Source organism: Streptomyces sp. NPDC110618, from assembly GCF_055657065.1.
Window position 1 is genome coordinate 282,166 of sequence record NZ_JBVKBN010000002.1, and the last position, 56,740, is coordinate 338,905.

The 56,740-nt window shown below is 71.6% G+C and carries 49 protein-coding genes, 1 tRNA gene and 1 pseudogene (1 of these 51 cut by a window edge); 33 read left to right on the plus strand and 18 right to left on the minus strand.

The window, feature by feature from the left end; genetic code table 11:
- The first annotated feature begins 283 nt into the window (after positions 1–283).
- The 14 genes from ACZ7L7_RS04335 to ACZ7L7_RS04400 all read left to right on the plus strand — a co-directional run bounded on the left by ACZ7L7_RS04335 (position 284) and on the right by ACZ7L7_RS04400 (position 18,780).
- Positions 284–1,495, plus strand: coding sequence for an ROK family transcriptional regulator (locus ACZ7L7_RS04335; RefSeq protein WP_285511046.1), 1,212 nt, complete (start codon positions 284–286; stop codon positions 1,493–1,495).
- Positions 1,496–1,550: 55 nt separating this feature from the next.
- On the plus strand, positions 1,551–2,882 hold the full coding sequence (locus tag ACZ7L7_RS04340) for an ABC transporter substrate-binding protein (RefSeq protein ID WP_472074713.1): 1,332 nt from the start codon (positions 1,551–1,553) through the stop codon (positions 2,880–2,882).
- Between the two features lie 6 nt (positions 2,883–2,888).
- Complete coding sequence (locus tag ACZ7L7_RS04345) at positions 2,889–3,824, plus strand: carbohydrate ABC transporter permease (protein WP_285511044.1); 936 nt, start codon at positions 2,889–2,891, stop codon at positions 3,822–3,824.
- Entirely contained in the window at positions 3,824–4,717 is an 894-nt protein-coding gene (locus tag ACZ7L7_RS04350; protein ID WP_472074715.1) for a carbohydrate ABC transporter permease, read from the plus strand. Before ACZ7L7_RS04345 ends, ACZ7L7_RS04350 begins: the two co-directional genes overlap by 1 nt.
- A gap of 8 nt (positions 4,718–4,725) precedes the next feature.
- On the plus strand, positions 4,726–5,991 hold the full coding sequence (locus ACZ7L7_RS04355) for a 6-phospho-beta-glucosidase (RefSeq protein ID WP_472074717.1): 1,266 nt from the start codon (positions 4,726–4,728) through the stop codon (positions 5,989–5,991).
- On the plus strand, positions 5,982–6,953 hold the full coding sequence (locus tag ACZ7L7_RS04360) for an N-acetylglucosamine kinase (protein WP_453605119.1): 972 nt from the start codon (positions 5,982–5,984) through the stop codon (positions 6,951–6,953). Before ACZ7L7_RS04355 ends, ACZ7L7_RS04360 begins: the two co-directional genes overlap by 10 nt.
- A gap of 176 nt (positions 6,954–7,129) precedes the next feature.
- On the plus strand, positions 7,130–7,903 hold the full coding sequence (locus ACZ7L7_RS04365; protein WP_453605121.1) for a glycosyltransferase family 2 protein: 774 nt from the start codon (positions 7,130–7,132) through the stop codon (positions 7,901–7,903).
- A 287-nt stretch (positions 7,904–8,190) separates the two neighbouring features.
- Positions 8,191–9,636: a hypothetical protein gene (locus ACZ7L7_RS04370; protein WP_453605123.1), complete on the plus strand. Its 1,446-nt coding sequence runs from the start codon at positions 8,191–8,193 to the stop codon at positions 9,634–9,636.
- Positions 9,637–9,650: 14 nt separating this feature from the next.
- A complete protein-coding gene (locus tag ACZ7L7_RS04375) occupies positions 9,651–10,694 on the plus strand; it encodes a glutamate ABC transporter substrate-binding protein (RefSeq protein WP_285511039.1) in 1,044 nt (347 codons plus the stop codon).
- Positions 10,695–10,752: 58 nt separating this feature from the next.
- Positions 10,753–12,090 (plus strand): hypothetical protein, encoded by a 1,338-nt coding sequence (locus ACZ7L7_RS04380; protein WP_285511038.1) that lies wholly within the window; start codon positions 10,753–10,755, stop codon positions 12,088–12,090.
- Entirely contained in the window at positions 12,087–14,576 is a 2,490-nt protein-coding gene (locus tag ACZ7L7_RS04385) for a serine/threonine-protein kinase (RefSeq protein ID WP_453605127.1), read from the plus strand. Before ACZ7L7_RS04380 ends, ACZ7L7_RS04385 begins: the two co-directional genes overlap by 4 nt.
- 3 nt (positions 14,577–14,579) lie before the next feature.
- Positions 14,580–15,887, plus strand: coding sequence for a protein phosphatase 2C domain-containing protein (locus ACZ7L7_RS04390; protein WP_472074721.1), 1,308 nt, complete (start codon positions 14,580–14,582; stop codon positions 15,885–15,887).
- Between the two features lie 102 nt (positions 15,888–15,989).
- Positions 15,990–17,336 carry a vWA domain-containing protein gene (locus tag ACZ7L7_RS04395; RefSeq protein WP_472074723.1) on the plus strand — a complete coding sequence of 449 codons (1,347 nt, stop codon included), beginning with the start codon at positions 15,990–15,992 and terminating at the stop codon, positions 17,334–17,336.
- 94 nt (positions 17,337–17,430) lie between these two features.
- Positions 17,431–18,780: an FHA domain-containing protein gene (locus ACZ7L7_RS04400; RefSeq protein WP_472074725.1), complete on the plus strand. Its 1,350-nt coding sequence runs from the start codon at positions 17,431–17,433 to the stop codon at positions 18,778–18,780.
- Positions 18,781–18,930: 150 nt separating this feature from the next.
- On the opposite strand, the gene ACZ7L7_RS04405 is transcribed toward ACZ7L7_RS04400, so the two are convergent.
- On the minus strand, positions 18,931–19,929 hold the full coding sequence (locus tag ACZ7L7_RS04405; protein ID WP_261718411.1) for a methyltransferase domain-containing protein: 999 nt from the start codon (positions 19,927–19,929) through the stop codon (positions 18,931–18,933).
- A gap of 105 nt (positions 19,930–20,034) precedes the next feature.
- Here ACZ7L7_RS04405 and ACZ7L7_RS04410 point away from each other — a divergent pair, with 105 nt between their 5' ends.
- Positions 20,035–20,439, plus strand: a complete 405-nt coding sequence (locus ACZ7L7_RS04410; RefSeq protein ID WP_093722203.1) for a globin — start codon at positions 20,035–20,037, stop codon at positions 20,437–20,439.
- A 29-nt stretch (positions 20,440–20,468) separates the two neighbouring features.
- Here ACZ7L7_RS04410 and ACZ7L7_RS04415 read toward each other — a convergent pair whose 3' ends face one another.
- From ACZ7L7_RS04415 to ettA, 3 genes are read right to left on the minus strand one after another with little or no spacing between them, the layout of a single operon-like run.
- The gene (locus ACZ7L7_RS04415) at positions 20,469–21,143 is read right to left on the minus strand and encodes a DUF8185 domain-containing protein (protein WP_093722204.1); all 675 of its coding nucleotides are present in this window, start codon (positions 21,141–21,143) and stop codon (positions 20,469–20,471) included.
- Positions 21,140–21,556, minus strand: a complete 417-nt coding sequence (locus ACZ7L7_RS04420; RefSeq protein ID WP_093722205.1) for an acyl-CoA thioesterase — start codon at positions 21,554–21,556, stop codon at positions 21,140–21,142. The genes ACZ7L7_RS04415 and ACZ7L7_RS04420 overlap by 4 nt, the downstream gene beginning before the upstream one ends.
- A 6-nt stretch (positions 21,557–21,562) precedes the next feature.
- On the minus strand, positions 21,563–23,227 hold the full coding sequence (ettA, locus tag ACZ7L7_RS04425; RefSeq protein WP_472074728.1) for an energy-dependent translational throttle protein EttA: 1,665 nt from the start codon (positions 23,225–23,227) through the stop codon (positions 21,563–21,565).
- 205 nt (positions 23,228–23,432) lie between these two features.
- On the opposite strand from ettA, the pseudogene ACZ7L7_RS04430 reads away from it, so the two are divergent.
- Positions 23,433–23,981 (plus strand): annotated as a pseudogene (locus tag ACZ7L7_RS04430) (HAD domain-containing protein).
- Positions 23,982–24,109: 128 nt separating this feature from the next.
- Positions 24,110–24,577: a DUF4240 domain-containing protein gene (locus ACZ7L7_RS04435; protein WP_285511029.1), complete on the plus strand. Its 468-nt coding sequence runs from the start codon at positions 24,110–24,112 to the stop codon at positions 24,575–24,577.
- Positions 24,578–24,583: 6 nt separating this feature from the next.
- On the opposite strand, the gene ACZ7L7_RS04440 is transcribed toward ACZ7L7_RS04435, so the two are convergent.
- A complete protein-coding gene (locus tag ACZ7L7_RS04440) occupies positions 24,584–25,339 on the minus strand; it encodes a GntR family transcriptional regulator (RefSeq protein ID WP_285511028.1) in 756 nt (251 codons plus the stop codon).
- A gap of 80 nt (positions 25,340–25,419) precedes the next feature.
- Here ACZ7L7_RS04440 and ACZ7L7_RS04445 point away from each other — a divergent pair, with 80 nt between their 5' ends.
- The 4 genes from ACZ7L7_RS04445 to ACZ7L7_RS04460 all read left to right on the plus strand — a co-directional run bounded on the left by ACZ7L7_RS04445 (position 25,420) and on the right by ACZ7L7_RS04460 (position 27,475).
- Positions 25,420–25,698, plus strand: coding sequence for a hypothetical protein (locus ACZ7L7_RS04445; protein ID WP_285511027.1), 279 nt, complete (start codon positions 25,420–25,422; stop codon positions 25,696–25,698).
- 502 nt (positions 25,699–26,200) lie between these two features.
- Complete coding sequence (locus tag ACZ7L7_RS04450; protein WP_285511295.1) at positions 26,201–26,470, plus strand: hypothetical protein; 270 nt, start codon at positions 26,201–26,203, stop codon at positions 26,468–26,470.
- Positions 26,439–27,170 carry a GntR family transcriptional regulator gene (locus ACZ7L7_RS04455; protein ID WP_285511026.1) on the plus strand — a complete coding sequence of 244 codons (732 nt, stop codon included), beginning with the start codon at positions 26,439–26,441 and terminating at the stop codon, positions 27,168–27,170. Before ACZ7L7_RS04450 ends, ACZ7L7_RS04455 begins: the two co-directional genes overlap by 32 nt.
- Positions 27,167–27,475 carry a hypothetical protein gene (locus tag ACZ7L7_RS04460; protein WP_453605144.1) on the plus strand — a complete coding sequence of 103 codons (309 nt, stop codon included), beginning with the start codon at positions 27,167–27,169 and terminating at the stop codon, positions 27,473–27,475. The genes ACZ7L7_RS04455 and ACZ7L7_RS04460 overlap by 4 nt, the downstream gene beginning before the upstream one ends.
- A 968-nt stretch (positions 27,476–28,443) precedes the next feature.
- On the opposite strand, the gene ACZ7L7_RS04465 is transcribed toward ACZ7L7_RS04460, so the two are convergent.
- Positions 28,444–28,770 (minus strand): GYD domain-containing protein, encoded by a 327-nt coding sequence (locus tag ACZ7L7_RS04465; RefSeq protein WP_093722207.1) that lies wholly within the window; start codon positions 28,768–28,770, stop codon positions 28,444–28,446.
- Between the two features lie 140 nt (positions 28,771–28,910).
- Here ACZ7L7_RS04465 and ACZ7L7_RS04470 point away from each other — a divergent pair, with 140 nt between their 5' ends.
- On the plus strand, positions 28,911–29,399 hold the full coding sequence (locus ACZ7L7_RS04470) for a proline dehydrogenase (protein ID WP_471429158.1): 489 nt from the start codon (positions 28,911–28,913) through the stop codon (positions 29,397–29,399).
- A gap of 68 nt (positions 29,400–29,467) precedes the next feature.
- Here the strand turns inward: ACZ7L7_RS04470 and ACZ7L7_RS04475 are convergent.
- Positions 29,468–29,540 (minus strand) — tRNA-Arg (locus ACZ7L7_RS04475).
- 320 nt (positions 29,541–29,860) lie between these two features.
- Between ACZ7L7_RS04475 and ACZ7L7_RS04480 the strand changes: the two genes are divergently transcribed.
- The 4 genes from ACZ7L7_RS04480 to ACZ7L7_RS04495 all read left to right on the plus strand — a co-directional run bounded on the left by ACZ7L7_RS04480 (position 29,861) and on the right by ACZ7L7_RS04495 (position 35,610).
- On the plus strand, positions 29,861–31,468 hold the full coding sequence (locus ACZ7L7_RS04480) for a dynamin family protein (RefSeq protein ID WP_261718425.1): 1,608 nt from the start codon (positions 29,861–29,863) through the stop codon (positions 31,466–31,468).
- Positions 31,469–31,471: 3 nt separating this feature from the next.
- Positions 31,472–33,304: a YfjP family GTPase gene (locus ACZ7L7_RS04485; RefSeq protein WP_472074731.1), complete on the plus strand. Its 1,833-nt coding sequence runs from the start codon at positions 31,472–31,474 to the stop codon at positions 33,302–33,304.
- Between the two features lie 182 nt (positions 33,305–33,486).
- A complete protein-coding gene (locus ACZ7L7_RS04490; RefSeq protein WP_261718427.1) occupies positions 33,487–33,942 on the plus strand; it encodes a single-stranded DNA-binding protein in 456 nt (151 codons plus the stop codon).
- Positions 33,943–34,203: 261 nt separating this feature from the next.
- Positions 34,204–35,610 (plus strand): Cys-Gln thioester bond-forming surface protein, encoded by a 1,407-nt coding sequence (locus ACZ7L7_RS04495; protein ID WP_472074733.1) that lies wholly within the window; start codon positions 34,204–34,206, stop codon positions 35,608–35,610.
- A 33-nt stretch (positions 35,611–35,643) separates the two neighbouring features.
- Here the strand turns inward: ACZ7L7_RS04495 and ACZ7L7_RS04500 are convergent, their stop codons facing one another.
- Positions 35,644–36,666, minus strand: a complete 1,023-nt coding sequence (locus tag ACZ7L7_RS04500; protein ID WP_471591456.1) for a hypothetical protein — start codon at positions 36,664–36,666, stop codon at positions 35,644–35,646.
- Positions 36,667–36,778: 112 nt separating this feature from the next.
- Positions 36,779–43,048, minus strand: coding sequence for a DNRLRE domain-containing protein (locus ACZ7L7_RS04505; RefSeq protein WP_472075097.1), 6,270 nt, complete (start codon positions 43,046–43,048; stop codon positions 36,779–36,781).
- A gap of 274 nt (positions 43,049–43,322) precedes the next feature.
- Between ACZ7L7_RS04505 and ACZ7L7_RS04510 the strand changes: the two genes are divergently transcribed.
- A complete protein-coding gene (locus ACZ7L7_RS04510) occupies positions 43,323–44,486 on the plus strand; it encodes a sensor histidine kinase (RefSeq protein ID WP_285511018.1) in 1,164 nt (387 codons plus the stop codon).
- On the opposite strand, the gene ACZ7L7_RS04515 is transcribed toward ACZ7L7_RS04510, so the two are convergent.
- Positions 44,427–45,029 (minus strand): response regulator transcription factor, encoded by a 603-nt coding sequence (locus ACZ7L7_RS04515; RefSeq protein ID WP_285511017.1) that lies wholly within the window; start codon positions 45,027–45,029, stop codon positions 44,427–44,429. The two genes, ACZ7L7_RS04510 and ACZ7L7_RS04515, sit on opposite strands and share 60 nt — an antisense overlap.
- 92 nt (positions 45,030–45,121) lie before the next feature.
- Between ACZ7L7_RS04515 and ACZ7L7_RS04520 the strand changes: the two genes are divergently transcribed.
- The 3 genes from ACZ7L7_RS04520 to ACZ7L7_RS04530 all read left to right on the plus strand — a co-directional run bounded on the left by ACZ7L7_RS04520 (position 45,122) and on the right by ACZ7L7_RS04530 (position 47,262).
- Positions 45,122–45,718 carry a hypothetical protein gene (locus ACZ7L7_RS04520; protein ID WP_285511016.1) on the plus strand — a complete coding sequence of 199 codons (597 nt, stop codon included), beginning with the start codon at positions 45,122–45,124 and terminating at the stop codon, positions 45,716–45,718.
- A 204-nt stretch (positions 45,719–45,922) separates the two neighbouring features.
- Entirely contained in the window at positions 45,923–46,882 is a 960-nt protein-coding gene (locus tag ACZ7L7_RS04525) for a D-2-hydroxyacid dehydrogenase family protein (RefSeq protein WP_472074735.1), read from the plus strand.
- 92 nt (positions 46,883–46,974) lie between these two features.
- On the plus strand, positions 46,975–47,262 hold the full coding sequence (locus ACZ7L7_RS04530) for a chaplin (protein WP_285511014.1): 288 nt from the start codon (positions 46,975–46,977) through the stop codon (positions 47,260–47,262).
- A gap of 120 nt (positions 47,263–47,382) precedes the next feature.
- Here the strand turns inward: ACZ7L7_RS04530 and ACZ7L7_RS04535 are convergent, their stop codons facing one another.
- The 8 genes from ACZ7L7_RS04535 to ACZ7L7_RS04570 form a co-directional block, all read right to left on the minus strand.
- Positions 47,383–48,249, minus strand: coding sequence for a tyrosinase family protein (locus ACZ7L7_RS04535; protein ID WP_285511013.1), 867 nt, complete (start codon positions 48,247–48,249; stop codon positions 47,383–47,385).
- The gene (locus tag ACZ7L7_RS04540; protein ID WP_285431624.1) at positions 48,233–48,706 is read right to left on the minus strand and encodes a tyrosinase family oxidase copper chaperone; all 474 of its coding nucleotides are present in this window, start codon (positions 48,704–48,706) and stop codon (positions 48,233–48,235) included. Before ACZ7L7_RS04540 ends, ACZ7L7_RS04535 begins: the two co-directional genes overlap by 17 nt.
- 138 nt (positions 48,707–48,844) lie before the next feature.
- Entirely contained in the window at positions 48,845–49,357 is a 513-nt protein-coding gene (locus tag ACZ7L7_RS04545) for a hypothetical protein (RefSeq protein ID WP_472074737.1), read from the minus strand.
- A 123-nt stretch (positions 49,358–49,480) separates the two neighbouring features.
- Complete coding sequence (locus ACZ7L7_RS04550; protein WP_472074739.1) at positions 49,481–50,089, minus strand: vitamin K epoxide reductase family protein; 609 nt, start codon at positions 50,087–50,089, stop codon at positions 49,481–49,483.
- The gene (locus tag ACZ7L7_RS04555) at positions 50,089–50,586 is read right to left on the minus strand and encodes a DUF5949 family protein (protein ID WP_472074741.1); all 498 of its coding nucleotides are present in this window, start codon (positions 50,584–50,586) and stop codon (positions 50,089–50,091) included. Before ACZ7L7_RS04555 ends, ACZ7L7_RS04550 begins: the two co-directional genes overlap by 1 nt.
- A gap of 206 nt (positions 50,587–50,792) precedes the next feature.
- Positions 50,793–51,086, minus strand: coding sequence for a hypothetical protein (locus tag ACZ7L7_RS04560; RefSeq protein WP_285511008.1), 294 nt, complete (start codon positions 51,084–51,086; stop codon positions 50,793–50,795).
- Between the two features lie 161 nt (positions 51,087–51,247).
- Entirely contained in the window at positions 51,248–51,952 is a 705-nt protein-coding gene (locus tag ACZ7L7_RS04565; RefSeq protein WP_472074743.1) for a hypothetical protein, read from the minus strand.
- Between the two features lie 248 nt (positions 51,953–52,200).
- On the minus strand, positions 52,201–52,440 hold the full coding sequence (locus tag ACZ7L7_RS04570; protein WP_093722222.1) for a chaplin: 240 nt from the start codon (positions 52,438–52,440) through the stop codon (positions 52,201–52,203).
- A gap of 475 nt (positions 52,441–52,915) precedes the next feature.
- Here ACZ7L7_RS04570 and ACZ7L7_RS04575 point away from each other — a divergent pair, with 475 nt between their 5' ends.
- The 3 genes in view from ACZ7L7_RS04575 to ACZ7L7_RS04585 are tightly spaced (at most 4 nt apart) and all read left to right on the plus strand, a layout consistent with a single transcriptional unit that may run on beyond the window.
- A complete protein-coding gene (locus tag ACZ7L7_RS04575) occupies positions 52,916–54,076 on the plus strand; it encodes a glycosyltransferase (RefSeq protein WP_471591462.1) in 1,161 nt (386 codons plus the stop codon).
- Complete coding sequence (locus tag ACZ7L7_RS04580; protein WP_285511005.1) at positions 54,073–55,497, plus strand: exopolysaccharide biosynthesis polyprenyl glycosylphosphotransferase; 1,425 nt, start codon at positions 54,073–54,075, stop codon at positions 55,495–55,497. Before ACZ7L7_RS04575 ends, ACZ7L7_RS04580 begins: the two co-directional genes overlap by 4 nt.
- Before the next feature lie 4 nt (positions 55,498–55,501).
- A protein-coding gene (locus ACZ7L7_RS04585) for an O-antigen ligase family protein (protein ID WP_285511004.1) crosses the window boundary here: on the plus strand, positions 55,502–56,740 show its 5' portion. Its footprint extends 69 nt past the window's final position; only the first 1,239 of its 1,308 coding nucleotides appear in the window; the start codon lies at positions 55,502–55,504; the stop codon falls past the right edge of the window.

Here is a 56,740-nt window from a genome sequence, read left to right on the forward strand (position 1 = left end):
GGGCGAGACCTTGGCCCCCTCTGGGGAGGGGAAGAAGGGGAAGGCACCCCTCGGGCTTTTTTTTTGTTCGGTGCTCCCCCACCTTTTTTTTTTCTCCCCCCCCCCCCCCCCGAAACCGCCATTTGCTTGCCTGCCTCCCGTTCCCGGGGGTTGACGGCTCCGGGTTGGGCGCCTACCTTCCTCGTCAATCGGTAGGAAAGGTTCCTAACAGCGCTGGACGTTACGGGTGGCGCGAGAACCGGGCGTGAGAAGCTTCACCCTGGAAAGGCAGGTGGCAGATCGCATGGCAGGAACCGTCGGCACGCCGGGCACCCCACGTGTCCTGCGCGCCATGAACGACCGCGCCGCCCTGGACCTGCTCCTGGAGCACGGCCCCCTGTCCCGTACGAGGATCGGCAAGCTCACCGGCCTGTCCAAGCCCACCGCCTCCCAGCTGCTGGCCCGGCTGGAGGCCGCCGGACTGGTCCTGGCCACCGGCACCACCGAGGGCCGCCCCGGCCCGAGCGCCCAGCTCTACGCGGTCAACCCCGCCGCGGGCCACGCGGCCGGACTCGACGTCACCCCCGAGCGCGTCCTCGCCGCCGTCGCCGACATCACCGGCCGCACCGTCGGCCGGTACGAACTGCCCACCCCGGGCCGCCGCCCCGCCCGGCCCGTCGTCCAGCAGGTGACCGAGGCCCTGGACGGCGCCGTGAAGGCCGCCGGGCTCACCCGCGACGACATCCGGCGCCTGGTCATCGGCACCCCCGGCGCCTTCGACCCGAACACCGGCCGGCTGCGCTACGCCGCCCACCTGCCCGGCTGGCACTCCCCGGCCCTCCTCGACGAACTCGCCGCAGCCCTGCCGATGCCGGTGGAGTACGAGAACGACGTCAACCTCGTCGCCGTCGCCGAACAGCGGCTCGGCGCGGCCCGCGGCCACGGGGACTTCGTACTGCTGTGGAACGAGGACGGACTCGGCGCCGCGCTCGTCCTCGGCGGACGGCTGCACCGCGGCTTCACCGGCGGCGCCGGCGAGGTCGGCTTCCTGCCGGTACCGGGCGCGCCCCTGGTGCGCCAGGTGACCCGCACCAACAGCGGCGGCTACCAGGAGCTGGCCGGTGCCCAGGCGATCCCCCGGCTCGCCCGGGAACTGGGCATCGAACCCGTCCCCGAGGGGCCGTACACCGAGGTCGCCGCCGCCCTGCTGGCGCGGGCCGCGGACAGCGGCGCCGAGGCGGAACGGCGGCTCCTTTCCACGTACGCGACCGGTCTGGCCACCGGTCTCGCCTCCCTTGTCTCCGTACTCGACCCCGAACTCGTCGTCCTCAGCGGCAGCGCCCTCACCTCGGGCGGCGAACGGCTGCTGGCCCTCGTCCGGGCCGAACTGGCGGAACTGGCCGCGTCCCGGCCACGGCTGGTGATGGGCGACGTGACCGAACACCCCGTCCTGCGCGGCGCGCTGGAGAGCGCGCTGGCTATGACCCGCGACGAGGTCTTTGACACCTCGCGCTGAGCAGCCTCGCGCTGAGTAACCCCCCTTACGACAGCCCGCTCAGGGAGACTCCGTCATGCCCAAATACAGCCGAAATGCGGCTTGTGTTCTCACCGCATCCCTCGCTCTCCTCGTCACCGCCTGTACCGGCTCCTCCGAGTCCGGGGCCACCGATGACCCCAACGCCGAGACCACGCTCACCTTCTGGCACGGGTGGAGCGCGCCCGCCGAGGTGAAGGCCGTCGAGGAGAACATCGCCCGGTTCGAGAAGGCGCACCCCAACATCAAGGTGAAGGTCGTCGGCAACATCAACGACGACAAGCTCAACCAGGCGCTGCGCGCGGGCGGTTCGAAGGGACCGGACGTGGTGTCCTCGTTCACCACCTCCAACGTCGGCAAGTTCTGCTCCTCGGGCGCCTTCCTCGACCTGAAGCCGTTCATCGAGAAGTCGAAGCTCGACCTGGACGCGATCATCCCGAAGCCGATGCTCGACTACACCCAGTTCGAGGGCACGCGCTGCGCCCTGCCGCTGCTCGGCGACGCCTACGGCCTCTACTACAACAAGGACGCCTTCGAGGAAGCCGGTATCAAGGCCCCGCCGAAGACCTGGTCGGAGTTCGCGACAGTGGCCAAGAAGCTCACCAAGACCAAGGGCGACTCCTACGAGCAGCTCGGGTTCATGCCGACGTACCACGGCTACGAGACGGTCGTCTCGCACTACATGTCCCAGTGGGACCACGAGTACTTCGACAAGGACGGCAAGTCGAACATCGCCGAGGACCCGGCGTTCGCCGAGATGTTCACGTACCAGAAGAAGCTCGTCGACGACCTCGGCGGATTCGCGAAGCTGGAGGAGTACCGCACCACCTTCGGCGACGAGTGGGGTGCCGAACACCCCTTCCACACCGGCCAGGTGGCCATGCAGCTCGACGGCGAGTGGCGGCTGGGCATGGCCAAGGACGCGGGTCTTGACTTCGAGATAGGCACCGCGCCGCTGCCGGTCGCCGATGACGAGGTCGACGAGTACGGCAAGGGGTTCCTGTCCGGCACGATCGTCGGCATCGCGCCTGCCAGCAAGAAGCAGAACGCAGCCTGGGAGCTGGTGAAGTACCTGACGACCGACACCGAGTCCGTGGTCGCCTTCTCCAACGCCATCCACAATGTGCCGTCCACCTTCGAGGCCCTGAAGTCCCCCGATCTGAAGACCGACCCGGAGTTCAGGACGTTCCTGGACATCGCCCTGCACCCCGAGTCCACGACCGCCCCGAACGCGGTGGACGGCGCCACCTACCAGCTCACCCTCCAGGACTTCGGCTACCAGTACGAGTCCGGCAAGGCGAAGGACCTCAAGGCGGGCCTGGAGAAGACGGCCGAGCAGATCGACCGTGACATCGAGCAGGCGAAGTAGCCCACCATGTCCACGCTCGCCGTACGGCGCCGCAGGTCCGCCCTGCGGACGCTGGCCTTCCTCTCCCCCTGGCTGATCGGCTTCGCCGTCTTCTTCGCCTACCCGCTGATCTCCACCGTGTACTTCTCCCTGATGAAGTACGACGGCTTCAACACCCCGGAGTTCCGCGGCCTGGACAACTGGACCTACGTCTTCTCCGACTACCCCATGTTCTGGCCCGCGCTGCGCAACACCCTGTGGCTGGTGCTGGTGATGGTCACGTGCCGGGTCGTCTTCGGGCTCGGGGTGGGTCTGCTCGTCACGCGGATCAAGCGGGGGGCCGGGGTCTTCCGCACCCTGTTCTACCTGCCCTATCTCGCCCCGCCGGTCGCCGCCACGCTGGCTTTTGTCTTCCTGCTCAACCCCGGTACCGGGCCGGTGAATTCGGTGCTGGACGGCGTTGGGCTGCCCACGCCGGGCTGGTTCACGGACGCCTCCTGGTCGAAGCCGGCGCTCACCGCGCTCGCCGTGTGGGGCGTCGGTGACCTGATGGTCATCTTCATGGCCGCGCTGCTGGACGTACCGAAGGAGCAGTACGAGGCCGCCGAGCTGGACGGGGCCTCGGCATGGCAGCGGTTCCGGTTCGTGACGCTGCCGAACATCTCGCCGATCGTGCTGTTCGCGGTGGTCACCGGGGTGATCCAGACCATGCAGTACTACACGCAGCCGCTGGTCGCCGGGAAGGTGGCCTCCGGGGTGATCGGCGGCTCTGGGCAGCAGTTCGAGCCGGGCTACCCCGACAAGTCGACCCTGACTCTCCCGCAACTCGTCTACAACCTCGGCTTCCAGCGCTTCGACTACGGCGCCGCCTGCGTGGTCGCGCTGGTTCTGTTCGCCCTCGCCATGGCCTTCACGGCACTGCTGATGCGCCGCCGCGGCGGACTGCTCGGAGCAGGTGACTGATGACCCAGGTACTCGACAAACCGCCCGTGCGGCCGGTCCCCGTGGCCGAGCAGCTCCGCACCGCGCGCCGCCGCACGCTGCTGGAGTGGATCGCGGTGCACTCCCTCGGCGTGGCCGCCGCGCTCTTCTTCACGCTGCCGTTCGTCTTCGTGGTCCTCACCTCGCTGATGAGCGACCAGCAGGCCCTCACCCGCGACCTGGTCCCCGACACCTGGGAATGGGACAACTACCGGCGCGTCCTGGACACCCCCGGCTTTCTCACCTGGTGGCGCAACACCCTGCTCTACGCGGGCCTCGGCACCGTCCTGACGGTGGTGTCGTCGATCCCGGTGGCGTACGCGCTGGCCAAGTTCCGCTTCCGGGGCCGGAATCTGGCCATGATGCTGGTGATCGCGATGATGATGCTGCCGCCGCAGGTCGTGGTCATCCCGATGTACCTCTTCTGGGCGAAGCAGCTGGACCTGTCCGGCACCCTGTGGCCGCTGATCATCCCGATGGCGTTCGGGGACGCGTTCTCCATCTTCCTGCTGCGCCAGTTCCTGCTGACGATCCCGAACGAGTATCTGGACGCGGCGCGGGTGGACGGCTGCGGGGAGCTGCGGACCCTGCTGAAGGTCGTCCTGCCCATGGCGAAGCCGGGCATCGCCGCGGTGGCCCTCTTCCAGTTCTTCTACGCCTGGAACGACTACTTCGGCCCGCAGATCTACGCCTCCGAGAACCCCGGTGCCTGGACGCTCAGTTACGGCCTGGAGTCCTTCAAGGGCGCGCACCACACCGACTGGAACCTGACCATGGCCGCGACCGTTCTGGTCATGGCCCCTGTGATCCTCGTGTTCTTCTTCGCGCAGAAGGCGTTCGTCGAGGGCGTCACACTGACCGGAGTGAAGGGTTGAGCCGCACAATGAAACTCACCGTGGTCGGCGGAGGATCGACCTACACGCCCGAACTCATCGACGGCTTCGCCCGGTTGCGGGACACCCTGCCGGTGAAGGAGCTGGTCCTGGTCGATCCGGCGGCCGAGCGCCTGGAGCTGGTCGGGGGCCTGGCCCGCCGTATCCTCGCCCGCCAGGACCACCCCGCGCGCGTGGTCACCACCGCCGACCTGGACGCGGGCGTCGCGGACGCCGACGCGGTGCTCCTGCAGCTCCGGGTCGGCGGGCAGGCGGCCCGCAACGAGGACGAGACGTGGCCGCTGGAGTGCGGCTGCGTCGGCCAGGAGACGACGGGCGCCGGCGGCCTGGCGAAGGCGCTGCGGACGGTCCCGGTGGTGCTGGACATCGCCGGACGGGTCCGGCGCGCCAACCCCGCCGCCTGGATCATCGACTTCACCAACCCGGTCGGCATCGTGACCCGGGCCCTGCTCAAGGCCGGGCACCGCGCGGTCGGCCTGTGCAACGTGGCGATCGGCTTCCAGCGCCGGTTCGCCGGGCTGCTCGGCGTCGACCCGTCCGAGGTCCACCTCGACCACGTGGGCCTGAACCACCTCACCTGGGAGACGGGGGTACGGCTGGGCGGCCCGGAGGGCGAGGACGTCCTGCCGAAGCTGCTGGCGGAGCACGGCGGCCCGCTCGCCGACACCCTGCACCTGCCCCGCACGGTCCTGGACCGCCTGGGCGTGGTCCCGTCCTACTACCTGCGCTACTACTACGCGCACGACGAGGTGGTGCGGGAACTGCGCACCAAGCCCTCGCGGGCGGCGGAAGTGGCGGAGATGGAGCGTGAGCTGCTGCGGCTGTACGCCGATCCGACACTGGACGAGAAGCCGGAGCTGCTGTCGCGGCGGGGCGGGGCCTACTACTCGGAGGCGGCCGTGGACCTGGCGGCGGGGCTGCTGGGCGGGGGCGGAAGCACGTACCAGGTGGTGAACACGTACAACAACGGCACGCTGCCCTTCCTGCCCGACGACGCGGTGGTGGAGGTGCAGGCGGCGGTGGGCCCGCAGGGAGCCTCGCCGCTGCCGGTGCGCCCGGTGGACCCGCTGTACGCGGGACTGATCGCGAACGTGACGGCCTACGAGGACCTCGCGCTGGAGGCGGCGCTGCGCGGCGGGCGGGAGCGGGTTTTCCGGGCGCTGCTCGCCCACCCGCTGATCGGCCAGTACGACTACGCCGAGACCCTGACCGACCTGCTGATCGCGCACAACCGGGAGCACCTCGCGTGGGCATGACGGGCACGGTCCTCGCCGTCGACGCGGGGAACAGCAAGACCGACGTGGCCGTGGTGACCGCGGCCGGGGAGGTCGTCGGCGCGGCCCGCGGGGGCGGCTTCCGCCCTCCGGCGGTGGGGGTCGACGCGGCGGTGGACACGCTGGAGAAGGCGGTGCGGGAGGCGTTCGCGGCGGCGGGTGTGTCCTCGGTGACCCATGTCTCCGCCTGCCTGGCCAACGCGGACCTGCCGGTCGAGGAGGAGGGTCTTACGGCGGCGCTGCGGGCCCGCGGGTGGGGTTCCTCAGTGGACGTCCGCAACGACACGTTCGCGATCCTGCGGGCCGGGGTGGCGGAGCCGCGGGGGGTCGCCGTGGTGTGCGGCGCGGGCATCAACTGCGTCGGCATGCACCCCGACGGCCGCACCGCCCGCTTCCCGGCGCTGGGCCGTATCTCCGGTGACTGGGGCGGGGGCTGGGGCCTGGCGGAGGAGGCGCTGTGGCACGCGGCGCGGGCGGAGGACGGGCGGGGCGCCCCGACAGCACTGGCGAGGACGCTTCCGGCCCACTTCGGCCTGCCGTCGATGCCGGCGCTGATCGAGGCACTGCACCTCGACGAGGTGCCCCTCGCGCGCCGCCACGAGCTGTCCCCGGTCCTCTTCGAAACCGCGGCGGCGGGCGACGAGATCGCGCGGGGGCTGGTGGACCGGCTGGCGGAGGAGGTCGCGACGATGGCCACGGTCGCCCTGCGGCGCCTGGACCTGCTGGAGGAGGAGACGCCGGTGGTGCTGGGCGGGAGTGTGCTGGCGGCACGGCACGAGCAGCTGGACGTGGGGGTGCGGGACGTACTGGCGTCGATGGCGCCGAAGGCGGTGCCGAGGGTGGTGACGGCGCGGCCGGTGCTGGGGGCGGTACTGCTGGGCCTGGACCACCTGCGGGCGGGACCGGAGGCAGCCCGCACGGCCCGCGCCCACTACGAGCACTGAGCCACACGCCGCGTGTCCACGTCGTCACCGGAGAAGAGGGGGCCGATCCCGGCCGCCCGCACGGTCAGGGCCTCCCCCACAAGGCCCTGACCTGCGACGACGACCCGCGTGGCGACTCCCCTCCGATACCGGTGCTTGAATGGACCGCCCGTTCCGGTCCGGCAAGGAGAGATGCAGTGCCTTTGGTGTCCGTCGTGATGCCCGTGTACAACTCGGCGACCACGCTGGGCGCGGCAGTCCGGTCGGTGCTGACGCAGACCCATGCCGACCTGGAGCTGCTGATCACCGACGACCAGTCCACCGACAGCTCCATGGACCTGCTGCGCGAGCTCGCCGCACATGACGAACGCGTCCTGCCGCAGACCGCGCCCGAGCAGGGCGGCGCCGGCAAGGCCCGCAACCTCGCCATCCAGCGCGCCCGCGGGGACTACGTCGCCTTCCTCGACAGCGACGACATGTGGCTGCCCGAGAAGCTGGAGAAGCAGCTCGCCTTCGCCGCCGAGGGCGACGCACCGCTGACGTTCACCTCGTACTACAAGATGGACGCCGACCACGCTGGTGAGAGCACCGAGTGGGTCCCCAACGGGCGGGTGATCCGTGCCCGGCCGCACGTGGACTACAAGGCGATGCTGCGCCGCGACTACATCGGGGCCCTCACCGCGATGTACGACCGGCGTGTCCTGGGCACCAGGCTGATGCCGGAGATGCGCAAGCGCCAGGACTACGCCCTGTGGCTGTCGATCATGCGGGACGGTGCCGACGCCCGCGGCCTGGACGAACCGCTGGCCGTCTACCGGGCCCACCAGGCCGGGTCACTGTCCTCCAACAAGATGTCGCTGGTGAAGTACAACTGGGCCCTGTACCGCGAGCACGAGCGACTGTCGGTGCCGCGGGCGTCGCTGGCGCTGGCCGGCGCCGCGTGGCAGTCGGTGCGCAACTCGCGTATCTAGCCGTGCTGTTCCGGGGCCTCGGTGACGCCGACGTCCCGGGCGGCATCTCCGACTCCTCGACCCCCTCGACCCCTCGACCCCTCGACCCCTCGGCTCCTCGGCTCCTCGGCTCCTCGGCTCCTCGGTGAATACGTCGGGGCGGCCCTCACGCAGCCCTCCCCGGAACCGAACCGATTCGTACCGCGTATTCATGGGCAGGGGGTGATCCGGGACACTGCGAGGCCGCCGGCGGACCCACCGTGACGAATGCCGGTGCCGCCAGTGATACTTGCGGGCGACGGATGACCATGGGGGAGGTCGGAGTGAACAGGTCGGCGAACAGCGGCACGGCACCACCAACGTCGGCACCGCCGACCGGCATGCCCTCGGTGCCCCCGCAGCGGACACGCGCCACCGCACTGCCGCAGGCCCCCGACAGGCGCCGCACGGCCTTCGCCGAGGGGCTCGACCAGCTCCGGGCCGCCGCGACCACCGAACCCGGCCGCCTCCGCATCATCGGCGCCGTACTCGCCCTCCTCGTCGTCGCCTTCGGCACGGTCACGGCGTGGCAGGTCAACGACCGGGCGACAGCGGCGGACAGCGTCCTCCACCGCAGCCAGCCCATCAGCTCCGACGCCGCCGACATCTACCGGTCGCTCGCCGACGCCAACACCGCCGCCTCCAGCGGCTTCCTGGCCGGCCGGTCGGAGAGCGGGGACAACCGCGTCCGCTACGAGAAGGGCATCCGCACCGCCGCCGAGAAGCTCGTCGCCGCCGCGTCCAACTCCGACCCCGGCGACCCCTCGGCCGCCGCGATCTCCAAGCTCAACCGGCTGCTCCCGGAGTACAAGGGCCTGGTCGAGCAGGCCCGCACGTACAACCGGCAGGGCTTCCCGGTGGGCGGCGCCTACCTGCGCTACGCCAACGAGAAGATGCAGCGGGAGATGCTCCCGGCCGCCGAGGACCTGTACAAGAAGGAGAACCAGCGCCTGCGCGACGACTACGCCGACGCCACGCCCTACCCCTGGGCCGCGATAGCGCTCGGCGTCGTCGCCCTGGCCGCGCTCGCCTGGGCCCAGCACCGCAACTACCGGCGCACCAACCGCGTCCTGAACCACGGCCTGGTCGCCGCCACGGCGGCCGCCACCGTGGTGCTGCTGTGGCTGGTCGTCGGCCACAGCGTGGCCCGCGCAGGGCTCAACGACTCCTACGACCACGGCGTCCGCTCGCTGAACGTCCTCACCGACGCCCGTATCGCCTCCCTGAAGGCCCGCGGCAACGAGAACCTGACGCTGGTCTCCCGCGGTGCCGAGACCAAGAAGGTCGGCGAGGAGACGTACGACGCCTACGACTACGACTTCGAGCAGGACATCGACGCCCTCGGCAAGGGCCTCGCGCTCGCCGAGGACCTCGCCGACGACACCGAGGGCGGCAAGCCGGTCACCGCGGCCATGGGGAACATGAAGGAGTGGAAGAAGCGCCACTCCGCGGCCCGCGCCGAGGACGAGAACGGCGAGTACCAGAAGGCGCTGGACCGGGTGATCGGCGCCAAGGGCGCCACCGGCGAGTGCTTCGACAGTGTCGACGCCAACCTCGCCACCGCGCTGAAGCACGAGACGAACGAGTTCAAGTCGGCGGCCGGGGGCGGCCTGGACGCGATGTCGGGGCTGGCGATCGGCGCCGCCGTCCTCGCGGTCCTGGGCGCGGCGGGCGCCGTCCTGGGCATCGGCCGCAGGCTGTCGGAGTACCGGTGAGAGGGGGCACGACGATGCGAGCACGACGTCTGCGGGCCAGTCTGCGGGGCTGGGGCGGGGTCGGCGCGATGGCCGCCGTGTGCGCCCTGGCGGTCGTACTCGCCCTGCTGCTGCCGCTCGCCCGGACCTCCGGGGGTGACACCGCCGGCACCGGGGGTCAGAAGGTGGCTCACGGCGAGCAGGCGCGCGCCGCGGAGGAGTGCGAGGCGCCCGAGAAGCAGACCCTGTCCCCGTCCGGCGCCGACGGTCCGACCATCGAGGAGATCAAGAACCGGCAGGGCGAGAAGCGCAAGCTGGTCGTCGGCGTCGACCAGAACAGCTACCGCTGGGGCTACCGCAACCCCAACAGCACCGGCGCCGCCGAGCTGGAGGGCTTCGACATCGACCTGGTGCACCGCATCGCGGAGGACATCCTCGGCGACCCGGACGCGGTGCAGTTCAAGGCGATCCCCACCAACCAGCGCATCCCGGCGATCCAGGAGGGCCGCGTCGACATGGTGGTGCGCACCATGACGATCAACTGCGACCGGCTCGCCGATGTGGCGTTCTCCGCGCCCTACTTCAAGACCGGCCAGCATGTGCTGGCCCCCAAGTCCTCGAAGATCACCGGCTACGACGGCTCCCTCGCCGACGCCAGGATCTGCACCGCCGAGGGCTCCACCGCCTACTCCACCCTGGAGCAGGGCCGCAAGGACGGCGACCTGCCTGCCTCCGCCGACATCTCCCGCACCGTGCCCAACCAGCTCGACTGCCTGGTCCGCCTCCAACTCGGCGAGGTGGACGCGGTGGTGACCGACGGCGCCCTGGCCGCCAGCCAGGCCGCGCAGGACCCCACGGTCGAACTGAAGGGCGAGGCGTTCACCACCGAGTACTACGGCGTGGCGATGAAGAAGGACGCCGACGATCTGGTACGCCGGGTCAACCAGATCCTGGTGGACTACCGCAAGGACACCTCCGGCGGCTGGCAGGCGTCGTACGACAAGTGGCTTTCGGCGACACTGGGAGCGGAGTCGAAGGACTCGGAGCCGCCCGCGCCGCAGTACCTCCGCAAGAGCTGAACCCGCACCGCACGACTACAACTCCCCAGCCGGACACAACAGCAGCGAGAGGTGATCGATGGGCGTCACGGGACCCCCTGGGCCGGTGATGGACCGGGACGAGGTGGACCGTGCGCTGGCGCGGCTCGGCGCGGAGCACGAGGCGATCGAGACCTCGCTGCTCGCCCTCCAGGACCACGCGGGCCGCAGACTCCTCGAAGGGGCCGAGCTGACCGGCGTGACCAAGGAGCGCTGGACGGCCACGGAGGCGTCGATCACGCTGCTGTGGACGTACTTCGACGCCTACACGGCCGCCCTGCGCACCGCGCGGGAGATCCGGGCCCGCCGCCGCTGGTCCAGCCGCGAGGACCTGGTCGAGCTGACCGAACTGCTGCGCGGCGAGTCGGTCACGGTCGCCGGGTCCGCCGCCGCGACCGCCAACGCGCCGACCCTGCACGGCAATTCCGGCAAGCTCACCGAGCGGTACTCGCTGGTGACGCTGGTGGACCGGATGAACGAGCTGTACGCGACCTCGCTGGACATGGTGGTCGCCGCCGACGCGGTCTGGTCGGCGCTGCCCGCGCGGATCGATTTACTGGCCGCGGAGTTGCAGCGCACCCGCAAGCTCGCGTACTCCGTCGGGGTGCGGCCGGGCGAGCACCCGGCCGGGGACGACCTGGAGCGGATCACCCGCACCCTGACCCGGCTGCGCGAAGAGGTGGTCTCGGACCCGCTGGCGTACTGGCTTCCGGCGGAGGGCAGTTCGGCACCGGGCGGCGGGAAGCCGGACACCACGGTCTACGACCGCGAGGCGCGCGCCCTGGAGGACGTGCGCCGGGAGATCGAGGCCGTGCTGACGGTCCGGCAGGACGCGGAGGCCCGCCTGGTGAAGCTGCGGGACGTGCTCTCCCGCGCGGACCGCACCCTCGCCGAGGCCCGCACCGCGCGCGGTGAGGTCCTGGCGAAGATCGCCGCCACGGAGGTGCCGGTGGTCAGCGGCCCGCCGACCGTGCTCCAGGAGCAGTTGGCGACCGCCGCCGAGTACCGCAGACAGGCCCAGTGGCACCGGCTGTCCCCGCTGCTGGACTCCCTGGAGCAGAAGGCGGAGGACGAACTGCTGCGCGCCCGGGAGTCGTTGACCGCGGTCACCGCGCCGCTCGCGGTCCGTGCCGAGCTGCGCGGCCGGCTGGACGCGTACAAGGCGAAGGTGGCCCGGCTCGGCCTGGCCGAGGACCCGTTCCTGATCGAGCGCTACGACGCGGCCCGGCGCATGCTGTGGAGCGCGCCCTGCGACCTGCGCGTCGCGGAGCAGGCCGTCCTGCGCTACCAGCAGGCGGCGGCCGAGCAGCTCAGCGCCGCCTCGCACGTGCCGGAGCAGGGCGGCCCGCAGGACCGCAGGGGGGAGACGTCGTCATGAGTCAGGCACAGCAGACCTGCCAGCGGCCCGGCTGCGGCGGCAGTTACGAGGACATGGGCGGCGGCGAGCTGTACTGCGACACCTGCGGTCTGGCCCCCGTCGTCGCCACCAACGGCATGGTCGGCTCCACCCCGACGGGGGTGAGCGGGGGCGGCAAGTCCGGCTCCTCCAGCGCCAGTTCCCGCTCCAGCAGCCGCGCCAGCTCGCGTACGTCCTCGCAGTCGTCGAAGTCGCGCCGCTCGGTGTCGGGACGCCTCTCGCGGTCCCTGTCGGGGCGTACGTCCGGCCGTTCGGTGTCGGTGCGCAGCTCCGGCTCGGCGGCCGCCTCCTCCGGGCGGGGGCGGCTCGGGGTGGGCCTGGTCGAGGTGCCGGACGTGCCGCGGCCCGACCCGCGCGCGATGGTGCTGGACAACCCTGAGGTGCCCGAGCGCAAGCGGTTCTGCTCCCGCTCCGACTGCGGCGCCCCGGTGGGCCGTTCGCGCGGCGACCGGCCGGGCCGCACGGAGGGCTTCTGCACCAAGTGCGGGCACCCGTACTCCTTCGTGCCCAAGCTGCGGGCCGGGGACGTGGTGCACGGCCAGTACGAGGTCGTGGGCTGCCTGGCGCACGGCGGGCTCGGCTGGATCTACCTCGCGGTGGACCGCGCGGTCTCCGACCGGTGGGTGGTCCTCAAGGGCCTGCTGGACACCGGTGACCAGGACGCGATGGCGGCGGCGATCTCCGAGCGGCGCTTCCTGGCGGAGATCGAGCACGCCAACATCGTGCGGATCTACAACTTCGTCGAGCACCTCGACCAGCGCACCGGCTCCCTCGACGGCTACATCGTCATGGAGTACGTCGGCGGCAAGTCGCTGAAGGAGATCGCCAACGGCCGCCGCACACCCGACGGCAAGCGCGACCCGCTGCCGGTGGAGCAGGCCTGCGCCTACGGCATCGAGGCCCTGGAGGCGCTCGGCCATCTGCACAGCCGCAACCTGCTGTACTGCGACTTCAAGGTCGACAACGCCATCCAGACCGAGAGCCAGCTCAAGCTCATCGACATGGGCGCCGTGCGCCGCATGGACGACGACGAGTCGGCGATCTACGGCACGGTCGGCTACCAGGCGCCGGAGGTCGCCGAGGTGGGCCCGTCGGTGGCGAGCGACCTGTACACCGTCGCCCGCACCCTGGCGGTGCTGACCTTCGACTTCCAGGGCTACACGAACGTCTTCGTGGACTCCCTGCCCGACCCGGACAACATCGAGGTCTTCCGGCGGTACGAGTCCTTCTACCGGCTGCTGGTGCGCGCCACCGACCCGGACCCGGCGCGCCGGTTCGCCTCCGCGCAGGAGATGGCGGAGCAGCTGACGGGCGTGCTGCGGGAGGTCGTCTCGCTCCAGACGGGGCAGCCGCGGCCGTCCCTGTCGACACTGTTCGGGCCCGAAGTGAAGGTCACCGACACCGAGTTGTTCCCGAGACTGGACGGCGAGGTCTCCCGGCTCGGAGCGCGCCGCAACGGGCGCAAGGACACCGAGATCAGCGCGCCCGCGCTCTCCGCGGGGCTGGTCAAGCCCGTCAACGCACCCGTCGCGGCGCTCGCCCTTCCGGTGCCGCACGTGGACGCCTCGGACCCCAACGCCGGTTTCCTCGCGGGGCTTCTGGCCTCCGCCCCGGCCGAACTGGTGAGCGCCCTCGCCGCCGCCCCGGCGCCGTCCACCGAGACCCGCCTGCGGCAGGTGCGGGCCTGGCTGGAGAACGGCGAGGCGGGCACCGCGCACGAGATGCTGACCCGGCTGGAGGGCGAACGGCCCGACGACTGGCGGGTGGTGTGGTACCGGGGCGTGGCCGCGCTGGTCACCGGCGACCACGAGGGCGCCGCGCTCGCCTTCGACGCCGTCTACGACGCCTTCCCGGGTGAGCCCGCGCCGAAGCTGGCCCTCGGCCTGTGCGCGGAGGTGCTGGGCCAGCTCGACAACGCCGCCGAGTACTACCGCCTGGTGTGGTCGACCGACCCCAGCTTCGTCAGCGCCGCGTTCGGCCTGGCCCGGGTCCAGCTCGCCACCGGCGACCGGCGCGGCGCGGTGGCCACCCTGGAGTCGGTCCCGGAGAGCTCGATCCACTACACGGCCGCCCGGGTGGCCGCCGTACGGGCGCGGCTGCGGCAGCGCACCGCGGTCGCCTCCGACGTACCGTTCCTGGAGGACCTGACCGCCGCCGCGGGACAGGTGGAGGCGCTGCAGGCGTACGGCCTGGACCCGGCGCGCCGCGAGGAGTTGGCGACGGAGGTGCTCGGCTGTGCGCTGGACTGGGTACTCTCCGGTGGCCAAGGTTCCGTCCCCGACGCCGCCGGGGGACGGGTGCTGCTCGGCAGTGGCCTGGACGAGCGGGGACTGCGGTTCGGGCTGGAGCGTTCGTACCGCATGCTGGCCCGGCTCGCGCAGGGCGGCGAGGAGAGGATCGACCTGGTGGAACGCGCCAACCGTTACCGCCCCCGGACGTGGGTGTAGTTGATGTCACAGATGCCCCAGCAGGCCGCTCTGTCGCACTGCCCGAGCTGCGCCGAACCGCTGCTCACGGGTGACCGTTTCTGCGAGAAGTGCGGATACGACCTGTCCGCGACGGCGGCGCCCCAGACCCCGGCGGCCCCGGCTCCGGCTCCGGTCGCGCCTCCGGCCGCGGCCCCCGCTCCGGCGGTGAACGGCACCGCCCCCGTGGCCTGGCCGCACGCCTCCGAGCCCACCGGCACGGACACGCCCCCGGTCGTGCACGTACCGGCCGACCTGAAGGGCACCGGGTCCGACGGATCCGCGCCCGGCGGGGTGCGCTTCGACCGTGCGCCCGAGCCCGACGAGTACCCGCTCCAGGCGCCCGACCCGCGGATCGCCGCCGAGCAGCCCGCGCCCGCCAAGGTGTGCGTGGCCTGCCGGGCGGGCCGGGTCGACCAGGACGGCTACTGCGAGAACTGCGGGCACGCCCAGCCCCGCGAGCGCGACCACATGGAGCAGGAGTGCGGCCCGGTCGCGGCGGTCAGCGACCGCGGGCTGCGCCACCACCGCAACGAGGACGCCTTCGCCGTGGGCTGCACCGCGCTCGCCGACGGCTCCCCCGCGACCCTGGCGATCGTCTGCGACGGCGTCTCCTCCGCGACCCGCCCCGACGACGCCTCGCTGGCCGCGTCCCGGGCCGCGAGCGACGCCCTGCTGGCCGCCCTGCCGCAGGGCACGCACCCGCAGCAGGCGATGCACGAGGCGATCGTGGCGGCCTCCCGCGCGGTCAACGCGCTGGCCGGTGAACCCGCCACCGCCCTGGAGCAGGCCCCGCACCAGAACGCGCCCGCCTGCACCATCGTCGGCGCGATCGTCACCGCCGGTCTGCTGGTGGTCGGCTGGGTCGGCGACAGCCGCGTCTACTGGGTGCCGGTGGACCGCAGCGCGCCCCCGGCCCGGCTCACCGAGGACGACTCCTGGGCGGCCCAGATGGTCGCCGCGGGCCTGATGAACGAGGCCGAGGCGTACGCCGACGAGCGCGCCCACGCGATCACCGGCTGGCTCGGCGCGGACGCCTACGAACTGGAGCCGCACACCGCGTCCTTCAAGCCGGACCGGCCCGGTGTGGTCGTGGTCTGCACCGACGGTCTGTGGAACTACGCCGAGGCGGCCGAGGAGATGGCGGACGTGGTGCCCCTCGACGCGGCCGTACGGCCCCTGCACAGCGCCCAGGTACTGGTCGGTCACGCGCTCGACGGCGGGGGCCACGACAACGTAACAGTGGCCGTGCTGCCGTTCCCGGCCCCTCCGATGGGGGCAGGATCGGCCTGAGGCCCCGTTCAGCGGGGGCGGCCTCGACGGACCGGAGGGGACCGGTCCGCCATCAGCCATCGCCCCACTCCGGTGGGGTGTCCTAGGGGGATCAGAGAAGGCATGGCCATTTTCTCGAAGTCGAACGTGCCGCAGTTCTCGATGGACGTCTACCAGAACGAGTACCTCCCCGAGGGCGGCCGTGAGGTGAACGCGATCGTCACGGTCACCGCGACCGGCGGCGGCACGATCGGGAGCGCGGTCGCGGCGCCCCACCTGTTCACACCGGGGCAGGGCCCGTCCGCGGCCGTGGCGCTCATGGTCGACTGCTCGGGTTCGATGGACTACCCGGCGACCAAGATGCGCAACGCCCGGGACGCCACGGCCGCCGCGATCGACACCCTGCGCGACGGGGTGCACTTCGCGGTGATCGGCGGCACCCACGTCGCCAAGGAGGTCTACCCGGGCGCCGGGCGCCTCGCGGTCGCCGACGCCACCACCCGCGAGCAGGCCAAGCAGGCGCTGCGCGGGCTCACCGCGGGCGGCGGCACCGCGATCGGCACCTGGCTCCGGCTCGCCGACCGGCTGCTGTCCTCCGCGGACGTGGCCATCCGCCACGGCATCCTGCTCACCGACGGCCGCAATGAACACGAGTCACCCGAGGAGCTGCGCGCCGCGCTGGACGCCTGCGCGGGGCGTTTCACCTGCGACGCGCGCGGTGTGGGCACCGACTGGGAAGTGAAAGAAGTCACAGGGATCGCCTCCGCGCTCCTCGGCACCGCCGACATCGTCGCCGACCCGGCGGGGCTGGCCGCCGACTTCACGCAGATGATGGAGACGGCGATGGGCAAGGAGGTCGCGGACGTCTCCCTGCGGGTGTGGACCCCGGTGGGCACGACGATCAAATTCGTCAAGCAGGTGGCACCGACGGTCGAGGACCTGACCGGCCGCCGCACCGAATCGGGCCCGCGTTCGGGCGACTACCCCACCGGTTCCTGGGGCGACGAGTCCCGTGACTACCACGTTTGTGTCGAGGTTCCGCCCGCCGACCTGGGCCGGGAGATGCTTGCGGCGCGGGTCTCCCTGGTGATCCCGCAGCCGGACGGCAGCGTCCAGAACCTCGGCGCGCAGGGCCTGGTCCGGGCCGTGTGGACCGACGACATGGTCGCCTCGACCTCGATCAACCCGCAGGTCGCCCACTACACCGGGCAGGCCGAACTGGCACAGGCCATCCAACAGGGGCTCGATCTTCGCAAAGCGGGCGATATCGATGGAGCAACGGCCAAACTGGGCCGGGCGGTTCAGCTCGCCAGCGCCTCCGGAAACGCCGATACGGCGAAACTCCTTGCGAAGGTGGTGGACGTGGTCGATGCCGCGACAGGTACTGTGCGACTGAAGGCGAAGGTCGCGGAGGCCGACGAGATGACTCTCGAAACCCGGTCGACAAAGACTGTTCGTGTAAAGAAGTGACAGCACCACTGCCCGAGCGACAACGCGAGCCCGGCCCCTCGGGGTTGGAGAAATCCGGCTTCAACGGCCGGAAAGGAGAGGGGGAAGCGCCGACATGCCGACCTGCCCGAACGGACACCAGTCGGGTTCCGACGACTGGTGCGAGGTCTGCGGTCACCGCATGGCCGGTGCCGTACCGCCGCCTCCTCCGCCGCCCCCGCCCGGCGGCGGTTACGGCTTCCCGCCGCCCGGTGGCCCCGGAGCCCCCGGCGGCGCCCGGCCGCCGCACCTGTCCGCCGTACCGGACCACGAGCCGGAGCTCTGCCCGCAGTGCCGTACGCCCCGTGAGGGCGGCGCGCCGTTCTGCGAGGAGTGCCGGTGGAACTTCCTGACCAACACGGCCACGTCGTACACGCCGGCCGCTCCGCGCCCGCCGGCGCCCGGCCCCAGCCCGGCCGCCCGCTTCCAGCAGCAGTCCGGCCCGTCCTACGGCGGCGGTGACTCGTACGACTACCAGAGCTCGCGGCCGTCGCAGATGAACCGGCCCGCGGAACCGATCCCGCCGTTCGGCGCGGAGCCGGGTCCGGGCGGACCCGGCGGTCCGGGTGGCCCCGGCGGTCCGGGTGGCCCCGGCGGTCCTGGTGGCCAGGGGCCCTACGGCGGTCCCGGTGGCCCGAACGGTCCCGGTGGCTTCGGCGGCCAGGGTGGTCCCGGAGGCCCTGGCGGCCCCGGTGGCCCCTCCGGCTTCGGTGGTGACCCCTCGCGGCCCGTACCGCCGCCTCCCGGCCCGACCCCGCCCGCCGGTCCCGGAGGCCCTGGCGGCCCCGGTGGCGCTCCGCAGGGGTTCCAGTCCGGCCCGCCCGCCCCGCCCGGATACCCGCAGGAGACGAACCGTCCGCAGCCCGGCGGCCCGTCCTTCGGCGGCGGCGAGGACGACTGGGTGATCTCGCCCCCGTCCTCCGGCCCCGGCGGCCCCGGCCAGGGCGGCGGCTACGGCTACCCCCAGCCCGGCTCCGGCCAGGCGCCGCCCCCGCCCGGCGGCGGCTACCAGCAGCAGCCGGCCACCTGGACGGCGACCATCGGCCCGGACCGCGAGTACTTCATGGCGATGATGCAGCGCTCCGGCCCCGAGGCCGCGGGCCTGAACCTGCCCGCGTACTCGCCCGAGCAGCAGCGCACGCTCTCCGGCAACCAGGTCACCATCGGCCGCCGCCGGCACTCCACCGGCGAGTCCCCCGACATCGACCTGTCGGTGCCGCCGGAGGACCCGGGCGTCTCGCACCAGCACGCGGTGCTGGTGCAGCAGCCGAACGGCTCCTGGGCGGTCGTCGACCAGAACTCCACCAACGGCACCACGGTCAACGGCTCCGAGGAACCGATCCAGCCGTTCGTGCCGGTACCGCTCCAGGACGGCGACCGGGTGCACGTCGGCGCCTGGACGACGATCACCATCCGTCGCGGCTGAGCCGCGGAACTCTCACCGGAGGGGCCAGGCGTACGGCCCCTCCGGAATGCCCCGCACGCCCACGCGCCCGGCCGGGCCCCTCCGCCGGGAAACGCCGATGCGCCCACGGGCTCGACCGAGCCATCGCCGCCTCCTGGAGGCTCCGCCCAATCACCCCCGCAGGGGCCAGGTGTACGGCCCCTCCGGACCGTCCAGCCAGGCCCACTGGCCGTCCCCGCCGACGGTGACGCCGTAGCGCTCCCGCTCGGGCATCCCCTCGCGGTCCCACAGCGCGTACGCCTCCTGCGGGTCCAGGCCCACCCGGCCGAGGGCGAGCAGGAAGCGGAACAGGTCGTGGTCACGGGCCCGGCGGGGCACCCCGCCGAGCGGCGCCGGTTCGCTCTCGGGGCGGTCGCCGCCGCGCAGCGGGACGAAGTAGGCGGGCGTGTGCAGGAAGCGGCCCTCGGCGTGCTCGGCGTCCCGCACGGTCAGTACGACCAGGCCGGTGGCCATGGGCGCCAGGATCCTGGCCCCCGCGCGGCACTGGGCGAGCCAGGCGCGCGGCACGCACGACAGGGCGCAGGTCGCGATGATCCGGTCGTAGGGCCCGCGTTCCGGGACGCCCCGGGCGCCGTCGCCGGTCACCACGGCCGGACGGTACCCGGCGGCCTCCAGGTGCCGGCGCGCGGACTCGGTGATCTCCGGTTCCAGGTCGACGGTGGTGACGAGTCCGTCGTCGCCGAGGCGCCGGGCGAGCAGGGCGGCGTTCCAGCCGGTGCCGGTGCCGATCTCCAGTACGCGGTGCCCGTCCTCGACCTCCAGCGCGACCAGCATCATCGCCATCAGCGAGGGCTGGCTGCTGGAGGACACCAGCTCGCCGTCGCGCAGCCGGGTGGCCAGCGGCACGTCGGCATAGGCGCCGCGCAGCCAGCGCTCGCGCGCGGCGGGGTCGGGGTCCTCGCCCCAGCGCCGCTCGTGCCCGCCGACGACGGCGACGTAGTAGTAGGGCACGAAGAGATGGCGGGGCACGGCCGTGAACACCTCCGCCCACCTCGGATCGGCGTCCCAGGCCCCGCTCCTGTCGATCTCGCGCACCAGCCGCGCCCGCGCCGTGGCGGCGAGGGCGTCGAAGTCGTCGAGGCCGCTGTCGGGAGCATGGGGGGCGCTCATACCTCCACTGTCCTGCGGGACGCCGGGCGGGGCGAGGGCGGAGGGGAGCTACGTCGGGGACCTAGGGCTTGAGTCCTGGGCCGCGGCGTCTGAGACCATGGGGGCGTGAAAGAGATTAGGCGCGGCACGCTTCAGGAGCAGACCTTCTACGAGCAGGTCGGCGGGGAGGAGACCTTCCGCCGCCTGGTCCACCGTTTCTACCAGGGGGTGGCCGAGGACCCGCTCCTGCGGCCGATGTACCCCGAGGAGGACCTCGGCCCCGCCGAGGAGCGCCTGACCCTCTTCCTGATCCAGTACTGGGGCGGGCCCACCACGTACAGCGACAACCGCGGCCACCCCCGGCTGCGGATGCGCCACGCGCCGTTCGTCGTGGATCGCGCGGCCCACGACGCCTGGCTGAAGCACATGCGCGACGCCGTGGACGAGCTGGGCCTGTCCGAGGAGCACGAGCGGACGCTGTGGAACTACCTCACGTACGCGGCGGCGTCGATGGTGAACACGGAGGGCTGAGCCGGGGGCAGTGACCCCTTCGCTCCGGCTCAGTGGGAGACGCTGACGCCGAGCGACCCGAGCCCGTTGGCCCTGCGCACGGCTATCGACCCGTACGGCGTGCGCAGGCGCAGCCAGGAGGCGGCGGAGAACAGCGCGGGCTCCCCGGAGGCACGCAGGAAGCCGAGCGACTGCGCGGCGTGCACGGCCCGCACCGGCAGAGCGGTGGAGCCCACCTCCCGGGACCAGATCTCCCGCCCGATGCGGTCGAGTTCGGCCCGGGTACGCCGGTCGGGGTCGAGTTCCTCGCTCCGGGCCCGGAACTCGGCCACCGCGGCGCCCACCAGGGCCCGCAGGTCGTCCGGCGCGGGCAGCCCCGGCACGGGGCGCCAGCCGCTCCTCGGCGGCAGCACGCCCGCCCAGGGCGGTCCGGTGACGGCGGCCGGGACGAGGGCGGTGGCCGCCGGCTCGTCCACCGCCTCCAGCAGTTCACCGGCGGAGACGGTCACGTCCAGGGTGACGTCGAGGCCGTTCTCGTACGGCTTGGCCAGCCGCGCGGCGCGGATCGCCAGTACCTCGAAGGACGGCGGGCGCCCGAAGACGGCGAGCGCGGTGCCGGCTGCCTGGAGGCGTACCGCGGCGCCCCGGTCGTAGTGGAGCAGCCGGGAGAGGAAGGCGGCGAGATCGGCCGCCTCCCCCTCGTCCGCGAGGTGGAGCACCGTCATGCGGCGACGGCCTCCTCCTCGTCATCGTCGTCCATGTACTCGGCGAGGAACTCGCGCTCCTCGGCGGTGATCCGGCGGGGCCGCTGCGCCTCGAAGTCGAACGGCACTATGACCGTCGAGGCCCGGACGTAGACGATGTCGTCGTCCTTCACCTCGTAGGTGAGGGTGAAGGACGCGGCCCTTATCTCGGTGACCCACAGCTCGATGTCCACCGGGTGGTGGCGGTGCACGAGCTGGCGCTTGTAGTCGATCTCATGGCGCGCCACCACGGACCCCTGCTGGAAATCCTTGTCCGGGCGGAACAGGAAGTCGATACGGGCTTCCTCCAGGTACCGGAGGAAGACCACGTTGTTGACGTGGCCGTACGCGTCCATGTCCGCCCAGCGCAGCGGGCAGCGGTAGATGTGCCGCAAGATCGATCAGCCCCGGGTCAGCTTCTTGTAGGTGGCGCGGTGCGGACGCGCGGCGTCCGGACCGAGGCGCTCGATCTTGTTCTTCTCGTACGACTCGAAGTTGCCCTCGAACCAGAACCACTTGGAGTCACCCTCGTAGGCGAGGATGTGCGTGGCGACCCGGTCCAGGAACCACCGGTCGTGGGAGACGACCACGGCGCAGCCCGGGAACTCCAGCAGCGCGTTCTCCAGGCTGGAGAGCGTCTCGACGTCGAGGTCGTTGGTGGGCTCGTCGAGGAGCAGCAGGTTGCCGCCCTGCTTGAGGGTGAGCGCGAGGTTGAGGCGGTTGCGCTCACCGCCGGAGAGCACACCGGCCGGCTTCTGCTGGTCCGGGCCCTTGAAGCCGAAGGCGGAGACGTACGCCCGGCTCGGCATCTCGACCTGGCCCACGTTGATGTAGTCCAGCTCGTCGGAGACGACCGCCCACAGGGTCTTCTTCGGGTCGATGTTCTCGCGGCTCTGGTCGACGTAGGAGATCTTGACGGTGTCGCCGACCTTGATCGAACCGGAGTCGGGCTTCTCCAGCCCCTGGATCATCTTGAAGAGGGTGGTCTTACCGGCACCGTTCGGCCCGATGACACCGACGATCCCGTTCCGAGGCAGCGTGAAGCTGAGGTCGTCGATGAGAACCTTCTCCCCGAAGGCCTTACTGAGGTTGTTGACCTCGACGACGATGTTGCCCAGGCGCGGCCCCGGCGGGATCTGGATCTCCTCGAAGTCCAGCTTCCGCATCTTCTCGGCCTCGGCGGCCATCTCCTCGTACCGCGCGAGACGGGCCTTGGACTTGGCCTGCCGCCCCTTGGCGTTGGAGCGGACCCACTCAAGCTCTTCCTTGAGCCGCTTGGCGCGCTTGGCGTCCTTCTGCCCCTCGACCTTCAGACGGGTCTGCTTGGTCTCCAGGTACGTGGAGTAGTTGCCCTCGTACGGGTAGGCGCGCCCGCGGTCGAGCTCCAGGATCCACTCGGCGACGTTGTCCAGGAAGTACCGGTCGTGGGTGATCGCCACGACGGTGCCCGGGTACTTGGCGAGGTGCTGCTCCAGCCAGTTGACGGACTCGGCGTCGAGGTGGTTGGTGGGCTCGTCGAGCAGCAGCAGGTTGGGCTGCTCCAGCAGCAGCTTGCACAGCGCGACCCGGCGCCGCTCACCGCCGGAGAGGTTGGTGACGGGCCAGTCGCCGGGCGGGCAGCCCAGGGCGTCCATAGCCTGCTCCAGCTGGGCGTCGAGGTCCCAGGCGTTGGCGTGGTCCAGCTCCTCCTGGAGCTTGCCCATCTCTTCGAGCAACGCGTCGGAGTAGTCGGTCGCCATCTGCTCGGCGATCTCGTTGAACCGGTCGAGCTTGCCCTTGATCCCGGCGACGCCCTCCTGGACGTTCTCCAGGACCGTCTTCTCCTCGTTCAGCGGCGGCTCCTGCAGCAGGATGCCGACGCTGTACCCGGGCGACAGGAACGCGTCGCCGTTCGACGGCTGCTCCAGCCCCGCCATGATCTTCAGCACGGTCGACTTACCGGCGCCGTTCGGGCCGACGACGCCGATCTTCGCCCCGGGGAGGAAGTTCAGGGTGACGTCATCGAGGATCACCTTGTCGCCGTGCGCCTTGCGCGCCTTGCGCATGGTGTAAATGAACTCAGCCAAGAGAAACCGTCCGGCAGCTTGAAATCAGGCAGTGGGCAGATACACCCCATCTTGCCCGACCGCCACCCCTGGGGGGAAACCCGTATCGCAGCAGGGCACTGACCTGGCCTTTCCCGGATGACGCCCGAGCCCCGCCTGTCACTGTCGGTCACCACCGGTCGGCCTCGGGCGCCCTCGCACGGCCCAGGGACGACCCGGCCCGAGGATGCCGCTCCCCCACCGTGCCGGGCTACCGTGCCGTCGTGACCAGCACGGCCCTCTCCTCTTCCTCGACGTCGATGGCCCACTGATTCCGTTCGGATCGTCGTCCGGCCACCCACGGGCTGCCGCTGCCGCCGCCGTGAGGGCTGCCGATCAAGGGAATTTACTGCTGGCCCGGCTCGCCCCTGGGATCGGGGCACGCCTCATGTTTCTGGGCTGACATCTCGTGTGGGCGACAACCTGGCTGGACGAGGCGAACAAGATCGTCGCCCCGCGCATCGGGCTGCCGCGGTTACCCGTGGTGAAGGGGCCGGACGCCGACACGGAGGAAGGCCCACGGGGCCTGCACTGGGCAACCCTCTCCCTTGTCCAGTGGCCCGACGGCCGGCCATTCATCTGGGTCGACGACGAGATCAGCGCCATGGACCGCCTCTGGGTAGACGCCGGCCACCCCGGTCCGTCACTGCTTCATCAGGTCGACCCGGCCAAGGGCCTCGAAGACTCCGACTTCCACGCGCTCGCCGGATGGCTCGACGCCGTCACGTCGGGATGAGCACCGTCTCAGGAATTCGGCGGTGACCCTCACCTGCGCTGCCCTGCTGCTGGCGCCGGGGCGCCACCGCCCCCATCCGCCTGTCAACCGTGGATGTCAGACCACCCTGGCATTCTGCGCCCGTGAGAATGACATGGGCCGACTTCTGGGCACTGATAGCCACCCTGAATGGTGAGGCCACCCAAGCGAACTGCCGACACCTCGCCGCAGAACTGAGCCGCCGCTCCGTCTCCGACATCATCGGCTTCGCGGAACGTCATGCCGAGGCTCTCTACCGTCTGGACCAGGAGAAGTTCGGCTGCCTCCCCGTCGTTGACCTGACGGCCCGATTCGGTAGCCCTTTCCCGCAGTCGGCCGACGTGTTCCTGTATGCCCGCTGCGCCGTGGTGGCCGCGGGGCAAGCCGTATGGGAGAGCGTCTTCTCCGATGCTGCCAAGTTCGCCCCGTACACCTCCAGCGAGCACGACGGCGAATGGCTTCTGTATGTGCCGGACATGGCGTACGAGCTGGCCACTGGCGATGAGTGGAACCGCTCGACCCGGTACTGCTTCGAAAGCTTTTCCAACCGGGACGGCTGGCCCCATCTGCGGGACTGAACCGAACTACCGCTTGATGGGGATCTCGTAGACGATCTCGCAGAGCGCGCTGGGCACAACGATGTCCGCCGTCTCCACGGGCCGCCCCTGGTCGCTGTAGTACGTCCGCCGGATGTGCGTGACGAGCGCACCCTTCTGGACGCCGAGGAGTGAGGCCTCCTCGGCGGTCACCTGCCTTGGCTCCGGTTGCTCCACGGCGTGGGTGACGGTGACGCCGATCTCCGCCATGCGGTTCACGACCCCTGCCCCGGCGTGCGGCCCTCCCTCGGGGAGAACGACGAGCGTGCCGCCGGTGAGGTCGTACGGCTCCCAGCTCGTCGACAGCTGCACCGGCCGACCGTCGGCCAGGAACTCGTACGCCGTCCGCACGCACAGCTCACCTTCGGCGATACCGAGCCGCGTGGCGATCTCCGCCGGTGCCGGAACCTTGGCCTCGGTCCGGCTCTCCCAGTCGCCCTGCCTGCCGACGGCCTTCATGTCGGCCCGGAACGGTGAGCCGCTGGGCTGCTCCCGCGCGGACGACCGGACCACGCGCACGCGCTGCCGTGGCTCGGCGACGTAGGTGCCGGAACCGGCGCGGCCCTCCAGCACACCTTGGGAGATCAGCAACTCCTGTGCCCGACGCACCACGTTGTCGCCGACGCCGTACTCCTGGCCGATCTGGGCGCGGGAGGGAAGCCGGTCCCCCAGCTCCCACTCGTGCTCCGCGATCCGCCGCCGAAGCTCGTCGGCGATGCGGAGGTAGGGCGGTTGCTCAGGCATATGGAAAATCTAGTCCACTAGCTCTAATCTAGTTAACTAGCTTTACTTAAAGCGATCACCGCTAACCGGAGGGCTGCCCTGTGCCTGCTTCCAAGGAGCGCGCGGGGGCCATCGCCGCCCGGTTATCGGCCGTCGGGCTCGCCACGCGCGTGGAGGAGCGCGACGAGTGCACGGCCATCGAGGCGGAGGTGCCGGAACCACTTTCCGCCGAGTCATGGCGGGAGGTCCTGAAAGCGGTGGCCGATGCCGACCGCTTCGGCCTACTCGCCACCAGTTCGAACGACCGCACCCTCTGGGCGGTCCTACACAAGACGGTGCCCGCGACGGGCAATGTCGGGGGACCGGGCCATCAGCGATAGGAGCTGAGCACCGTGCTCAATCGTATCCGCCGTACCGCCTCGCACCTCAGGGAGCGGTACCTCCACAAGGGCCGACACCGCCGCTCCGCAACGCCTGTGCGGCCCGTCGCCGCTTCCCCTGAAGTCGCCCACGGCGCGGTGCTGTTCCTGCGCCGACATCGCGAGCACACGGGCCTTCTCGTAGGGGAGGAAACGGCGCTCGTCCGCCCGTACGTCCTTGCCAGTGAGGCCCGCGCACAGCACCGCTCGGCGCCCGTGAGCAGCACTCCCCTCGGTGGCCCCTGGTACGCCTCAGCGGGTGACCACTGATGCCGCCCCACCACCAACTCCGCGCACCGGGGCCCGACTCCTACCGGTCGGCCTCCTGCCGGATCGGCACGCACCACGCCTGCGCGGAGTCGTCCCCGGCCACCGCGCCGGTCGATGTGCCAGTGATCTACGAAGCCTGCGACTGCTCGTGCCACACGATCGCCAAGTGCCCCGTACCGACGGAGGCGGCACGGTGAAGGCAACGGCACTCGATGGCGCGGTGCTTTCCCCTGTCGAGATCACCTCGGCCAGCGTGCAACGCGGCGACATCATCCAGGTCGGAGGCCAGCAGTGCCGGGTGAGCGACCTCTTCCAACTGCCCGGCGGAGCGAAGCGACTCGTCCTCGACTCGGGTGAGTTGCTGACCATCCACACGATGACCCGGCTCGTGGCCCTGCGGCTCGTGCGAGTGAGAGGCGGTGATCCAACCCATGCCCTCGCGACGCGACACCATCGCCGATGACCTCCGGGACCGGATCGTCACCGGTCGGCTCAAGCCCGGCGACCGCCTGCCCTCTGAGGCGCACTTGGCCGCGCAGTACGCGGTGAGCACACCGACACTGCGGAACGCCCTCGCCGTGCTCCAGGCGGAAGGCCTGGTCGAGAAGGTCCACGGCAAGGGGAACTTCATTCGCCGTCCGATGTGCAGAATCACGTACGTGGGAGGGGGCCGGACACCGGACAGGCGCATCGTGGACCTCGCACCTCTGAGCGTCAGCGTCCACACCACCATAGTCCGGGCCCGCAGGCATCTCGCGGCCCTGCTGAAGATGCCGACCGGCAGTCCTCTGACGGAGATCCTCTGTCTCGGCCATGAGGGCGAGGGGCCTCACAGCCTCGCTCGTATTTACGTCCCTTGTGACCTGGCACCGGCCGCCGCGCTCCGCGAGTCACTCCCGTACGAGGAGATCATGACGGGCCTGATGGAACTTCGCCCGCCGCCGGCTGAAGTCCGGGAGGAGATCAGCGTCCGCCTTCCGACACCGGAGGAGGCATCCACGCTCCGGATCAGCTCCGCCCTGGCAGTCCTCGCCATCACCCGCCAGACGGCCGACGTCGCTGGACGCGTGGTCGAGGCGGCCCTCCTCGTGCTACCGGGAAACCGCGCCGACGCGGTGTTCACCACTCACCACATGATCGACGAGAGGCCCGTGGAAGCATGACGACCTCAAACGAACTGCGGCTCCTCCCCTGGACGGGCCCCGACGGCAAGCCGTGCTTCCTCAGCACCGATGACAACGGCGGCCACATGTCCCGCCTGGCACACAACATCGAGTCAGTGCAACTCGGCATGGCAACCGCCCTCCTGGCCCAAGCGTTAGACATCCTCGCCCAGGCGGAAACGGACCCCGACGACCTGCGACTCCTGACGAAGGACCTGACCGGAGCTCTACGGGACACGCTCCGCGTTGCGACCAGCCGCGGTCACCGTCTGGACAGCCGGTCTACCGATCACCGCCCCCGCTGACCGGCGGGCTGGAAGAAGCCCACGACTCCGACCAGTTCGGATGCCGTGGGCTTCTGTCGCTGGCGGCCGGAGTCGGGCGATCCTGGATGCCTCAGAGGCGGCCCGAAATCGCACTGCTCCTTCGTCGAGTTGGGTTCGCCAGCATCCTGGGATCGAAGGGATAGGCATGGCACTGGGACGCAGGGGAGCACGGCGCATAGTCGGCGACGGCACGGCTTACCGCGCGGCTGCGACGCAGGCCCACCTACAGCCAGGCACTGTGCTGGTCGCCGTGCACTTGCGCCGTGGAACATGCGGATGCTCCTGGGAGAACTCTCGTCGTCACCACGAACCAGCCTCACCTCAGCAACTGGCTTGGAGGGCTGGGTAACCCGGTACTGCCCTCCGATGTCGCCCATGCCATTGCATCCGCTCTACGACAGGGTTGGATGCCCACTCACGCGGGCTCGCCGTTTCACCTCGACCTGTCCGCCGGCTTCTCCCCCTTGCCCTGAGCTGGCCGGGGAGTGAGCACCGCCTTAGGAGAGCGGCGGGGGAGCACGGACCTTGATCTGGGGCTTCGGTACCTGGCCGAGATCCGCGAATGCGGCAGTGAGAAAACCCCGTTGACCGTGGCTGACCCCTGCATCTGGCACGGCAGTGGCACGAATCTCAGCCGACGAAAGTCGGCCACGACGGCGGGTGCGCCGCCCGACGGCGCACGCGTGTGCCTCGCTGCACTCCCGCCGGTGCACGGCACGCTGGTCTTCGCTCCGCCCAAGCGTGGCAAGCTCCGGGATGTGCCCCTCGACCCCGAGGTGTCGGCGGCACTCCGCGAGCACATGGCGGCTTTCCCGCCCATCTTGCCGTACCGCCACCCCTGGGCGGAAACGCGTATAGGTGGGGCTGTGACCTGGGGGTTCGCTGCCGGCGGCGGTGGGGCGACGGTCACTGTCGGTCGCGATTGACCGACCTCGGGCACCCTCGCGCTACGCGCCGGGGGGCCGGTACTGGATCTGCCCGGCTTTGCGCAGGGCGTCCATGGTCTCGTCGACGGTCAGAAGGACGGTCGTCTCGAACGAGCTGAGCGCGCCGCCTCCGCTGATCGCCAGGGCGACCGCGGCCATGGAGACGTTGTCGGGGGCCTCCCACAGGTTGTAGCCGTCACGGGTACCGAACGCGTACCAGAAGCCGTGGAGCTTGCCGCCGACGGACTCGATGTACGCCTGAGCGGCCTTCGCGCGGTCCTCGGGGTGGCTGATGAGCCTCGCCCAGGTCTCCGGCGTGTAGCTGAACCTCGACAGATAGAGCGGCATGATGTCTCCCCTTCGTCCCAACAAGGATGCTCCCGAAGGGCGGTAGCCGTCCCTGAAGCCGCCCGTGTATCCCCCGAACGGCCGGGATAGTCGGGGCCGAGGATGTCTGTGCTGCGCTGGACTCGCCGCACGGCGCCGCCGTGGGCTCGCTCGCCACCCTCGGCTCGGCGATGGTCACCGGACGCGCGGCGGCGCGCTCCCAGTTCGCGCAGTGGCGGCGACAGCATCGGCGGGACGCCTACGCGAACTATCTGGCGGCGGTGTACGACCGGGACATCGCCTTGGACGCCGTGCGCGACGCGTTGCGGGACGACAACCCGGACTTGCGGGAAGTGGACGAGCGGATGGAACTCTTCCGCGCTCGGGCCCGGGATGTTCACCGGGCTGCCGAGTTCGTCGTCCTCGAAGGTCCCGAGTCCGTCGTAGAGGCCCTCTACCGCGCGGTGCACGCGGCCGAGGGCCTGGCCGAGGTCGTGCGGCGCATGGCGCGCGATGCCCATGCGGGCGACGCCTCCCGCAAGGCCGCGGACACGGCACTCGCCGCCGAGCGGGAGCACCTGCTGTACCAGGCGGTGAAGGACCTGCGCACAGCGGCCGGAAACGTCCTCAGCGGCAGTCGGGCCTCCTGAGCGGCGACGCGCCGACGAACCCACTCCCACCAGCAAAAACGCCCTCCCGAAGGAGGGCGGAGACTGGGCGCCCCCGGCAGGACTCGAACCTGCGGCCAAGCGCTTAGAAGGCGCCTGCTCTATCCACTGAGCTACGGGGGCCGGTGTGGTGGCCTCTGTCGTGGTGCCCGGGTGTGGGCTGATCCCTGACGTTGCCGGGGACAAGGATAGGGCTCTCGGGTCCGTGTCCCTGTTGCTTCGCCTCCGTGGCTCGATGTGGAGGTTCGGTGAAGCGGTCCTGATAATCGCAGGCAGGTACGAATCGTGCACCGCTTTTGACGTCTGGCGCACCGGGTGTTGTGCACTCGTTATGCCTGGACTGTGCCGGTGTCCCAGTCGTCCCTTCCGCCCCTTCTGTTCCGTCGGCGCGCAGACATGCTCATATGCTTCATAATTCCCCTAAAATTGGGCATTCTTCGCATGTGGTGACCTTGGACGTACGGCCCCAGCTGATCGACGCACTCTCCGCTCTGCGCGACCGTGTCGCAGCCGCACGCTTTCCGCTACCCCTGGCGGGGGCGCCACGCGCGCGTGCCAACCGCGACGAACTGCTCGCCCAGCTCGACGACTACTTGGTGCCCCGGTTGAAGGATCCCGAAGCGCCATTGCTGGCCGTTGTGGGCGGCTCCACCGGCGCCGGCAAGTCCACGCTCGTCAACTCGCTGGTGGGCAGACGGGTCAGTGAGGCGGGCGTGTTGCGGCCCACGACCCGGACCCCGGTACTTGTGTGCCATCCGGAGGACCATCACTGGTTCAGTGGGATGAGGGTCCTTCCCGACCTCACCCGCGTCTGGGTGCCCCAGCAGGAACCCGGCGACGACATGCTGCTGCCCGGCGAGGACCCCGCGCGCGTGCTGCGCGTCGAGACCGCCGAGTCGCTCCCGCGCGGGCTCGCCCTCCTCGACGCCCCCGACATCGACTCCCTCGTCGCCGACAACCGCGTCCTCGCCGCCGAGCTGATCTGCGCCGCCGACATCTGGATCATGGTCACCACGGCCGCCCGCTACGCCGACGCCGTCCCCTGGCACCTGCTGCGCACCGCCAAGGAGTACGACGTCACCCTCGTCACCGTCCTCGACCGGGTGCCCCACCAGGTCGTCTCCGAGGTCTCCCGGCAGTACGGCGCCCTGCTCACCAAGGCCGGGCTCGGCCATGTGCCCCGCTTCACCGTCCCCGAGCTGCCCGAGTCGGCCTGGGGCGGCGGACTGCTGCCCGCCACCGCCGTGGCGCCGCTGCGCACCTGGCTCGTCCACCAGGCCCAGGACCCCGCCGCCCACCACCAGGTCATGGCCCGTACCGCCTACGGCGTCCTGGACTCCCTCAAGTCCCGCATGCCCGAGCTGGCGAGCGCCGCGGCCGCCCAGTACGCCGCCGCGACCCGGCTGACCGCGGCCGTGGAGGCGGCGTACGACAGCGAGCACGCGCGCGTGCGCAGCCGTCTGCAGTCCGGCGCGGTCCTCGCGGGCGACGCCCTCAAGCGCTGGCGCGCCTTCCCGCTCGACTGCACGGCCGGCGAGCTCCTCGACGCCCTCTCGGAGAGCCTCACCACCCTCCTCGTATGCGCCGTCACAGCCGCAGACGACCGCGTCGACGAGTCCTGGCGCCGCGAACCGGCGGCGGCCGCCCCGACCCTGCGGGACCGCGACCCCACCGCGGAGAGCGTCGAGCACCGCATCGGTCTGGCCGTACGGCGCTGGCGGCGCGAGCTGGAGGAGTGCGCCGAGGACGAGGTGCGCGAGCTGGACAAGGGCGCGACGCTCGACCCCGAGGCGGTCGCCGCACTGGTCGCCACCGCGCTCCTGGGCGGCCGTAGGGCGCGTGCCGCGGGGGAACGGCTCGCCGGGCGGCTCGGGGCCCACGGCGCGCTGCGCCTGCGCGACCGGGGCGGGCGGCTGCTCACCGAGCACCTCGACCGCGCCGTGCACACCGAACGCGAGCGCCGCCTCGCGCCCCTGGACGCGCTCGACGTCCACCCCGAGCCGCAGGCCGAACTCATCGCCGCGCTGTCCGTACTGCAGAAGGAGAGGTGACCGGTGACCGCCGCCACTGATCAGGACCACGAACCGGGGTCCACGGAACCGGCCGAGGGCGAGGACGGCGTCCCGGAGGCGTCCGGCGCCGGTGCCGAGGAGGAGGCCGCGCAGACGGAAGATGGCCGTGAGGAGGACGACGGCGCCTGGGACGACGGGCTCATCGCGCGGCGCGTGAACGACACCGCCGACGAGCAGCAGCCCGTCTCCGCCGTCGAGAGCCGGGCCTCCGTACCGCAGACGCCGACGACCCTGGCGTTCGACGGCCCCCTGCGCTCCCGGCTCGACGCGCTGCGCGAGCTGGTGGGGCTGTCCCGTACCCGGCTCGACAGCCGCACCCTCGCCGAGGCCGGACGGGTGCTCGACGAGGCCGCCGCACGGCGCAGGCTCTCCGGGCAGCACACCGTGGTCGCCATCGCGGGCGCCACCGGCAGCGGCAAGTCGCAGCTGTTCAACGCGCTGGCCGGGCTGACCATCTCCGAGACGGGCGTACGGCGCCCGACCACCTCCGCGCCGATCGCGTGCAGTTGGAGCGACGGCGCCGCCCCGCTCATCGACCGGCTGGGCATTCCGCCCCGGCTGCGCCGCCGCCCCGCCCAGCACGCCGACCCGGACGGACAGCTGCGCGGACTGGTCCTGGTCGACCTCCCCGACCACGACTCCGCGGCCGTGCAGCACCGCGAGCAGGTGGACCGGGTACTGGCCCTGGTGGACGCGGTCGTCTGGGTCGTGGACCCGGAGAAGTACGCGGACGCCGTGCTGCACGAGCGGTACCTGCGGCCCATGGCGGGGCACGCGGAGATCATGTTCGTCGTCCTCAACCAGGTCGACCGGCTCCCCGGGGAGGCCGCCGAGCAGGTCCTCGACGATCTGCGGCGGCTGCTCGACGAGGACGGCATCGCGCTCGGCGAGTACGGCGAACCCGGCGCGACCGTGCTCGCCCTGTCCGCGCTCACCGGTGACGGGGTCGGCGAACTGCGGGAGTCCCTGGGCCAGTTCGTCGCCGAGCGCGGGGCCGCGGCGCGCCGGATCTCCGCCGATGTGGACGCCGCCGGGTGGGAGCTGCGGCCCGTCTATGCCTCCTCCGGGCGCACCGGGCTCAGCGAGGCGGCCCGCGAGGAGTTCGCCGACCGGCTCGCGGACGCCGTCGGCGCCACCGCGGCCGGGGAGGCCGCCGAGCGCGCCTGGCTGCGCAACGCCAACCGTGCCTGCGGCACGCCCTGGCTGCGGCTGTGGCGGTGGTACCAGGACCGGCTCGAACCGCCCACGGGACGGCTCCCGTTGCGCGCCCAGGCGGACGAGGAGGCCACCGCCCGGCAGCGGGTGGAGCAGGCGGTGCGTACGGTCGCCGAGCGGGCCTGTGCCGGGCTGCCGGCGCCGTGGGCGCAGGCGGTGCGGGAGGCGGCCGTACGGGGCTCGCAGGGGCTGCCCGAGGCGCTGGACGAGCTGGCGGCGCGGGCGGGGCTGCCGCCGGGGCGTCCGCCGCGGCCGGGGTGGTGGCCGGCGGCGGTACTGGTGCAGGCCTCGATGACGCTGCTTCAAGTCGTCGGCGGCCTGTGGCTGGTGGCGCAGATCGTGGGGGTGATGTCGCCGAACCTGGGTGTGCCGGTGCTGTTGATGGTGGCCGGGATCGTGGGCGGGCCGCTCGTGGAGTGGGGGTGCCGGATGGCAGCGCGGGGGCCTGCGCGGCGGTACGGGATGGACGCGGAACGGCGGTTGCGGGAGGCGGCGGCCGGGTGCGGGCGGGCGCGGGTGCTGGATCCGGTGGCGGCGGAGCTGCTGCGGTACCGGGAGGTGCGGGAGCAGTACGGGAAGGTCATGGGGGTGGGGGCCTGACCTGGGGTCCTGGTTCTACGCGGGGGCGGAACCCCTCGTTCGGGTGGCGGGGTTGTCCACAGCCCCGGCACCGGTCCACAGGGCGCGGCGGGCTCGTTCCGACGGCGGCAGTCTGGCTCTCGAAGCAGACGCAGCAGCCGTACGGGACGGGCCCGTCCGGCGTTCTGACGGGAGGCGGCACGATGAACGAGACGACCATTTCCGTGGTGGGAAATGTGGCGACGCAGCCGGTGTACCGGGAGGCGGCGACGGGGCCGTCGGCACGGTTCCGGCTGGCGGTGACCGCGCGCTATCTGGACCGGGAGAAGAACGAGTGGACCGACGGCCACACCAACTTCTTCACGGTGTGGGCCAATCGGCAGCTCGCGACGAACGCGGCGGCGTCGCTGACGGTGGGTGACCCGGTGCTGGTGCAGGGCAGGCTGAAGGTCCGCTCGGAGGTGCGCGAGCAGCAGACCTGGACCTCGGCCGACATCGAGGCGGTGGCGATCGGGCACGACCTCGCGCGCGGTACGTCCGTCTTCCGCCGCCCGGGCCGGCCGGAACCGGCGGTGAGCGGACTGCCGAGGCGGCCGGAGCCGGAGTGGGAGACACGGGAGCCGGCCGAACAGGCGCCGGAGCCGGTGGCGGTGACGTAACGTCACACATTGGCGCGCTTTTGCCCGAACTGCGGCTTATTGGCCGTCACACACCGCACATTGTGGGTGGATTTGTCGATAAGCCCAGTTCGCAAGCGTCTCCGCGATAACGATTCCGAGTCGGATCGCATATGTCCTGTGATCTCCGGGGAGCGCGGTGCGCCTGGTCCTTAGGATGCCGAACAAGGCTCTCGTGGCTTGTAGTTCTGCTGGTGGGACCGTTCCCCCCACACCAACGGGTCCTGCTAGGAGGGGAATTCTGTGCTTTCTTCTTTCTCCGCGTCGACCGGACGCGGCCGAGGGGCGGCCCGAATCGCCGCCGCGACGCTGGCATCCGGCCTGCTCGGTGCCGGTGCGGTGCTGGCCGGTTCCGGTACGGCCCGGGCGGACGGCGCGACACGGAGCGAGGGCGGGGCGCAGGCGACGATAGGCGGACTGAAGACGTACGGCGCCGCGGTCATTCACGACGAGGCTGGGGACCAGGAGGTCTCGGCGGGCCTGTTCGAGATGTCCGTCGAGGGCGGCGGCATGCTGCAGACGTACTGCGTCGACCTGTTCAACCCCACGCAGAAGGGCGCCAAGTACCACGAGACGGCGTGGAGCGGGACCTCGCTCGGGGCCAACGAGAACGCCGGCAAGATCCGCTGGATCCTGCAGAACTCCTACCCGCAGGTGAACGACCTGGCGGAGCTGGCCCGGAAGGCGGGCGTACGCGGAGGGCTCACCGAGGAGGACGCGGCGGCGGGCACACAGGTGGCCGTGTGGCGGTACTCCGACGGCGCGGACGTCGACGCGGTGGACCCGCAGGCGGAACAGCTCGCCGACTACCTGGAGAAGAGCGCGCGCAACCTGCCCGAGCCGGCGGCCTCCCTGACCCTCGCCCCGCCCGCGCTCTCCGGGCGCCCCGGTGAACTGCTCGGGCCGGTGACGGTGCGCACCGACGCCGACACGGTGACCGTGACGCCGCCGGCGGCGGTGAGCGGGGTGCGGATCGTCGACGAGAAGGGCACGCCGGTCACGTCCACGTCGGATGGCGGGCAGGTCTGGTTCGACGTACCGGAGAACGCGCCGGACGGCACCGCCGAGCTGACCGTGCAGGGCTCGACGACCGTGCCGGTCGGGCGTGCCTTCACCTCCGACACCCGCAGCCAGACGCAGATCCTGGCGGGCTCCAGCGAGTCCACCGTGTCCGCGAAGGCGAGCGCGACCTGGGCGAGGACGGGAGCGGCGCCGGCGCTGTCGGCGGAGGAGAACTGCGCCGAGGGCGGCGTGGACATCACGGCCGTCAACGAGGGCGACGAGAGCTTCACCTTCTCGCTCCTGGAGACGGAGTACACGGTCGACCCGGGTGAGACCCGGACGGTCACGATTCCGCTCCAGGAGGACCAGGTCTACGACTTCACCATCGAAGGCCCCGGCTTCTCCAAGCGGTTCACCGGCATCCTCGACTGTCTGACCCAGGCGGCCGAGGCCGACAACACCACCACCCAGACCCTCTCGGAACCCAGCCCGGCCACGGTCGGCGGCACCTCCCGCGACACCAACCTCGCCGCGACGGGCAGCTCCAACGCCACCCCGGTCATCGCCGGCACGGCCATCGGCCTGGTCGTGATCGGCGGGGCGCTGCTGATCTTCCGGCAGCAGAACGGGGGGACGGGGCAGGACTGACGGGCTTCCCGTACCGGCCGCCGCCGCAGCGGGTCAGGGCAGGAAGGCCCACACGCAGGCGGCGAGGAACGGAAGCAGCAGCACGTCGTACCACCCGGCCCGCACCCGCCGGGTGACGCCGGGGTCCACGCCCTGCTCCGTCTCGTGCGCGCGCAGGACGGCATGTCTCAGCTCACGGCGTGCCTCGTTGGCCCGCCTGCCGTCGAACACCGACCGCGTGAGCGCCCAGGGACTGACCTGTCCCACTCCGGCGACGTCGAAGGCCCCGCCCTTCTCCGCCCTGCCCAGCAACCGGACTTCCGACAGCGGCGCGGAGTACACGACGAAGGGATTGCAGACGGTGACCCGCCCCGCTCCCCACTCCACGTACGGCGTCAGCCCCGTACGAACGAGGACCCACACCACGGCACAGGGCACGGCGAGCGCGAGAACCACGTCCCAGGCACCGCTCGGCGCACCCGAGTCGAGGAAGAGGAAGTAGACGGCAGTCACCAGCATGGCGAGGGTCAGAGCCATGGAGGCGACGTATACGGCTCGATTCCTGTAGTGGATCACGTGTCCTTGTCCTTTAGTTGCCCGCCAGAACGTCAACGACGTTCCAGACGGTGAAAGCGAGCGGCGGCAGGAGCAGAAGATCAATCGCCCCCAGCGGATCCAGCGGCGCGCGGACGGCCCCGGCTGCTCGGTCGGCGCCACCACGGCCCCGCCGATGAGTTCCCGCAGTTCCTTCCTGGCCGAACGGGCCCGCCGACCGTCGAACACGGACTTGGACAGGACCCACGGGTGCACGGCGCCGATGCCCTCGACCCGCAGACCGACCGCCCCGCCCCGCGCGACGAACTGGACGTCGCTGAGCCGCGCCCGGTACGAGTACAGCGGGTTGTGGACACTGAGGAACCCCTCACCGGTGCTGATCGACGGCTGCACCCCGATCCTGACGAAGATCCACGCGAACAGCGAAGCCATGGACAGCAACGCCGCCGCGTTCACCAGCCCGTCCCCCTCGGCCTCCATGGTGAGCAGGGCGTAGACCACGGCGACGGGCTGAGTGACCACGCCGACCCATGCCGCCCCGAAGACGACTCGATTTCTGTACCGCACCCTTGTTCTCCATATGTTCCGGGGTGCCGCGTCCTGGACGCGGCACCCCGGCATCGGCGACAGTCGCCTAGCAGTACTTCATCTTCCAGCTCATGCCGCAGGTGAGTGTGCCCGTCCAGGCATTGCCCGCATAGTTGACGGCCGTGCGGCGGTAGGAGACCCGCTTACGGTGCCGGGCCCCGCTGTGGCGGCCTCCTCGGCTGAAGCCTCGGCTGGACTTCCACCACGAGCCCGCCGCGAAGCGACCGGCGCCGACGCCCACCGCGGTCCAGGCCGCGGACTTGGCCTGGGACCTCCAGTAGCTGCGGGTCCGCCACCTGCCGCCTCGGCCGTCAGCCACGGCCGTCGCCGCGAACACCGCCACACTCGCGACCGCACACGTGCCCGCCGAAGCGACGATGCACGCGGCGGTCGCGCCGTATCCGGCGTAGGTACGCCAGTTCCTGCGGACGTGTCGGACGGCCCGGCGGGCGGCCCGCTTGACCTTCTTCCAGCTCCACCACTTGCCGTCGAGGTCGTAGCGGTTCAGCGGGTCCGCGTAGACGTAGTCGTAGGCGTTGGCGCTGCCGCCGTGGACCGGGTCCATGGACAGGAAGCGGCCGGTGGCGGGGTTGTAGAGCCGTACGCCCATCAGCGTCAGACCGGTGAGCGTGTCACTGGACCGCTGCTTGGCGCCGAGCCAGCCGTACCGGGCCGCCGTCCCGCTCACCCGCTGGTTGCCGTACTCGTCCGTGTCGAGCGCGACGGGAGCCTTGGCGGTGTCCAGCGGGAGCTGGAGGGCCACGTCGCCGTGGATGTTGGACAGGTGCAGCACCGTGTCGCCGGTCTTCGTGGTGGTCGCGGCGAGATCACCGGACGCGGAGTCCACGTTGCGGGTGAGCGCGCCGGTGGCGGTGTTCTCCACGATCCAGCGCGGGTTGTCGCCGTCGCTGTCGTAGTGGTTCAGCTTGGACGCGGTCTGCGTCCAGTTGCTGCCGCTGCCGGTCTCGACCGTCCAGGAGCGGAAGCGCAGGGCGGAGTCCAGCTGCCAGGTCTGGCGCTTGCCGCCGGCGGTCTGCTGGTACGCCAGGTCGTTGGCGTAGTAGCCGACCGTGCCCTGCCCCGGAACCGCGGTGGTGCGGCCGAAGGCGTCGTAGGTGTAGCCGGAGTCGACGATCCGGTCGGCGCTGTCGTAGGTGTGGTTGGTGGTGGTGCCTCCCCCGGTCGGGCAGTCGGCACCCGGAGTGCCGGCCGCGGTGGTCAGGGACTTGCGGTTGGTGCGCGCGTCGAAGGTGTACGAACGGCGGGTGCACACCGTCTCGGAGGTGTCCTCGACGGTGGTCAGGCGCCCGATCGCGTCGTAGCGGTACGTCTGGTCCGACCAGCCCGCGTGGCTCGCGACCTGCCCGTGGACGGACTCGGTCACGGTGTCGGAGTAGACGATCGTGCCGTCGCTGTCGCGCCGGTAGGTGCGCTCGACGGCGGACCCGGTGGTGTCCTCGGTGAGGGTGAGGGTGTAGCCGCCGGGCAGCTTCTCGGTGGCGACCGAGCCGTCCGCGTCGTAGGTGGCCCTGAAGGTACCGGCCACCGAGTCGGTGGTACTGGTCGCCAGACCGCGCGGTTCGGCCGTGTGGTCGTAGGTGTAGGTGACGGTCGACGGGACGGTGTCCGTGACCTTGACCGGGCGGTTCAGCAGGTCGTACTCGGTCGTGGTGGTTCCGCCGTCGGCGTCGGTGTAGGAGACCTGCCGACCGAGCTTGTCGAACACCTTGGTGATGGTGCCGCCGGTGGGCGAGGTGGTCCTCACCGCCTGGCCGTTGGCCGGGTCGTACTCGGTGGTCGACGCGGGGACCGCGGGGCCGACGCCGCCGGTGACGGCGACCTTGGTCTGCCGGCCCGCGTCGTCGTACGAGGTGGTGGTGGTCCGGGTCACGCCGTTGGCGGTCTCGGTGACCTTGTTCGGGTTGCCCCACCAGTCGTACTCGGTGACGGTCGTGGGCAGCCCGGTCGGGTTGGAGCCGCCGCCGGTGATCGCGCCGCCCGCCGTGACCGAGCAGACCAGGTCGGCCCACTCGGGACGCCCGGCGCACGGGCCGGAGCCCGTCGCGGACCAGTAGGTCGTCACGCGCGTGCCCGCGTCGGAGCCGTTGGCGCCGGGCAGGAGCTGCTTGACGATGCGGCCCTGCGCGTCGTACTCGGTCTTGGTCGTGATGGCCAGACCGCCGGGGTCCTGAATGGTCTGCGCAGGCTGGCCCTTGGCCCAGTCGTAGACCGTCTGGGTCACTCGGGTCTCGCCGTGGACGGAGGGGTGCTCACGCACCTGGGCACCGACCGTGCTCCTGGTGATCTGGTCCTTGACCTTGGCGGTGCCGTCGGTCGGCCGGCCGGCGTCGTACTGGTTGACCTTCCAGCTGCGGGCGGTGACCGAAGTGCCGGAGGGCACGAGGGTGGTGGAGCCCTGCTTCAGGTCGGCGGTCAGGTCGATGCGGTGCAGCGGCCCGAACTCCTCCAGCTCACGGGTGCCGGTGTCGTTGTAGACGGAGCGTGTGGCCAGCAGGTCGGCCCGCTCGGCGGCGGTGAGCCGGGTGATGCCGAGGTCGGCCTGGGTGTCCTTGTCGGCGTCGGTCAGACCGAGGGCGACGGCGCGGTTGGCGGCGGTCAGCTCACGGACCGTGTTGCCGAACCGGTCGTACTCGGTGGTGGTGATGTGCCCGCCGGGGGTGGCGGAGTTGACCTCGCGGCCGGACACCCCGAGGTAGTGCACCTGGGCCCGCCTGTAGTCGGCCGCCGACAGCGCGTCGCCGGAGTGGGACGCCGGGACCGCGTCGGCCGGAAGGACGGCGGTGGCGTCGGTCGGGGCGTCGAGCTGGCCCCAGGCCCGCACATCGGCGGCGCCCATCTTGTACGGGGCGCTGGTGCCGGTCAGCGGGACGTCGTAGACGACGCCGGTGGCGGCCGTGCCCTCCTGGACGTCGGTGGTGCCCCGCTTCAGTCCGGGCCGGGACGCCCCGAGCAGCATCCCGTCGCCGGCGGTGGCGGCGCCTCCCGCCTTGCCGTAGGTGAAGGTCCAGGGCAGTTCACCGGCCGGGGTGAACTTCGTGACCCGGCCCGCGCCGTCGTAGGCGTACTCGGTCTTCAGGGCGGGGCTGATCTGCGGGTTCCAGACCTGGCGCAGCCGGCCGTCGTTGTCGTACCGGTACACCTGCACGGTCTTCGAGGTGGCCGCGGACGCGCCGGGCTCGGTGGCCCACAGGCGGACCTCCTTCACCTGGCCGCTGACATCACCGAAGGCGTCCGCGGTGGCCGTGGTGGAGGTCGCGTACCCGAACTCCAGCACCCGGCAGCCCTTCGTGGCGGGGTCCGAGGTGCAGGCGGCGGCGGTCGCGGCCGACGTGGGCGCGATGATCCGCTTGGGGCGGGCCAGCTTCTTGCCGTCCACCGTCACCGTCTCGGAGACCACGGTGGTCGTGGTGTTCGACAGCCCGTCCAGCAGGGTGCTGGAGACCTGCCAGGTGGGGGCGGCCGCGTCGGGCTTGGTGAACTCGGTGACCGTGCCCTCGGTGTCGGAGAGCGTGAAGCTGCCGCTCACGCTGCCCTTGAGGGTCAGGTCCTCCGAGCCCGGCTCGGGCACCCACGCCGTCTTGGCCGCGTTCGCCGTGAAGTGGGTCTCCTCGCCCTCGGCGTCGACGACGGCGACAGCGGTGTCGGAGATCCTGCGGATGTGGCTGAAGTCCGAGTCCGTCATCTCGGCGGCGGTGCCGGCGACCCACTCCTTGCCGAAGATCGGCGCCTGGCCCTCCTGCTTGGCGCCCTTGTCCGGGACGCGCGAGGACGCGGTGCGGGAGACGGACAGGTCGAACGCGGAGGCGTCGGTGGCCGACAGCGTGTAGTCACCGGTCAGCAGGTTCACGCTGCCCGGCCCGACCTCGTCGCTCGCCGCGCCTTCGGCGTTGCGGTCGACGACCGCGGTCAGCGGCTCGGTGCTGCCGGAGGCGCCGCCGGGGCCGGTGAAGTCGGCCTTGATCTGCACGGTGCCGTCGGGGTCGACGGTCTTGGCGGCGTTCCACACCAGGGGGCTGTTCTTGCCGTTGGTGAGGGGGACCGGCCAGGCACCGACCGGGTCGCCGCCCAAGGTGACGTCCCCGGCCGGGATCCTGGCCCAGTCGTCGGCCTCGGAGCGGCGCCAGGAGAAGGAGACCTTGTCGTACTTGCCGGGGTCGGCCTCGGCGACCAGCGGCAGTCGGCGTGCGGTGCGCTCCCCGTCGGAGGGCTGTACGAAGCCGCCGGGTCCGGCGTGGAAGGTGTACTCGATGGCCTCGGACTTGTTGTCCGCCTTGTCCACGGCCCGCACCTGAAGGGTGTGCGTGCCGTCCTTCGGCGGGGCGACGGAGATGGCCTTGTCGGCGGTGGAGCCGCCGGTGGTGACCTTGGTCCAGGTCACGCCGTCCAGGGACCACTCCAGCCAGTTGTGGTCGGAGCCGGGCGGGGTGACGGTGAAGGTGCCGGCCTGGCCCGCACCCCTGACCCACTTGTCGGACGGGTAGTCCGTGGAGACGATCTTCGCCGGGGCGGACGGGGCCTTGGTGTCGACGGTGAAGGTCTTCCAGGCCGACCAGCCGTTGTTGTAGTGGGTCCCGTCGTACGGCGAGGTACGGAACTTGTACGTCTTGCCGTTGGCCAGCACCCCCGACGGCACGGTCACCGAGGCGACCTGCCCGGAGGGCACGTACTTCGAGACGAGGACGTCACCGACCTGCTTGTCGGTGGCGCTGTCGTAGATCTGGAAGGTGCCGTTGACCTTGTCACCGTCGGCGTCGACGAAGGTGTCCCGCAGCGTGGGCGTCGTGGTGTTGACCACGTAGGAGCCGCTGTAGGAGAAGTACGGCGGGCCGGCCTCCTGCTTGGTGCCGGTGCGCGGCCGGTAGTTGTACTTCACCACCAGCTTCGGCGGGTTGGAGGCCGCGTTGGCGGAGTTGACCCGCTTCCACTGGGCGACCACGGTCTCGCTGGAGGCGCGCAGGCCCATGTGTCCGCGGGCGGCCTTGGCGGAGGCCCACTCCTGCACCAGCGTGGTGACGTTGGCGTTGATCCAGCCGTCCGGCTGCGAGGTGCAGCCGGGGTTGCCCTTGGTCTCGGTGGAGGTGGCCTTCTTCGCCGTCCAGGCCGGCTGCGAGGTCCAGCGCGACGAGGTCGAGGCGGCGCCGGTCGACCACACCTCCCACGGGTAGGCCTTGCAGTCGGTGTTGCCCGAGTGGAAGTTCCACAGCGACAGCTTGGCGTCGAGGACCAGCGCGTCCTGGATGGGCGTGGTGTTCCAGGAGATGAAGGAGCGGGCCGTGCGCGGGGTGCCGTTGGAGTTCGTGGTGCCGGGGTTGCCGAGGTCCAGCTCGGTGTCGGCGGACCAGTCGACCGTCTCGCCCTGCTGCACGTAGGTGTCGAAGACGTTCGACAGCGACGAGGTGGACGGGTCGACGGTCACCGGGTACTGGGTGTCCGGGGCCGCCAGGAACTTCGCGTCCGGGGTGATGACCAGGTCGACGGAGGAACGATTCTTTACGACCTTCAGGCCGACCTTGGCCCGGTTGGTGTGCTCGCCCGACCGTTTGTCGACCGTCGCGTCCCACATGACCGGCGCCGGCATCACGGCCCGCTTCTTGCTCTTCTTGTCCGTGAAGAGCAGGCTGCCGTCCTTGAGCTGCTTGACCTTCAGACCCTTGGCCTTCAGCGGCAGCGTGTAGGAGTAGCCCTCCGTGTCGGGACGCTGCTTGATCTCGACGAACTGCTCGAAACCGGTACGCGTGGCCTCCACGACCACGTCCGCGCCGGGCACCGCGTTGACGTACTCGGCGCGCGTGCCGTCCAGCTTCGGCTTCGGCAGCCCACCCTTCCACTGGAGCGTGATCTGCCGGTCACCCTCGCCGAGGGTGACCAGATCGGTGGCCTTCGCCTCGCGCGCCGCCCGCAGGGACTTCGCCGGGGTTCCCGACTTGCCCGCGAGACGCAGCCCGCCCGGATGGGCCTTGGGCTCGACCCCGCCCGCGACCTCGCGGAGCTCGACATCGACGTCGGTCCACCGGCCGTCCTCCTGGAACCGGACCGGCCCCGCGGCCATCTCCGTGGTCAGACTGCCGTCCTTGTTCACCCAGGTCGTCGAGGTCTCGGTGCGTTCGCTCAGCGCCTCCACACGGTGACCGGACAGCCGGGCAGCGACTCGGGCCGAGGGGATGTCCTCGGCCTCGCGGACGCCGGGCTTCTTCGGCGCGGCGGCCTCCGGCTGCTGCCGCTGCCCGGAAAGGTTGCGCGCCACGGCCTCACCCGTGTCGCCGACCAGGAGCGCGGCCTCCGAGACAAGCAGCATGGCGGCGACCACAGCGATCTGCGACAGACCCCGTCTGTGGCGTTGGAGGACCGGTTCACAGCCCTCCCAGTCCCGCGGCGGGGGTACGTCGTGGTTCATCGAACAGGCATCCCTTGAAGAGTTCAGAACATACGGGCGCCCGATCCGATCACGCTCAAGATCATCAAAAAAGTGAGATCTTCATCGGTCTCCGAAGCAACCTGCCGCCTCTCTGAATGCTCATGTAGTGGGGGAAGTCTGCCCGCACACGGGACAGACCTGAGAAAGGAGAACAGTGTTTCGCCGGGCATACCTGACCACCGCGAACAAGGTCGCGTTCGCCACCGTCGCCCTCCTGGTCGTCGGCTCGCTCACGCTGGTGGCCGCGGATGTCCTGGCTCAACCCCTGAGCAGAAGAACGCTGATCACCGGGATCATCCTGCTGCTCCTTCTCCCGGCCGTGCTGCTGGGGCAGTACGCGCCACCGCCCTACCGTCTTCCCTACCGGTGGCGCTGGGTGCTGCTGGGCCTCCAGACACTGCTCACCTATCTGCCGGTCCTCGTCTTCGAGCACCGCTGGCTGAGCCTGCTGGGCTTCCTGGCCGGCGCCGTCCTGCTCACCGTGCCCCGCCCGGCCTCCGTGGTGATCGCGCTCGCCGTCGTCGCCAGCGGTCCCGCGCTGGTGCACAGCAGCCTGGTGGAGGCGAACCGCAGCAGCATGAGCGTGCTCGCGTCCACGCTGATCACGGGGAGCGCCGTGTACGCGGTGGTGCACCTCTCCCTCCTGGCCGCCCGCCTCCAGGCCTCGCAGGCCCAGGCCGCGCGCCTCGCCGAGTACCGCGAGCGCACCCGCATCGCCCGGAATCTGCACGACCTGATCGGCTCCTCACTGGTGTCCATAGCCGTGCAGAGCGAGAGCGCCCTGCGCCGCACCCCGCGCTCCACCCCCGCGTACGAGGCGCTGAGCGAGATCGCCTCGCTCGCCCGGCGGGCCCACGGCGAGGTGCGCAGCATCACCAGTGCGCGCGAGTCCTCCCAGCTCCACTCGGAACTCGCCCACGCCCAGCGCCTGCTGTCCAGCGCCGGCGTGGTCAGCCGCACCACTCTGCCGCCGCAGCTGACCCTCCCCGGAGCGGTGAGCGGCTGCCTGAGCGCCGTGCTGCGGGAGGCCGTCAGCAATGTCGTCCAGCACAGCCAGGCGACCCGGTGCGAGATCGAGGTGACGGCTTCGGACAGCACGATCCGGCTGTCCGTCGACAACGACGGCCTGCGCTCCGCGGTGCGGGAGACCCGGACGGGCAGTGGTCTGGAGAGCCTGAGGCTGCGCACCCTGGCCCTGAGCGGCGTCCTGCGTACGGAGGTCAGCGGTGGGCACTTCGTACTGACCGCCGAGCTTCCGCTAGATCCACCCGTGGCGCTCGGCGATACGGACCGCGTCCACGAGAGTGCGTGCGTGTAGCTTGCCCACCGCGGCGGACAGCCGGTTGCGCACCGTGCCCACACTGAAGAACAGTTCCGCCGCGATGGCCCTGGCGTCCGCCCCGCCCGCGGCCATCCGGAGCACCTCGGCCTCGGCCGGCGTCAGAGGACTCGGCGAGCCCAGTTCCTCGGCCAGCTCGGGCGGCTCGATCACCCGCCCTCCGGCGACCGCCGTCCGCACCGCCTCCGCCAGCACGCGGGGCGAGACGCTCTTCAGCAGATAGCCCGACGCGCCCGCGTCCAGGGCGCGACGGACATGGCCCGGCCTGTCCATGGCCGTGAGCATCACGGTGCGGCAGTCCGGCACCCGCCGCGGCAGCTCCCGTGCCAGCGCCAGCCCGTCCATGCCCGGCAGATCGATGTCGAGCAGTGCGACATCCGGCCGGAGGCGTTCGGCGAGCCGCAGAGCCTCCACCGCGTCGGTCGCCTGGCCCGCGACCTCGATGCCGAACTCGCCGTCGAGGAGGGCCACCAGTCCGGCCCTCACCACCTGCATGTCCTCCACAACGAGCACGCTGATCACGAATTGAACACTCCGGTCCGCTCACTCCGGGGGGCACACCCGGTCTCCGGGATTCGGGGCCCGGTCGTGTCCCCTCGCTACCCTCCCCCATCATGGGCCTCGACATAACCGTGATCATCGCCGATCCCTCCCTGTTCACCCCGTTTCCTCCGCAGGAGCGCCTCTCGCACCTCCGCGCCACCCTGCTCGCCGACGACACCGGCCTGTGGGGTATCGACGCGCCCTGCGTCGAGGAGGGGTGGGTGTGGCCCGAGGGGGCGAACAGCGACCGCTTCGCGCTGTACGAGTTTCCCGGCACCCTCGGCTCCTACAAACCGCACTTCTGGGCCGGGGAGCGGTGGGACGACGTACGGGAGCAGGTGGACCCTCCGCTGCGGGACGAACTGGACGCGTTGCTGGACGGGCTCCTCGGGCCGGAGGACCGCTGCACCGATGCGGACCTGTTCGGAAAGCCCGGCCCCGGCGTACTGCTCGCACGGTCACCGGAGCGCGTACGGGAACTGGCCGCGCTCTGGGAGCGCGTGCGTCCTCAACTCCACGGGGTGCGGGAGCCGTTCGGCCGGGCATCGTTCCCGGACACCGGCTGGATCACCACCTACGACGAGTTCGCGAGCCTGCTGACGGGCTGGGGGCACGTCCTGGCCGAAGGGGAACGGCGCGGGTGGTGCGTCGTGGGCCTGAGCGGATAGAACCCTCCGGGCGAGGCCCCCGTAGAGTCGGCACGTCCTGGCCGAAGGGGAACGGCGCGGGTGGTGCGTCGTGGGCCTGAGCGGATAGAACCCTCCGGGCGAGGCCCCCGTAGAGTCGGCACGCCCCAGCCCCCAACCCTCAAACCCCCAGCCCTCAGCCCACAGCCCACAGCCCACAGCCCACAGCCCACGAAAGGATCCCCCGTGCCCCTCCGCTGCGCCGTGCTCGACGACTTTCAGCAGGTCGCGACCACGCTCGCCGACTGGTCGCCGATCGCCGAGGACGTCGAAGTGGTGTCCTTCGGAGTGCACTTCGACGGTGAGGACGCCCTCGCCGCCGCGCTCGCCGAGTTCGACATCGTCGTGACCCTGCGCGAGCGGGTGCCCTTTCCCGCCTCCCTGTTCGAGCGGCTCCCCCGGCTGCGGCTGCTCATCGCCTCCGGTATGCGCAACAGCGTCATCGACTACGCCGCCGCCGAGGCCCACGGGGTCACCGTCTGCGGTACGGCCAGCTCCTCCACCCCGCCGGTGGAACTGACCTGGGCGCTGCTGCTGGGCCTGGCCCGGGGCATCGTGGAGGAGAGCAACTCGCTGCGCTCCGGCGGGCCCTGGCAGTCCACCGTCGGGGCCGATCTGCACGGGCGCCGGCTGGGGCTGCTCGGGCTCGGGAAGATCGGCAGCCGGGTCGCCCAGGTCGGGCTCGCCTTCGGGATGCGGGTCAGTGCCTGGAGTCAGAACCTCAGCGAGGAACGGGCGGCCGAGGTGGGGGTGGAGCGGGCCGGTTCGAAGGAGGACCTGCTCGCGGGCAGCGACTTCGTCTCCATTCACCTCGCGCTCAGTGACCGGACCCGTGGGCTCGTCGGGGCCCGGGAGATCGAACTCCTCAAGCCGACCGCCTACCTCGTCAACACCTCCCGCTCCGCCATCGTCGACCAGGACGCCCTCCTCGACGCCCTGCACGCGGGGCGGATCGCCGGTGCCGGTGTCGACGTCTTCGACATCGAACCGCTGCCCGCCGATCATCCGATGCGGACCGCTCCGCGGCTCCTGGCCACTCCTCACCTCGGTTACGTCTCCCAGGACAACTACCGCACCTACTACGGCCAGGCCGTCGAGAACATCCGTGCCTACCTCGCGGGCTCCCCTGTACGGCAACTGCCGTAACACCCGTTACCGTGCGCGATCAGCGGCGTTGAACGGGAAGTGCGGCGGCGCCAACTGCCGCCGCCGAGCTCACCGAGTCAAAGGAGAACGTGATGTCTCGCATCGCGAAGGCAGCCGCTGTCGCCGTCGGTACCGGTGCCATGGTGGTCGGCGGGGCCGGTATGGCCCTGGCGGACGCGGGCGCAGACGGCCAGGCCGCCCACTCGCCCGGCGTTGCCTCGGGCAACGTCGTCCAGGTCCCGGTCAACATCCCGGTCAACCTGTGCGGCAACACCGTCGACGTGATCGCCCTGCTGAACCCGGCCTTCGGCAACACCTGCGTCAACAACGGCGACCACGACCGCGGTCACGGCCACGGCGGCAACGGCTACGGCGACTGAGACCGTTCCCCGTCTCCACCACGTCTGTCCGTCCCGTCCGCGCCATCCCCAACCGGACGGGACGCACGAGAGCCCCGGCACCCTGAGCGCCGGGGCTCTCCCCATGCCGTCAGCAACTGATCACGCGTACCGATAGATCCCGCTCACGTCCTCCAGCTGATCCGGCGTCACATCCCACGGCGGCAGCTTCTGGTGCCGCGCCACGATCCGGCCCCGCTGCTCGTCACCGATCTTCGGCGGTTTCGCCGGGAGGTAGCGGTGGCTCCGGTGCCGCTTCTGCCAGCGCGTCCAGCACAGGTCGACGAAGGCGTGGTGCAGCCAGAACACCGGGTCGTTGACGGACGCGCCGCCCACCATGTCCCCGCCCACCCAGCGGTGCACCCGGTTGTGGTTGCGCCAGGCCACCGGACCGCTTCCGGCGCCCCACCCCTCCAGCTTGTTGCGGAAGCCCTTGCGGGACGTGGAGTCCCACGGCGCGCTGTCGTAGACCGGGTCCGACATGGCCCACTCCAGGTCGCTCCTCGTCGGCAGCCCGATCGGATCGCGCCGCCGCCCGAGGTCCCGACGGAGGAAGAGGGCGTCCGTCATGCTCTCCCGGATCGTCCAGTTGCCCGAGGAGTAGGCGAACGGCCCGGTCATCACCTGCCGGTCCGTGATGCGCCCGTTGCCGCCCAGCAGATCCTCCGTCCACGGCGCCGCCCCGGCCTTGCGGTCCTTCGTCCAGTCCCAGTACGGCAGCGTCACCGAGGAGTCCACCCGGCGCAGGGCCCGCTCCAGTTCCAGGAGGAACTGCCGGTGCCAGGGCAGGAAGGACGGCGTCATGTGGGCCGTACGCAGTCCGCCCTCGCCGTCGGAGACGTAGTACTCGATGTGCGTGCGCACGAACTCGTCGTACTCGCCGCGCCGTTTGATCTCCAGGAACGCGTTCACCAGCCGCCGCCGCTCGGTGCGGGTCAGCGCGGTGACGTCCTTACGCGTGTACGCCATGGTGGTCCCCCGTGTGTGTACTGCCGCTGTCCCGCAGCCGCTGGCCCGGCCCCAGTTCGTCCACCGCGGCCCGGGCGGCCTCCAGCGGGGTGGCGTAGGAGCGGTAGTGGTCGATCATGGTCAGCCAGGTGCCGTCGGCCCGGCGCATCAGATGCAGGCGTACACCGTCGACGGTGATGTGCCACTCGGCTTCCCCGGTGCGGCCGTCGGTGCCGACGACGCCGCGGATGTGCCGGCCGCGATAGGTCTCGTCGAAGGCCAGTTCGCCGGGTGCGTCCCCGCCCCGGACTTCGGACGAGGGGCGGGAGGCGGCCACCACGGGGGCCAGCGCCACCGCCCCGGCCGCGGCGAGCAGCCCGCGCAGCAGGTCCCGCCGTCCACCGCGCGCCGCCGCGGGTCTCGCCCCCCGCGCGCCCGGCTCCGCCCCCACGGCCACACCACCGACGCCTACGACCATCGTGTGCTCCTCATCCAGTTGGTTTGTCGTAGCGGTAACCCCCGGGCCCGGCTCCCGGTCACCGTCCGTACCCCGGACAGGCGAAGGGCCCGGCCGGCGTCCGACGCCCCGGGCCCACGACCGTCGACAACGAATGACCTACAGACCCGGTCCCGCCGCCACGTCCGCGCCGGTCACCGTCTGCAGGACCGGGGCCAGCAGTCCCACCTGCGGCAGCTTCGGCTCGGGCAGGCCGAAGTTGTCCGGGTTCGGCGGGGTGAGCGGGGCGTCCAGGGTCAGGCCGGGCGCCAGGGTGCGCAGGTCGGAGGCGGGGGCGTCCACGCCCACGTGGTCGAACTCGTCGCCGAGAAGGTGCGGCAGCGGGCTGCGTACGTCGAGGCCGGGCAGCCCGCCGGTGACCGGGAGCTGGGGCAGGGCCCGCTCCGGGACGAGCCGGCCCTCGACGTACCGCGGGCCCTCGGGGGCGCCCGGCATGGGCACGGGCAACTCGCCGCTGATCCGCGGCAGTTCCATGTTGAGGGACTTCTCCACGCCGTCCAGCGGCACCGGGACGGGGACCGTGCCGACCGCGGCGGCGGGTGCGGCGCCGGCGACCGCGGCGGCCACGCCGGTGACTACGGCGACAAGGGTTCCTCGGGTGGTCGACTTCATTTCGGCTACGGTCCCTTCCAGGGGTTCGTTCGATGGATCGGCATCCGCACCGCACAACGACTCCGGGATCACCACCAGCGCACAAATTCCCCCGACTGCCGCAGTAGTACGACCTACATCACGTCAGCTCGTCCAGAAGTCCCACCAGCGGGTGAGGATCAGCATGCCGACGATGCCGAGGTGCAGCACCGGCAGCACCCAGGTGAACTCGGCGAACAAGGTCACCGCCCAGCCCGGCGCGGGCACCAGCTGCCGGGTGACGAGCAGGGAGGTGACGTACCAGAAGAGGATGACGGTGGCGATCCACACCAGACAGCACCACAGGCACAGGGCGTTGATCCGGTACAGCGACTCGAACTGCAGCCAGGACACGAACCCGACGCCGAACAGACAGCCCGCCCAGAAGCAGAGCCAGTACCAGCGCGGGAAGCGGGCCCCGGCCAGCAGGCCGACGCCGACGCAAATGACGATGCCGTAGGCGACCAGGCCCAGCATCGGGTTGGGGAACCCGAAGGCCTCGGCCTGATCGCTCTCCATCACGCTGCCGCAGGACACCACCGGGTTCAGGCTGCATCCCGGGGTGAAGTCCGGGTCCTCCAGCAGCTTGAACTTGTCGAGGGTGATGACCCAGGAGGCCAGCAGCCCGGCGGCGCCGGTGAGCACCAGCAGCAGGGCGAAGCCCCACCCGGCGCCCACGGACCGCCGTTCGGGCCGTCCCGCGGCCGTGGTCATCAGCCGCGCAGGCTGCGGGCCGGCAGTACGACGTGGGCGGCGGCGTCCAGGGTCTCGGTGGCCCCGGCGAAGTCGGCCAGCGCCTGCGGGTCGACCGGCTGGCCGGGCTCGGCCTCGGGCCAGGGGCGGGTGGTGAACACGAAGTAGGCGAAGCCGCGTTCGCCGACGGCGGCCAGCCACTCCGGGGGCGGGGCGCACTGGGCGTTGAAGCCGGTCATGCTGACGACGGCGTGGCCGGACTCGACGAGCAGGCTGACCGGGAGGCTGGGCTTGGTCGCCCCGTCGACGAGTTCACCGCCGACCGGCAGTCCGTTGTTCTCCAGGAGCGCTTCGACCGCCCGGGTCGAGCCCTCGGGGCCCGCGGTGCCGTCGCCGAGGGTGTAGGCGAGCAGGTACGGCATGTCACCGTCGGGCGCCTCGCCGCTCCAGGCCATCACGACGAGCGTGCCGAGTTCGGCGGCGCTGAAGGCGCGGTTTTCGCTTGAGGTTGAGGTCACCGCGCGACCTTATCGACGCCCCGGACGGCCCCCGGGGCCCCGCTCACCCGACCGGGCGACGCCCCGGGTCCTGTCCACACGAAAGGGTTACGGGGCCCTCGAACAGCCCGGCGGGCTTCGCCCCGGGAAACACCTGGGGCCGGTTCCGTACGGCACGGAACCGGCCCTCGAAGCACAGGAGTTGTCAGCTTGTTGTCAGCTTGACGTCAGCCCCCGAGCGGCAGTCCGCCGAGCAGTCCGCCGCCCTGGTTCAGCGCGCTCGTGACGCCGTTGACGGTGTTGAGCACGGAGTCCTTGTTCTCGGTGTCGAGCGCCTGCGACTGGTGCTGGAGCGGCAGCGCGTCGTCGGGCGTGATGTTGCCGCTGGTGAGCGTGTTCACGGCGCCGTTGAGGCTGGTCGGCGTGAGGTCGGCGGGGCTGTGGGCGGCGAACGCGGGGGCGGCGGCTCCGGCGACGACCAGGGAACCGGCGACGACGGCTGCGGCCTTCAGGGACTTCATCGTGTTCCTTTCCTAGGCAACTGCCGTGCTTAACGACCTTGTTCGGAAGCGGAAACCCCGGGACTGCTTCCTCATATGAATCAGCCCTGTGAAACAGCCCCATGACGCGGCCGTGGTGCCGACCGGGGATCGGTCGGCACCACGGCCGCGGGAGACAGCGCCTACGGCAGCAGCCCGCCGCCGACCGGCAGCTCCGGCGTGCTGGGGAGTTCCGGCGTGCTCGGCAGGCTCGGCGTGCTCGGCAGGCTCGGCAGCGGCGGCAGTCCGGCCAGGCTCGGGGCGGGCAGTCCGCCGCCGAGCAGGGTCGCGGCGACCGTGTTGACCAGGCCGGTCAGCACGCCGGTGACGGCCGACACGACCGCGGACACATTGCCGGAGGTGACGGCCGCGAGCAGGGTGTCGACCGACTTCTGCAGCCCGGCGAGGGCGTCGGCGACGAGGTCGGCGGGCAGTTCGGCGGCCCGCGCCTTGGCGTCACCGTTGGCGACCGTCGGCAGGGTCGGGGTCGTGGGGAGTTCAGGGGTCGACACCGGAGGCGTGACCGGTGCCGCGGCCGTGGCCTTGGCGATGGCGTCCTTCACGGCCTGGCCGAGCTTCTCGGCCTCCGCGGCGGACAGTTGGCCGTTGTCGGCCTTGAGCACGGTGTTCAGCAGGTCGGTGACCGGGGTGAGCACACCGCCGAGGTCGCCCAGCGACTTGACCTGGGCGAGCAGCGCGTCCGCGCCGGGGACGGGCGCAGCGGACACCGCGTGGGTGCGCTCACGGGCGGAGTCGTCGACGGCCGAGGCGGCCGGCCCGGCGATTCCGAGCAGAAGGGTGGCGCTGAGTGCGGAGACCGCTATACGCCGTGCGGGCAGGGCACGCATGGGGTGTTCCTTTCGGTGGTGCGTGGGACTTGCCTCCACCGTGCGAACGATCCTCACGCCCTGCAACCGTTCGAGTGCACACCGTTACCGCCAGCGGGGGGCGTGGGCCGCGTCGTGCCTGGTGAGGGACACAGCAAGGCCTTACGTCCGACACACCTCCACGATCCCCCGTTCGGGGGAACACGCACCGGCCGCCCTTCCGTGGCGGGTCCACGGAAGGGCGGCCGGTAGCGGGTCTCGCGCTGACGTCAGTCGTTGACGCAGGTGTTGCCGAACGCCGGGTTCAGCAGCCCGATGACGTTGACCGTGTTGCCGCAGACGTTGACCGGGACATGGACCGGGACCTGGACGACGTTGCCCGACAGGACGCCCGGGGAGTGGGCGGCGCCGCCGCCCGCGCCGGCGTCGGCGGCAGCGATACCGGCGCCGCCCGCGACAGCCGCAGCGGCAGCGGACGTAAGAACCAGGCCCTTCGCGATACGCGACATGGAGAGGTGCTCCTTGGGATTGACACAAACACCCGGGCGGGGATGCCCGGCGCTGTGTCAACGCGCGACGCGCACGGGGGTTGTGCCGCCAAAGGAGTGATCTGCCGACGGGCCCGGCTCCACCGTTCCGACACACTTATCCGGTTTCGGTGGATTCATACGGATGCCGACTAGAGTTGCGGACCTCCCGACGCACGCCTATTGCCCGTAAATCGCACCTTCACCCAGCACCGATTCCCCGAATGGGCGGCTCCGGGGAGCACGCGCCCGCGCACGCCGACACGCCGCCGCGCCTGCTGAGAAGTGTTCGAACGGACCAAGGCGCCGCGACCCGGTGGTGACCAGTTGTCCTTCCGGCTCGTTTCCCAGCGGGACGCAGTGTGGGTCGGCGCGCTCTTCGCCGCCGTCGACGCCCGGAGCCGAGGCGCGATCCCGCCCGTCCCAGAGCGACACCCGTGAGCGAGGAAACCGCGCAATGCACCTGTCAGCCAACGACCCCCCGCCTCGGGTCCTGCATCTGACCCAGCCCGTCGACGGCGGCGTGGCCCGGGTCGTGACCGATCTGGCGCGGGCCCAGCTCGCGGCCGGACTGCACGTCACCGTGGCCTGCCCGGACAGCGACCTGAGCACCGCACTGGGGGCGCTCGGCGCCGACGTACGCGCCTGGTCCGCCACCCGTGCGCCGGGTCCGACACTCGTTCGGGAGGTACGGCTGCTCACCCGGCTGGTGGAGGACGTACGGCCCGATCTGGTGCACGCGCACAGCGCCAAGGCCGGTCTGGCCGGGCGGCTGGCGCTGCGCGGGCGGATCCCGACCGTGTTCCAGCCGCACGCCTGGTCGTTCGAGGCGGTCGACGGCGCCACGGCCGCCTTCGCGCTCAACTGGGAGCGGCAGGCGGCGCGTTGGGCCTCGCGGGTGGTGTGCGTCAGCGAGGCGGAGCGGGTGACCGGGGTACGCGCCGGGATCCGCGGCCGGTACACGGTCATCCCCAACGGCATCGACCCCGAGCGCTTCCACCCCGCCCCCGTCGGCACCGTACGCGCCGCTCTGCTGCCGGAGGTCGAGCCCGGGGCGCCGCTGGTGGTGTGCGTGGGACGGCTGTGCCGCCAGAAGGGCCAGGACATCCTGCTGCGGGCCTGGGCGACGGTGACGGAACAGGTGCCCGGGGCCCGGCTGGTGCTGGTCGGCGACGGCCCCGACGTCGGCGTGCTGCGGGCCAGGGCGCCGCGCTCGGTGCTGTTCGCGGGCACCGTCGCCGACGCCGCCCCCTGGTACCAGGCCGCCGACCTGGTCGTCCTGCCCTCGCGCTGGGAGGGCATGGCGCTCGCCCCGCTGGAGGCGATGGCGTGCGGGCGGCCGGTGGTGATGACCGACGTGGACGGCGCCCGCGAGAGCCTGCCGCCCTCCCTCGCCCCGCACTGCCTGGTGCCGCCGCGCGACCCGGCCCGGCTCGCCGCCGCCATGACCGAGCTGCTGCGCGATCCGCTGCTGCGGGAGTCCCTCGGCCACCAGGGCCGTCGGCACGTCCTGTCCACGCACGACGTGCGGCACACCGCCGGGGCCGTCGCCGAGGTCTACCGCGACCTGCTGGCACGCCCCGTGCCCACCGAGTACAGGGAGTCCATCCACTCGTGACCGCCGACAGCACCGTCCCCATGCCCGTCGGGCAGCCACGGGATCACGGTTTCCCGCCCGTCTCCGTCATGCCGCCGCGCGGTGCCGCGCCCGGCTTCCGCTACCCGGTCCGCAGGAGACCGCGCCCGCGGCCCGCCTCCCCCGTGCCGCTGCTCACCGCCGACACGGCCGCGGCCCTGCTCGCCGCGCCGGCGGCCACCGGGGCCCGCCCGCTGCTGATCGCCGGGCTGGTCACGGCGTCCCTGCTGCTGCGCCCGCGGCCGCCCCGGCCCACCACCGGTGTGCTGGACGAACTGCCCGCCGTCTGCGGCCGGGTGGCGGTGGCCTGGCTGGTGCTGGCGGCCGCCGTCGCCGCCCACGCCCCGCACCGCGCGCTCTCCTGGCGCGCCCTGCTGCTCGGCTGCCTCCTCCAGTGCGCGGCGGGCTGCGCCGGACGGGCGCTGGTGCACCGGCGGCGGGCCGCCGCCCTGCTGCGCCGCCCGCGCGCCGCGCTGGTCGTCGGCCCGGCCGCGACCGCGCGGCGGGTGGCCGCCGGGGTGCTGCGGCATCCGCGCTGCGGGGTACGGCCGGTGGGCATCGTCGCCCCCGACCCGGACGGCACCGAGCAGCTTCCCGTGCTGACCACGGGCGCGGAGGTGCAGCGGGCCCTGATCCAGAACGGCGTCCGCGACATCCTCACCGTCCACCCGGCGGTACGGTCCCAGCGCGCACCCCTGCTGCGGGCGCTCGCCGAGTCCGGGTGCACGGTGTGGGAGGTTGACGCGGACTCCCCGGCGTACGCCTCCCGCGACCAGCTCGCCGGGTACGCCTGCCGGCGCCTGGACCTGGGCACCTCCCGGCGGCCCGGCGGCGCGGGCAAGCGGCTGCTCGACATCGCCGTGTCCGGGACGCTGTTGCTGCTGGTCAGCCCGCTGCTGCTGGTGTGCGCGGTGGTGCTGCGGCTGACCGACGGACCCGGTGTGGTGTTCCGTCAGGAGCGCATCGGCAAGGACGGGCGCCCCTTCACGCTGCTGAAGTTCCGCACCCACCGCCCGGTCGACGAGCACGAGTCGGCGACCCGCTGGAGCGTGGCCGACGAGGTGCGCATGTCGTGGTTCTGCCGCTTCCTGCGGCGCAGTTCGCTGGACGAGCTGCTCCAGCTGTGGAACGTGCTGCGCGGCGACATGAGCCTGGTCGGCCCGCGCCCCGAACGCCCGTACTTCGTCGCGAAGTTCAGCCAGACCTACCCCGGCTACGCGGCCCGTCACCGGATGCAGACCGGCATCACCGGGCTCGCCCAGATCCAGGGCCTGCGCGGCGACACCTCCATCGAGGACCGGGCCCGCTTCGACAACGCCTACATCGACAACTGGTCGCTGTGGCAGGACGTCTGCATCCTGCTGCGCACGGCCGTCCAGCTCGTGCGCCCGACCGGGAGCTGACCCGATGACCAGCCTCGCCCTCACCCCGCCCCGCCCTCGCGCGCTGTCCCCGGTGCTGCCGGTGGTGGCCGTGGTCGCCCTGCTCGCGCTGCCGGTCGGCCCCGGCGCGGAGGGCGGCGCGGGCCCGGCCGACGCGCTCTCCGGCGTGGTCGTCCTGTACTGCGCGATCCGGCTCTTACGCGACCGGCGGCGCCCCTTGTCCCGGACGGCGGCGGTGGTGCTGGGCCTGCCGGTGGCCGGGCTGGCGGTCGCGGCGGTGGGCGCGGCCTCGCCCGGCGAGGGGCTCACCGGTCTCGGGCGCTACCTCCAGGTGTTCGTCCTGGTCCCGGCGGCGGTGCTGCTGCTGGTGCGGGGCCGGGGCGATCTGCGGCTGCTGGCCTGGTCGTTGGTGGCGCTGGCGGGCTGGCAGGGCGCGGTCGGGGTGCACCAGTACGTGACCGGGACCGGCGCCTCCTACCAGGGCGAGCCGGTCCGGGCGGTGGGCACCTTCGGGGCGCAGGACGTGATGGGGATGGCGACCGTCGTCTCCTTCGGGCTGGTGTGCGCGGTGGGTCTGGCCCTCGGCCGTACGCCGGTACGGCAGCGGGTGGCCGCCGCCGTCTGCGCGCTGGTGCTGCTGCTGCCGCTCGCGCTGTCCTTCAGCCGGGGCGCCTGGATCGCGACCGCGGTCACCTGCACGGTGCAACTGCTGCTCGCCGGGCTGCGGCGGGCGCTGGCGGTGGGCGCCGCGGTGACGGCGGCGGCGGTGATCCTGGTGGGCGGGTTCGGGGTCGGCACGGCCATGCTGCAGGAGCGGATCAGCTCCATCACCCAGGTCGCCGACGCCCCCGACCAGTCCGTCACCGACCGGTACACCATGTGGGCCGCCGCGGCCGGCATGTGGCGCGAACAGCCGCTGACCGGCGTGGGGTTGAAGGGCTTCCCCGAGTACCGGGACGCGCACGCCTCGCTCGCCCTGTCCGCGGGCAGCGACACCGAGGGCGCCGGGGCCGCCTTCCGCAAGCAGCCGCTGCTCTCCCCGCACAACATGTACCTGCTGGTCCTCGCCGAACAGGGCCTGATCGGGCTGCTCGCGCTGGCGGGCGGCTGGCTGGCGCTGCTGGTGTGCGCGGTGCGCCGGGTGCTGCGGGTCCGGGCGCACGGGCCGGGCCTGGACTGCGGTCTGGTCGCCTGCGGGCTGCTGGTGTGGCAGCTCACTGACTTCGCCTACGCCGACATCGGCGGCCCCTCCACCGTGCTGATG

Excerpts from the sequence above, each read along its gene's own strand:
- ACZ7L7_RS04335 (WP_285511046.1), top strand. The coding sequence starts at position 284 with ATGGCAGGAACCGTCGGCACGCCGGGCACCCCACGTGTCCTGCGCGCC.
- ACZ7L7_RS04340 (WP_472074713.1), top strand. The coding sequence starts at position 1,551 with ATGCCCAAATACAGCCGAAATGCGGCTTGTGTTCTCACCGCATCCCTC.
- ACZ7L7_RS04345 (WP_285511044.1), top strand. The coding sequence starts at position 2,889 with ATGTCCACGCTCGCCGTACGGCGCCGCAGGTCCGCCCTGCGGACGCTG.
- ACZ7L7_RS04350 (WP_472074715.1), top strand. The coding sequence starts at position 3,824 with ATGACCCAGGTACTCGACAAACCGCCCGTGCGGCCGGTCCCCGTGGCC.
- ACZ7L7_RS04355 (WP_472074717.1), top strand. The coding sequence starts at position 4,726 with ATGAAACTCACCGTGGTCGGCGGAGGATCGACCTACACGCCCGAACTC.
- ACZ7L7_RS04370 (WP_453605123.1), top strand. The coding sequence starts at position 8,191 with ATGGGGGAGGTCGGAGTGAACAGGTCGGCGAACAGCGGCACGGCACCA.
- ACZ7L7_RS04375 (WP_285511039.1), top strand. The coding sequence starts at position 9,651 with ATGCGAGCACGACGTCTGCGGGCCAGTCTGCGGGGCTGGGGCGGGGTC.
- ACZ7L7_RS04380 (WP_285511038.1), top strand. The coding sequence starts at position 10,753 with ATGGGCGTCACGGGACCCCCTGGGCCGGTGATGGACCGGGACGAGGTG.
- ACZ7L7_RS04385 (WP_453605127.1), top strand. The coding sequence starts at position 12,087 with ATGAGTCAGGCACAGCAGACCTGCCAGCGGCCCGGCTGCGGCGGCAGT.
- ACZ7L7_RS04390 (WP_472074721.1), top strand. The coding sequence starts at position 14,580 with ATGTCACAGATGCCCCAGCAGGCCGCTCTGTCGCACTGCCCGAGCTGC.
- ACZ7L7_RS04395 (WP_472074723.1), top strand. The coding sequence starts at position 15,990 with ATGGCCATTTTCTCGAAGTCGAACGTGCCGCAGTTCTCGATGGACGTC.
- ACZ7L7_RS04400 (WP_472074725.1), top strand. The coding sequence starts at position 17,431 with ATGCCGACCTGCCCGAACGGACACCAGTCGGGTTCCGACGACTGGTGC.
- ACZ7L7_RS04405 (WP_261718411.1), bottom strand. The coding sequence starts at position 19,929 with ATGAGCGCCCCCCATGCTCCCGACAGCGGCCTCGACGACTTCGACGCC.
- ACZ7L7_RS04415 (WP_093722204.1), bottom strand. The coding sequence starts at position 21,143 with ATGACGGTGCTCCACCTCGCGGACGAGGGGGAGGCGGCCGATCTCGCC.
- ACZ7L7_RS04435 (WP_285511029.1), top strand. The coding sequence starts at position 24,110 with ATGACATGGGCCGACTTCTGGGCACTGATAGCCACCCTGAATGGTGAG.
- ACZ7L7_RS04440 (WP_285511028.1), bottom strand. The coding sequence starts at position 25,339 with ATGCCTGAGCAACCGCCCTACCTCCGCATCGCCGACGAGCTTCGGCGG.
- ACZ7L7_RS04455 (WP_285511026.1), top strand. The coding sequence starts at position 26,439 with ATGCCCTCGCGACGCGACACCATCGCCGATGACCTCCGGGACCGGATC.
- ACZ7L7_RS04460 (WP_453605144.1), top strand. The coding sequence starts at position 27,167 with ATGACGACCTCAAACGAACTGCGGCTCCTCCCCTGGACGGGCCCCGAC.
- ACZ7L7_RS04465 (WP_093722207.1), bottom strand. The coding sequence starts at position 28,770 with ATGCCGCTCTATCTGTCGAGGTTCAGCTACACGCCGGAGACCTGGGCG.
- ACZ7L7_RS04490 (WP_261718427.1), top strand. The coding sequence starts at position 33,487 with ATGAACGAGACGACCATTTCCGTGGTGGGAAATGTGGCGACGCAGCCG.
- ACZ7L7_RS04505 (WP_472075097.1), bottom strand. The coding sequence starts at position 43,048 with ATGCTGCTTGTCTCGGAGGCCGCGCTCCTGGTCGGCGACACGGGTGAG.
- ACZ7L7_RS04520 (WP_285511016.1), top strand. The coding sequence starts at position 45,122 with ATGGGCCTCGACATAACCGTGATCATCGCCGATCCCTCCCTGTTCACC.
- ACZ7L7_RS04530 (WP_285511014.1), top strand. The coding sequence starts at position 46,975 with ATGTCTCGCATCGCGAAGGCAGCCGCTGTCGCCGTCGGTACCGGTGCC.
- ACZ7L7_RS04535 (WP_285511013.1), bottom strand. The coding sequence starts at position 48,249 with ATGGCGTACACGCGTAAGGACGTCACCGCGCTGACCCGCACCGAGCGG.
- ACZ7L7_RS04540 (WP_285431624.1), bottom strand. The coding sequence starts at position 48,706 with ATGGTCGTAGGCGTCGGTGGTGTGGCCGTGGGGGCGGAGCCGGGCGCG.
- ACZ7L7_RS04545 (WP_472074737.1), bottom strand. The coding sequence starts at position 49,357 with ATGAAGTCGACCACCCGAGGAACCCTTGTCGCCGTAGTCACCGGCGTG.
- ACZ7L7_RS04550 (WP_472074739.1), bottom strand. The coding sequence starts at position 50,089 with ATGACCACGGCCGCGGGACGGCCCGAACGGCGGTCCGTGGGCGCCGGG.
- ACZ7L7_RS04560 (WP_285511008.1), bottom strand. The coding sequence starts at position 51,086 with ATGAAGTCCCTGAAGGCCGCAGCCGTCGTCGCCGGTTCCCTGGTCGTC.
- ACZ7L7_RS04565 (WP_472074743.1), bottom strand. The coding sequence starts at position 51,952 with ATGCGTGCCCTGCCCGCACGGCGTATAGCGGTCTCCGCACTCAGCGCC.
- ACZ7L7_RS04570 (WP_093722222.1), bottom strand. The coding sequence starts at position 52,440 with ATGTCGCGTATCGCGAAGGGCCTGGTTCTTACGTCCGCTGCCGCTGCG.
- ACZ7L7_RS04575 (WP_471591462.1), top strand. The coding sequence starts at position 52,916 with ATGCACCTGTCAGCCAACGACCCCCCGCCTCGGGTCCTGCATCTGACC.